This is a genomic window from Sulfitobacter sp. GN1-4 (assembly GCF_055693825.1).
Genome location: NZ_JBVFUQ010000003.1, coordinates 981,751 through 1,038,627, shown reverse-complemented (window position 1 = coordinate 1,038,627; position 56,877 = coordinate 981,751). Strand labels below are relative to the sequence as shown.

53 protein-coding genes and 2 pseudogenes (2 of these 55 cut by a window edge) are annotated in these 56,877 nt (G+C 59.4%); 22 read left to right on the top strand and 33 right to left on the bottom strand.

Going from position 1 to position 56,877, the window contains the following annotated elements:
• Positions 1 to 967 carry the 3' portion of an iron-containing alcohol dehydrogenase gene (locus ACZ1HM_RS05590; protein ID WP_472741892.1) on the top strand. It extends 179 nt beyond the left edge of the window, so the window shows 967 of its 1,146 coding nt (coding positions 180–1,146); the start codon falls outside the window, past its left edge; its stop codon occupies positions 965 to 967.
• 130 nt (positions 968 to 1,097) lie between these two features.
• On the opposite strand, the gene ACZ1HM_RS05585 is transcribed toward ACZ1HM_RS05590, so the two are convergent.
• Positions 1,098 to 3,029: a fasciclin domain-containing protein gene (locus ACZ1HM_RS05585; protein WP_472741891.1), complete on the bottom strand. Its 1,932-nt coding sequence runs from the start codon at positions 3,027 to 3,029 to the stop codon at positions 1,098 to 1,100.
• Positions 3,030 to 3,425: 396 nt separating this feature from the next.
• Here ACZ1HM_RS05585 and ACZ1HM_RS05580 point away from each other — a divergent pair, with 396 nt between their 5' ends.
• Positions 3,426 to 3,830, top strand: coding sequence for a response regulator (locus tag ACZ1HM_RS05580; RefSeq protein ID WP_472741890.1), 405 nt, complete (start codon positions 3,426 to 3,428; stop codon positions 3,828 to 3,830).
• Positions 3,831 to 4,162: 332 nt separating this feature from the next.
• A complete protein-coding gene (locus ACZ1HM_RS05575) occupies positions 4,163 to 4,516 on the top strand; it encodes an ATP-binding protein (protein ID WP_472741889.1) in 354 nt (117 codons plus the stop codon).
• Between the two features lie 69 nt (positions 4,517 to 4,585).
• Here the strand turns inward: ACZ1HM_RS05575 and ACZ1HM_RS05570 are convergent, their stop codons facing one another.
• Both ACZ1HM_RS05570 and ACZ1HM_RS05565 read right to left on the bottom strand, forming a co-directional pair.
• Complete coding sequence (locus ACZ1HM_RS05570) at positions 4,586 to 5,029, bottom strand: response regulator (protein WP_472741888.1); 444 nt, start codon at positions 5,027 to 5,029, stop codon at positions 4,586 to 4,588.
• A complete protein-coding gene (locus ACZ1HM_RS05565; RefSeq protein WP_472741887.1) occupies positions 5,026 to 9,933 on the bottom strand; it encodes a CheR family methyltransferase in 4,908 nt (1,635 codons plus the stop codon). The genes ACZ1HM_RS05570 and ACZ1HM_RS05565 overlap by 4 nt, the downstream gene beginning before the upstream one ends.
• 516 nt (positions 9,934 to 10,449) lie before the next feature.
• On the opposite strand from ACZ1HM_RS05565, the gene ACZ1HM_RS05560 reads away from it, so the two are divergent.
• The gene (locus ACZ1HM_RS05560; protein ID WP_472741886.1) at positions 10,450 to 12,471 is read left to right on the top strand and encodes a PhoX family protein; all 2,022 of its coding nucleotides are present in this window, start codon (positions 10,450 to 10,452) and stop codon (positions 12,469 to 12,471) included.
• A 102-nt stretch (positions 12,472 to 12,573) separates the two neighbouring features.
• On the opposite strand, the gene ACZ1HM_RS05555 is transcribed toward ACZ1HM_RS05560, so the two are convergent.
• Genes ACZ1HM_RS05555 through tcuA form a run of 3 tightly spaced genes read right to left on the bottom strand, consistent with a single transcriptional unit; the run spans position 12,574 to position 15,018 of the window.
• Positions 12,574 to 12,954, bottom strand: a complete 381-nt coding sequence (locus ACZ1HM_RS05555; RefSeq protein ID WP_472741885.1) for a hypothetical protein — start codon at positions 12,952 to 12,954, stop codon at positions 12,574 to 12,576.
• Complete coding sequence (locus ACZ1HM_RS05550; RefSeq protein ID WP_472741884.1) at positions 12,930 to 13,643, bottom strand: hypothetical protein; 714 nt, start codon at positions 13,641 to 13,643, stop codon at positions 12,930 to 12,932. Before ACZ1HM_RS05550 ends, ACZ1HM_RS05555 begins: the two co-directional genes overlap by 25 nt.
• Positions 13,633 to 15,018, bottom strand: a complete 1,386-nt coding sequence (gene tcuA, locus ACZ1HM_RS05545) for an FAD-dependent tricarballylate dehydrogenase TcuA (protein ID WP_472741883.1) — start codon at positions 15,016 to 15,018, stop codon at positions 13,633 to 13,635. The genes ACZ1HM_RS05550 and tcuA overlap by 11 nt, the downstream gene beginning before the upstream one ends.
• Before the next feature lie 79 nt (positions 15,019 to 15,097).
• Between tcuA and ACZ1HM_RS05540 the strand changes: the two genes are divergently transcribed.
• From ACZ1HM_RS05540 to ACZ1HM_RS05530, 3 genes are all read left to right on the top strand, one after another.
• Positions 15,098 to 16,009, top strand: coding sequence for a LysR family transcriptional regulator (locus ACZ1HM_RS05540; RefSeq protein ID WP_472741881.1), 912 nt, complete (start codon positions 15,098 to 15,100; stop codon positions 16,007 to 16,009).
• A gap of 228 nt (positions 16,010 to 16,237) precedes the next feature.
• A complete protein-coding gene (locus ACZ1HM_RS05535) occupies positions 16,238 to 16,654 on the top strand; it encodes a hypothetical protein (protein ID WP_472741879.1) in 417 nt (138 codons plus the stop codon).
• Entirely contained in the window at positions 16,627 to 17,211 is a 585-nt protein-coding gene (locus tag ACZ1HM_RS05530; protein ID WP_472741877.1) for a DMT family transporter, read from the top strand. Before ACZ1HM_RS05535 ends, ACZ1HM_RS05530 begins: the two co-directional genes overlap by 28 nt.
• A 46-nt stretch (positions 17,212 to 17,257) precedes the next feature.
• On the opposite strand, the gene ACZ1HM_RS05525 is transcribed toward ACZ1HM_RS05530, so the two are convergent.
• Both ACZ1HM_RS05525 and ACZ1HM_RS05520 read right to left on the bottom strand, forming a co-directional pair.
• Positions 17,258 to 18,445, bottom strand: a complete 1,188-nt coding sequence (locus ACZ1HM_RS05525; RefSeq protein WP_472741875.1) for a hydantoinase/carbamoylase family amidase — start codon at positions 18,443 to 18,445, stop codon at positions 17,258 to 17,260.
• Positions 18,446 to 18,577: 132 nt separating this feature from the next.
• Positions 18,578 to 19,810 carry an iron-containing alcohol dehydrogenase gene (locus ACZ1HM_RS05520; RefSeq protein ID WP_472741873.1) on the bottom strand — a complete coding sequence of 411 codons (1,233 nt, stop codon included), beginning with the start codon at positions 19,808 to 19,810 and terminating at the stop codon, positions 18,578 to 18,580.
• A 480-nt stretch (positions 19,811 to 20,290) separates the two neighbouring features.
• Between ACZ1HM_RS05520 and ACZ1HM_RS05515 the strand changes: the two genes are divergently transcribed.
• Positions 20,291 to 21,151, top strand: coding sequence for an IclR family transcriptional regulator domain-containing protein (locus ACZ1HM_RS05515; RefSeq protein WP_472741871.1), 861 nt, complete (start codon positions 20,291 to 20,293; stop codon positions 21,149 to 21,151).
• A gap of 44 nt (positions 21,152 to 21,195) precedes the next feature.
• On the opposite strand, the gene ACZ1HM_RS05510 is transcribed toward ACZ1HM_RS05515, so the two are convergent.
• Positions 21,196 to 22,107, bottom strand: coding sequence for a bile acid:sodium symporter family protein (locus tag ACZ1HM_RS05510; RefSeq protein WP_472741869.1), 912 nt, complete (start codon positions 22,105 to 22,107; stop codon positions 21,196 to 21,198).
• Between the two features lie 165 nt (positions 22,108 to 22,272).
• Here ACZ1HM_RS05510 and ACZ1HM_RS05505 point away from each other — a divergent pair, with 165 nt between their 5' ends.
• Complete coding sequence (locus ACZ1HM_RS05505; protein WP_472741867.1) at positions 22,273 to 23,157, top strand: 1-acyl-sn-glycerol-3-phosphate acyltransferase; 885 nt, start codon at positions 22,273 to 22,275, stop codon at positions 23,155 to 23,157.
• Between the two features lie 60 nt (positions 23,158 to 23,217).
• Here ACZ1HM_RS05505 and ACZ1HM_RS05500 read toward each other — a convergent pair whose 3' ends face one another.
• The 3 genes from ACZ1HM_RS05500 to ACZ1HM_RS05490 are packed head-to-tail and all read right to left on the bottom strand — an operon-like array spanning position 23,218 to position 25,227.
• Positions 23,218 to 24,114: a metal ABC transporter substrate-binding protein gene (locus tag ACZ1HM_RS05500; RefSeq protein ID WP_472744573.1), complete on the bottom strand. Its 897-nt coding sequence runs from the start codon at positions 24,112 to 24,114 to the stop codon at positions 23,218 to 23,220.
• Positions 24,115 to 24,124: 10 nt separating this feature from the next.
• Complete coding sequence (locus tag ACZ1HM_RS05495; protein ID WP_472741865.1) at positions 24,125 to 24,460, bottom strand: hypothetical protein; 336 nt, start codon at positions 24,458 to 24,460, stop codon at positions 24,125 to 24,127.
• Positions 24,457 to 25,227, bottom strand: coding sequence for a DUF4198 domain-containing protein (locus ACZ1HM_RS05490; protein WP_472741863.1), 771 nt, complete (start codon positions 25,225 to 25,227; stop codon positions 24,457 to 24,459). The genes ACZ1HM_RS05495 and ACZ1HM_RS05490 overlap by 4 nt, the downstream gene beginning before the upstream one ends.
• A 57-nt stretch (positions 25,228 to 25,284) precedes the next feature.
• On the opposite strand from ACZ1HM_RS05490, the gene ACZ1HM_RS05485 reads away from it, so the two are divergent.
• Entirely contained in the window at positions 25,285 to 25,434 is a 150-nt protein-coding gene (locus tag ACZ1HM_RS05485; protein ID WP_472741861.1) for a hypothetical protein, read from the top strand.
• A gap of 1 nt (position 25,435) precedes the next feature.
• On the opposite strand, the gene ACZ1HM_RS05480 is transcribed toward ACZ1HM_RS05485, so the two are convergent.
• From ACZ1HM_RS05480 to ACZ1HM_RS05465, 4 genes and pseudogenes are all read right to left on the bottom strand, one after another.
• Complete coding sequence (locus ACZ1HM_RS05480) at positions 25,436 to 26,410, bottom strand: ABC transporter permease (RefSeq protein ID WP_472741859.1); 975 nt, start codon at positions 26,408 to 26,410, stop codon at positions 25,436 to 25,438.
• Positions 26,407 to 27,075, bottom strand: coding sequence for an ABC transporter ATP-binding protein (locus tag ACZ1HM_RS05475; protein ID WP_472741857.1), 669 nt, complete (start codon positions 27,073 to 27,075; stop codon positions 26,407 to 26,409). The genes ACZ1HM_RS05480 and ACZ1HM_RS05475 overlap by 4 nt, the downstream gene beginning before the upstream one ends.
• A complete protein-coding gene (locus ACZ1HM_RS05470) occupies positions 27,075 to 27,656 on the bottom strand; it encodes a hypothetical protein (RefSeq protein ID WP_472741855.1) in 582 nt (193 codons plus the stop codon). The genes ACZ1HM_RS05475 and ACZ1HM_RS05470 overlap by 1 nt, the downstream gene beginning before the upstream one ends.
• Before the next feature lie 89 nt (positions 27,657 to 27,745).
• Positions 27,746 to 29,103 (bottom strand): annotated as a pseudogene (locus tag ACZ1HM_RS05465) (FAD-dependent oxidoreductase).
• A 248-nt stretch (positions 29,104 to 29,351) separates the two neighbouring features.
• Between ACZ1HM_RS05465 and ACZ1HM_RS05460 the strand changes: the two are divergent.
• The 3 genes from ACZ1HM_RS05460 (at position 29,352) to ACZ1HM_RS05450 (ending at position 32,529) form a co-directional block, all read left to right on the top strand.
• Positions 29,352 to 30,389, top strand: a complete 1,038-nt coding sequence (locus ACZ1HM_RS05460; protein ID WP_472741853.1) for a TRAP transporter substrate-binding protein — start codon at positions 29,352 to 29,354, stop codon at positions 30,387 to 30,389.
• Positions 30,390 to 30,451: 62 nt separating this feature from the next.
• Positions 30,452 to 31,036, top strand: a complete 585-nt coding sequence (locus tag ACZ1HM_RS05455) for a TRAP transporter small permease (protein WP_472741851.1) — start codon at positions 30,452 to 30,454, stop codon at positions 31,034 to 31,036.
• Entirely contained in the window at positions 31,033 to 32,529 is a 1,497-nt protein-coding gene (locus ACZ1HM_RS05450; protein WP_472741849.1) for a TRAP transporter large permease, read from the top strand. The genes ACZ1HM_RS05455 and ACZ1HM_RS05450 overlap by 4 nt, the downstream gene beginning before the upstream one ends.
• A gap of 24 nt (positions 32,530 to 32,553) precedes the next feature.
• Here ACZ1HM_RS05450 and ACZ1HM_RS05445 read toward each other — a convergent pair whose 3' ends face one another.
• From ACZ1HM_RS05445 to ACZ1HM_RS05430, 4 genes are all read right to left on the bottom strand, one after another.
• The gene (locus tag ACZ1HM_RS05445; protein ID WP_472741847.1) at positions 32,554 to 32,964 is read right to left on the bottom strand and encodes a rhodanese-like domain-containing protein; all 411 of its coding nucleotides are present in this window, start codon (positions 32,962 to 32,964) and stop codon (positions 32,554 to 32,556) included.
• An 85-nt stretch (positions 32,965 to 33,049) separates the two neighbouring features.
• Entirely contained in the window at positions 33,050 to 33,526 is a 477-nt protein-coding gene (locus ACZ1HM_RS05440) for a YHS domain-containing (seleno)protein (protein WP_472744572.1), read from the bottom strand.
• A 177-nt stretch (positions 33,527 to 33,703) separates the two neighbouring features.
• Positions 33,704 to 34,486, bottom strand: a complete 783-nt coding sequence (locus tag ACZ1HM_RS05435) for an SseB family protein (RefSeq protein WP_472741844.1) — start codon at positions 34,484 to 34,486, stop codon at positions 33,704 to 33,706.
• Entirely contained in the window at positions 34,479 to 35,069 is a 591-nt protein-coding gene (locus tag ACZ1HM_RS05430; RefSeq protein WP_472741842.1) for a uracil-DNA glycosylase family protein, read from the bottom strand. The genes ACZ1HM_RS05435 and ACZ1HM_RS05430 overlap by 8 nt, the downstream gene beginning before the upstream one ends.
• Before the next feature lie 102 nt (positions 35,070 to 35,171).
• Between ACZ1HM_RS05430 and ACZ1HM_RS05425 the strand changes: the two genes are divergently transcribed.
• From ACZ1HM_RS05425 to ACZ1HM_RS05400, 6 genes are all read left to right on the top strand, one after another.
• Positions 35,172 to 35,516 (top strand): ArsR/SmtB family transcription factor, encoded by a 345-nt coding sequence (locus ACZ1HM_RS05425; protein WP_472741840.1) that lies wholly within the window; start codon positions 35,172 to 35,174, stop codon positions 35,514 to 35,516.
• Positions 35,509 to 36,537 (top strand): permease, encoded by a 1,029-nt coding sequence (locus ACZ1HM_RS05420; RefSeq protein WP_472741838.1) that lies wholly within the window; start codon positions 35,509 to 35,511, stop codon positions 36,535 to 36,537. The genes ACZ1HM_RS05425 and ACZ1HM_RS05420 overlap by 8 nt, the downstream gene beginning before the upstream one ends.
• A gap of 183 nt (positions 36,538 to 36,720) precedes the next feature.
• Entirely contained in the window at positions 36,721 to 37,380 is a 660-nt protein-coding gene (locus tag ACZ1HM_RS05415; protein ID WP_472741836.1) for an ABC transporter ATP-binding protein, read from the top strand.
• Positions 37,358 to 39,136, top strand: a complete 1,779-nt coding sequence (locus tag ACZ1HM_RS05410) for a KpsE/RkpR family capsule polysaccharide export protein (protein ID WP_472741834.1) — start codon at positions 37,358 to 37,360, stop codon at positions 39,134 to 39,136. Before ACZ1HM_RS05415 ends, ACZ1HM_RS05410 begins: the two co-directional genes overlap by 23 nt.
• Entirely contained in the window at positions 39,133 to 39,966 is an 834-nt protein-coding gene (kdsA, locus tag ACZ1HM_RS05405; protein WP_472741832.1) for a 3-deoxy-8-phosphooctulonate synthase, read from the top strand. Before ACZ1HM_RS05410 ends, kdsA begins: the two co-directional genes overlap by 4 nt.
• 73 nt (positions 39,967 to 40,039) lie before the next feature.
• Positions 40,040 to 41,479, top strand: a complete 1,440-nt coding sequence (locus tag ACZ1HM_RS05400; protein ID WP_472744571.1) for a phosphomannomutase/phosphoglucomutase — start codon at positions 40,040 to 40,042, stop codon at positions 41,477 to 41,479.
• A gap of 34 nt (positions 41,480 to 41,513) precedes the next feature.
• Here ACZ1HM_RS05400 and ACZ1HM_RS05395 read toward each other — a convergent pair whose 3' ends face one another.
• The 3 genes from ACZ1HM_RS05395 to ihfB are packed head-to-tail and all read right to left on the bottom strand — an operon-like array spanning position 41,514 to position 42,805.
• Positions 41,514 to 42,161, bottom strand: a complete 648-nt coding sequence (locus tag ACZ1HM_RS05395; protein WP_472741830.1) for a phosphoribosylanthranilate isomerase — start codon at positions 42,159 to 42,161, stop codon at positions 41,514 to 41,516.
• Between the two features lie 9 nt (positions 42,162 to 42,170).
• Positions 42,171 to 42,521 carry a lipopolysaccharide assembly protein LapA domain-containing protein gene (locus ACZ1HM_RS05390; protein WP_472741828.1) on the bottom strand — a complete coding sequence of 117 codons (351 nt, stop codon included), beginning with the start codon at positions 42,519 to 42,521 and terminating at the stop codon, positions 42,171 to 42,173.
• Positions 42,521 to 42,805, bottom strand: a complete 285-nt coding sequence (ihfB, locus tag ACZ1HM_RS05385; protein ID WP_472741826.1) for an integration host factor subunit beta — start codon at positions 42,803 to 42,805, stop codon at positions 42,521 to 42,523. Before ihfB ends, ACZ1HM_RS05390 begins: the two co-directional genes overlap by 1 nt.
• 378 nt (positions 42,806 to 43,183) lie before the next feature.
• On the opposite strand from ihfB, the gene ACZ1HM_RS05380 reads away from it, so the two are divergent.
• Both ACZ1HM_RS05380 and ACZ1HM_RS05375 read left to right on the top strand, forming a co-directional pair.
• Positions 43,184 to 43,645 carry a YHS domain-containing (seleno)protein gene (locus ACZ1HM_RS05380; RefSeq protein WP_472741825.1) on the top strand — a complete coding sequence of 154 codons (462 nt, stop codon included), beginning with the start codon at positions 43,184 to 43,186 and terminating at the stop codon, positions 43,643 to 43,645.
• A gap of 433 nt (positions 43,646 to 44,078) precedes the next feature.
• The gene (locus ACZ1HM_RS05375; protein WP_472741823.1) at positions 44,079 to 46,745 is read left to right on the top strand and encodes a hypothetical protein; all 2,667 of its coding nucleotides are present in this window, start codon (positions 44,079 to 44,081) and stop codon (positions 46,743 to 46,745) included.
• A gap of 235 nt (positions 46,746 to 46,980) precedes the next feature.
• On the opposite strand, the gene rpsA is transcribed toward ACZ1HM_RS05375, so the two are convergent.
• From rpsA to trmB, 8 genes and pseudogenes are all read right to left on the bottom strand, one after another.
• Positions 46,981 to 48,744: a 30S ribosomal protein S1 gene (gene rpsA, locus ACZ1HM_RS05370; protein WP_472741821.1), complete on the bottom strand. Its 1,764-nt coding sequence runs from the start codon at positions 48,742 to 48,744 to the stop codon at positions 46,981 to 46,983.
• Positions 48,745 to 48,921: 177 nt separating this feature from the next.
• Complete coding sequence (locus tag ACZ1HM_RS05365) at positions 48,922 to 49,617, bottom strand: FAD-dependent monooxygenase (RefSeq protein ID WP_472741819.1); 696 nt, start codon at positions 49,615 to 49,617, stop codon at positions 48,922 to 48,924.
• Positions 49,569 to 50,165, bottom strand: a complete 597-nt coding sequence (locus ACZ1HM_RS05360; protein WP_472741817.1) for an FAD-dependent monooxygenase — start codon at positions 50,163 to 50,165, stop codon at positions 49,569 to 49,571. Before ACZ1HM_RS05360 ends, ACZ1HM_RS05365 begins: the two co-directional genes overlap by 49 nt.
• A gap of 19 nt (positions 50,166 to 50,184) precedes the next feature.
• The gene (locus tag ACZ1HM_RS05355) at positions 50,185 to 50,769 is read right to left on the bottom strand and encodes a hypothetical protein (RefSeq protein ID WP_472741815.1); all 585 of its coding nucleotides are present in this window, start codon (positions 50,767 to 50,769) and stop codon (positions 50,185 to 50,187) included.
• A gap of 333 nt (positions 50,770 to 51,102) precedes the next feature.
• The gene (locus ACZ1HM_RS05350; RefSeq protein WP_472741813.1) at positions 51,103 to 51,723 is read right to left on the bottom strand and encodes a (d)CMP kinase; all 621 of its coding nucleotides are present in this window, start codon (positions 51,721 to 51,723) and stop codon (positions 51,103 to 51,105) included.
• 2 nt (positions 51,724 to 51,725) lie between these two features.
• Positions 51,726 to 52,232, bottom strand: a complete 507-nt coding sequence (locus tag ACZ1HM_RS05345; RefSeq protein ID WP_472741811.1) for a hypothetical protein — start codon at positions 52,230 to 52,232, stop codon at positions 51,726 to 51,728.
• Positions 52,229 to 53,580, bottom strand: a pseudogene (gene aroA / locus ACZ1HM_RS05340) (3-phosphoshikimate 1-carboxyvinyltransferase). The gene ACZ1HM_RS05345 and the pseudogene aroA overlap by 4 nt, the downstream one beginning before the upstream one ends.
• Before the next feature lie 157 nt (positions 53,581 to 53,737).
• The gene (gene trmB, locus ACZ1HM_RS05335) at positions 53,738 to 54,445 is read right to left on the bottom strand and encodes a tRNA (guanine(46)-N(7))-methyltransferase TrmB (RefSeq protein ID WP_472741809.1); all 708 of its coding nucleotides are present in this window, start codon (positions 54,443 to 54,445) and stop codon (positions 53,738 to 53,740) included.
• Positions 54,446 to 54,552: 107 nt separating this feature from the next.
• Here trmB and ACZ1HM_RS05330 point away from each other — a divergent pair, with 107 nt between their 5' ends.
• Positions 54,553 to 55,299 (top strand): response regulator, encoded by a 747-nt coding sequence (locus ACZ1HM_RS05330; RefSeq protein ID WP_472741807.1) that lies wholly within the window; start codon positions 54,553 to 54,555, stop codon positions 55,297 to 55,299.
• Between the two features lie 122 nt (positions 55,300 to 55,421).
• Here ACZ1HM_RS05330 and ACZ1HM_RS05325 read toward each other — a convergent pair whose 3' ends face one another.
• Complete coding sequence (locus tag ACZ1HM_RS05325; RefSeq protein WP_472741805.1) at positions 55,422 to 56,057, bottom strand: COG3904 family protein; 636 nt, start codon at positions 56,055 to 56,057, stop codon at positions 55,422 to 55,424.
• Between the two features lie 4 nt (positions 56,058 to 56,061).
• On the bottom strand, positions 56,062 to 56,877 hold the 3' portion of the coding sequence (metK, locus tag ACZ1HM_RS05320; RefSeq protein ID WP_472741803.1) for a methionine adenosyltransferase. It continues 366 nt past the right edge of the window; the window shows 816 of its 1,182 coding nt (coding positions 367–1,182); its start codon lies beyond the right edge, outside the window; the stop codon is at positions 56,062 to 56,064.

Genomic DNA, 56,877 nt, shown 5'->3' with positions numbered 1-56,877 from the left:
CCTGGGCCGCGCGATGTTTGCAGAAGTTGACCCAAACCCAAATGAAAAGAACGCCGAAGCAGGCGTGCGCGCCTTCAAAGAGGGCGGGCATGACGGGGTCGTGGCCTTTGGCGGTGGATCAGGTCTTGATCTGGGTAAGTTGGTGGCATTCTGGGCGGGGCAAACCCGCCCCCTGTGGGATTTTGAGGACATTGGCGATTGGTGGACACGCGCCGACCCCGATGCCATCGCCCCGATTGTGGCTGTGCCCACCACCGCTGGAACCGGATCAGAGGTGGGGCGCGCCTCTGTCATCACCAACTCCGAAACGGATGAGAAAAAGATCATTTTTCACCCAAAATTCCTCCCCGTTGAGGTGATCTGTGATCCCGAACTGACCGTCGGCATGCCGCCCGCGATCACGGCTGGCACGGGGCTTGATGCCTTTGCGCACTGTGTTGAGGCGTTTTCTTCGCCGCATTACCACCCGATGTCACAAGGCATGGCGTTGGAAGGGATGCGCCTGGTCAAAGAGTATCTGCCGCGCGCCTATACCGATGGCACGGACCTGACCGCGCGCGCGCATATGATGTCAGCGGCGGCAATGGGGGCGACAGCCTTTCAAAAGGGGCTGGGGGCAATCCACGCGCTCAGCCATCCCATTGGGGCGCTCTATCACACGCATCACGGCACAACGAACGCTGTGTGCATGCCTGCGGTGCTGCAGTTCAACAGACCTGCAATTGAAACCAAAATGGCGCAAGCTGCGGCCTATCTGGAGATCGACGGCGGGTTTGACGGCTTTTGCGCCTATGTGGACAGGCTTAACGAAAGCCTTGGCATCCCCAAAACGCTGCGCGGTTTGGGCGTGGAAAATCCCGACGTGGCGCGCATCGTCCAGGGTGCGCTGAAGGATCCCAGCACAGGGGGCAACCCTGTTGAGATGACCCAAGAAAACACCACGGCGCTGTTGCACCGCATCATGTAAAAAGCCCTCGCCGGGGGGATGGCGAGGGCTGACCGGATGGGGGCGACTGTTGTGCGCCGTCCGCCCGGAGGGGTCCGCCGCGCCCCTAGCGGTGTGCTTGGGGCGAAGCGTGTGTCAGGCTGCGTTGTGATCAGGCGACAGCAAAGGGATCATCGATAGCACCGACAATCTGGATTGTCGCCTCAGCACCTTCTGCCGCTGCGGCAAAGGCCTCAATCTGCGCCTGAGCTGCCGCTTTGGTGGCGGCCGCATCGCTGCGCACATAGGTCTCCATAACCGTCTCGGCATTGGTTTCGTTGGTCAGACCGTTGATCAATGCGTAAGACACGCCAATGTCGGCCTTGTCCTCAATCGTGCGCACGTCTTCGGCTGCCGCATCATTGGCACGCGCGCCTGCGATCAGCTCTAGCATGAATTCAGCACGGGATACGCTGCCGTTTTCCAACACTTCGATCCAGAACTCACGACCGGCGGCATCTGCATCCCGCTCCAACACATGGTTATAGGCTGAATCGACCAGATCAGGGATTGCGCTTGGCATTTTGGCCTGCGTTTCGGGCTGGTCAAAGAACAGCTCAGCAATGTCGCGCATGCTGGCCCCCTGCGCCAGGGCATTGCCCCAGAACAGCACACCCAACGCATCTGGCGCGCGGTCAAAATAAGCCACGTAAAGCTCAACCAGGCTTTCCAGCTCAGCACCCGTCAGCGCGGAAGCGCCCTGCAGAACCGACAGATCAATAGCACCATCCGCCACGAATGAGGCACCATCAGAGAAGGTGAGCAACTCGATAGAGTTGAGCGTGTCAACGCCTGTGCCGCCTTCGGCGGTGCCTACGTTGGCCACGGTGACAGTTTCACCGTCAATGGTGATGCCGTAGTTGCTGAACGCCTTTTCAAAGCGCGCCGTATCCGTGCCATCCCGGCCCACGATTACGTCATTGCCAGACCCGCCGCTAAAGCTATCGTCGCCCGGGCTGCCGCTGACAAAGTCATTGTCTGCGCCCAGTGTCACGTCCACAGCCACATCCTGCGCGATCAGGAAGTCCACGGAATTGGTGCCGTCTGTTGGCAAGATGTCCACTGGGATCAAAACGCCGTCCAGCACATGCACGATCCCGTTTGAGGCCATGATGTCCGTGTTCACAAGGCTCGGGTTCGGCAGTTCGGGGTCCGCGTCAATCAGCGTTGTGCCGTCGCGGCCAATGGTGCCGCCTTGCAGCGTGTCAATGGTGTCGGTGGCCAGCACTGCGGTGCTGTCTTTGGCGCCGGCGCTGACGTGATATGTCAAGATCGCCGTCAGCAGTGGGATCGGATCGCCCCCATTGCTCAGCAGGCTCAGCGCATCAACGATAAAGCCAAAGGCACCTTCCTCATCCGACCCTGAATAACCGAGCGCATTCGCCGTCGCGACAAAAGCACCGTCATTTGGGGCAAAGACCGTCAGGTCTGCGTCCATTGCATCCAGCGTCTCGGCCAGACCCGCTGCTGTGACCGCTGCAAGCAGCATGTCAAAGTCATTGGCGTTTTCATCAAAACCTGAACCGCTTTGCGCGACAATATCGGTGATGGAGGTGTTGCCCGGCACGTCGATGGGCAACAGCACATTGTCGATCGCCTGGATGATGCCGTTGTCCGCTGTGATGTCCGGGATCACGATGGCAGGATCGGCCAGATCAGGCTCACCGTCCTGCAACGTCCCATTGTTTGGTGTCAGCGCCGCATCGGTCAGCAAGGTGGCAATGCTGCTTTCTGCGTTGATCTCATCCTGCGTGCGGGCACCGCCTGCGACGTGGTAAAGCAAAATGTCATTCAGCAAAGGCAGCGGATCGCCATTACCCAAAGCGGTCAGCGCATCCACGATTGCGCCAAAGACTGCATCTTCGTCTGCAGGGTCGCCGGTATAGCCCAAATTCTGCGCCAACTGCACAAATGCAGCGTCAGTCGGTGCGAAAACGGTGATGTCTGTAGCTTCTTGGACAGTTGTCACAAGATTCGCTGTACTGAGTGCGCGCACCAGAATGTTAAAGTCGTCCGAGCCTGCGGCGATCTCTACGATGTTCATCTATCTCTCCCAAAGTGATTACCCAAGGGATACGCAGAGGGAGCGGGTTTGGTTCATCGCCAATTGTCAAATGGCCATCACGGTTTCGTGATCTCCCAGTGCCCCTTATTTACTTCACAGGGTGAAACCGGCTGCTGGAACGCGACGCTGCCAAACACCAATTTTGACGCGCGCACAGATTGCGCCCAGCGCACTGAAAGCCAGATTTTGGCACGCAAATCCGAGCGCCTTCAGTGAAAATTTTTTCCTGCTACCCGCCCATCGAAAAAATCTTTACAAAACTCGACCTTTTATAAGCCGATGAAATAATTACCTTAAAACTATCCACACGGATATACATTTTGACAAAGCAGAAAAACCGTTTCAAAGGTAAAGTACGCTGACAGAGAGAGACCGATGAAGCGCCGCAAAATAGCAATTGTAGATGATGATGAGGTATTCTTAGAAGCGCTATGTGCTGCGCTGGGGGACAGTTTCGAAATCGACCCGATGACGTCCTCAGACGAACTGGTCAACTATATTAAGAGCAATCCACAAAATCTCGACGCCATCTTTGTGGACTTGTCCATGCCCGATACGCAGAACGTATCTTGGCATCTGGGCGGGCTGACGGCGATCCGGGAAATCCGTCGGCGGCTAGGGGCAAAGTCACCTTCCATCAACGTTTTGTCGGGTATGGATTCTTTGGTCCACTGTTCAACTTGTTTGAAAAACGGGGCTGACGCCTTCATTGAAAAGACGCATCTCATAGAAGATGTCGCGCGGAAAATGCGGCGCAGCTTGCTCCAGTCTGCCGCCTAACGTGTTGTCGTGACGCAGGACCCAGAGGCTTTTGTGATCTTGCCTCAGCCGCTGAGCGCGGAGGTATCTGCCAGACTTGTCCACGACAAAAGGGCGCTATTGCGTCACATCAACATCTACGCCGAAATGTCCAAAGAGCTTGCGGCAGGCAGCCAAGAGCTGCGCGACAACATGGACCGGATCAGCGCGAAAACCGCCGCACTCGCACGGTTGGTAGACGCTGATCGGCTGTTGCAGGTTCTGCATACGGGGGGTTGGCTGTCAGCCCGGTTTCGCTTCGCGCCGTTGTCGATGATGGGCTGCGTAAGGCGCAAAAGAACTGGGGCAGTATCATGCCAACGGTTAAGGGCCAAGCCACAGTCGCTGGCATCGCCCCACATCTCAGCATCGCGGTGCAAGAGCTGGTGGCTAACTCCCAGGAACACGCGCAGGCAGGCCCCGTCACCCTGAGCGTGAGCGAGGGGCCACAGCCCGGCCTGACGATCACCAGCCCAAGCGACACTCCTGCGGATCCGAGCCTGTTTGAAGCCTATGCCGTTGGATCAGGCCAAAAACGCCCCGGTGCTGGATTGGGATTGTTCCTGGTTCGCCAGATCGCGGCGGCACATGGTGGCTCTTTGGAAGCTTTAAACGCAGACGATAGGACTTTCGCCCTGAGGATGACCCTGCCAGCGGCCCACACTTGAATTGATTTGGAAAACTGAGCGTCACCGTGCGCGGGATTTCAACTGCGCGGTAGAGCGTCAAACACTCTGTTAGCTGTCGTCGCCATCCGGCAATGACGCCTGGCGCAGCCAGAACTGCACCATAGCTGCAATCATCTGACGCAGATCATGCATGGAATCGGGTTTGACCAGATGGGCATTCGCGCCGCTGCGGTAGGCCCTTTGCACCTCATCTGCCGCACCTGAATTGGAGAAAAACAACAGCGGCAGATGGGCTGTTTCCTCGCGTCCCCGGATCGTCTCAAGGATTTTGAACCCGTCAACCTCCGTCATATCCACGTCGACCAAAACCAGATCCGGCAGCTCCGACATCTGTGTCTTGGACGCCAAGAACGCCAGCGCCTCTGATCCTTCTGAGCAATGCACAACCTCAACACCGGCAATTGCCTGTTTAAAGGCCCATTTGAGCGCAAAGGCATCTTCCTGATCATCATCAATGATCAGGACGTATCGGGACGCTTTGGGGTCAGTCACTGCTCTTGCCCTGCCGGAATGGTAATAAGGAACGTGGCTCCTTTACCAGTACTGCCTGTGGCTTCAATCTGCCACCCATGCCGTTCGCAGATCGTGCGGCAGATGGCCAATCCAATGCCGCTTCCTGTAACTTGGGACTTGGGCACCAGACGGGCGAAGGGCTCAAAAATGCGCTCTGAATCGCCTGCGTCAAACCCTCTGCCATTGTCTTCAATGGTGATTTTATGCGCCTTCTTTGCGGCGTTCTCTTCAATTTCGGCAGATACTTTGATCTGCAACTTTCGACGTGGTGCACGGTACTTCAACGCATTCAAGATCAGGTTCGATACCACAATCTGGATCAGGTTCGCGTCACAATCAACCTTTGGCAAAGTTCCAATGATCAAAGTGGCCCCGCTTTCGGCCACCAGATCTTTGTGTTCTTCGACCGCCAGGTCAAAGAGCGCGTTCAAGTTGATCTGCTCTTGCGACAGATCGCCCTTTGCCGCGCTGGAAAACACCAGCAGACTTTTGATCAGCCCGCTCATCCGTTGGGCAGAGCTGGTCATGACGTCGACAAAAAACTGGCCCTCCTCGCCCAACGACTTGCGATGTTCTTCCAAAAGAAGGTCGCCGTATTGGCTGATCTTCCTCAACGGTTCTTGCAAATCGTGTGACGCGGCATAGGCGAATTGTGCCAAACCGTCGTTCAGTTTGGCCAGCTCTTCGTTCTGATCATTCAAAGACTTCAGCGCGGCGTTCCTGTCACTGACATCATGCACCACCCACAACCTGCGCACGCCCACGACACTGTCATCATGATCGTCAATCCCGGCCAGCTCGACTTCCAGCTCTTCGCCTGATTTGCAACGGAAGTAATAGGGCCGCGTATTTTCATCCTCAATCAGCCCGTCAATTTCATCTTCTTCCATGGGCTCCGCCGCCCGGAAGAAGGTGTCAAAGGAATGCTCCAGCATTTCATCAGGCTGGTAGCCGCCCCTGCTGGCCAAGAGCATGTTCACATCGTGGATCTGCCTGTCTAGCGTGGTGGAGAACATCATCGCTGGGGTGCGCAGGTACAGCGCTTTGTGGCGGTCCTTTTCAGTGTCGAGCCGGGAGTTGAGCGATTTCAACTCAGCTTCCCGCTCCATCAGTTCTGAGATGTCGGTCGCGACCACCAGCAAATTGTGCTTGCCGGTTTCGGGGTCGACATAAGGGATACGGTCCACGCGCACCCAATCCTGTTCCCCGTCTGCGCGATGGAAATTCTGCAGCTCACCCAACTTTGGCTTACCGCTTTTGATAATCCTCAGGTCTTCGTCAAACTGCGCCTTGGGCACTTCGGGGAACAGCTCAGCGGCGTCTGCCCCGGTGGCCCGCTCCATTGTGATGCCCATGGATTGAGCGGCCGCCTGGTTCAACATCAGGATGCGGTTGCTCTCATCCTTGTACCAAATCCGCGATGAGACATTGTTGAAGATCAACTGCAGCTGTTCGGACGTGGCGCGCAGCTCTTCCAGCCGGCGGTGCCTGTCCCAGATAAATCCGATCAGCTTGAGGATGATGCGCATCATGGAAACCTCAAGCGGGCTGAAGCCGCGCATCGGGTCTTGGGTATCGCGCACCACAAAGACGGCGCTGCCGATGGCCATGTCCCTGGCAACGACAGGGGCCAGAAGCGCGCGATGCGCATTCATGTCCGCCATCAGTCGGGCGTGGTTTTTGTTACTGCCACTTGCCCGCAACTGCACCTCAGAGCTGTCGGCGACCGCCGCCGCCTCAGACAGCAACTGATCAAGCTTGCCGTAAGCGCCATTTGGCAGGCCCTCAAACTGATCCGGGGTGCCCAGGGTCAGCGGCTCAGAACTCTCTCCCTCGCGCACCAACTTCATCAATGCGATGTCGGCCCCAAGGTACGCTTTGGCATTGTCGATCAAGATGCTGATGCGTTGCTCTTCTGGGCTTCTGTCCAGCTGCAAATCTGCTTCTGTTGCAATGAAATCGACGTTCAGCACTTCCTCAAGCGTGTCGATATACTTGATGTCAGCGGTGGCATCATCGCCGGTGAACTGGAAATAGGCTTCATCCGCCGCTGTGCTTTGGATGGCGCGCACCAGCCCGCGAAATTCACGTATCCCGCCAAAGGCTGTGGTTTGTTGAAAACGCACCGGCACATAGGCCCCTGGCTGCACATCATGCAGCTTTGCCTCAACTGCCGCCCATGACGGGTCATCAAAGTAATCTGTGATCTTCGCTTCAGATGCTGTCTTTTCGTCAATCCCAAAGCGTTCCGCAAATGTGGTGTTAAAGAACACCAGATCTTTGCTAGATTGCGTCCACCGGCAGACAATCTGGCCAATGTCGCGCAGAACATCGCTGTGGAACTGCGTCATCTCGGTGATCTGACGCTGCGCGATCTTCAACTCTTCCACGTCAATGGTGGTAAAGACGACGCCCGTCTCAAACTCAGCATCTGCAACATAAGGCAGCACGCGCATCAAATAGGCGCGGCCATCGGCAATAATCTCGCGGTCCTGGGGTTCTTTGCTGTCGCGCACCTTGGTCGCCAACTCAACAACGTTCACATCTGCAAAACGTGCGGTGATGTGATGGAAGGGGCGGCCAATGTCCTGCGCAATCAAATTGAACGTCCGAGAGGCCGCGGGCGTAAAGCGCCGCACGTTGAGGTTTTCATCCAGGAACAGCGTGCCGATGTTGGTGCTCTTAAGCAGGTGGTCCATGTCGGACGTCAGCTCAGTCAGCTCTTCGATCTTGCGCTGGTGTTCCGCGCTCACGGTATAAAGCTCTTCGTTGACAGAGTGCAGTTCCTCGTTTGTGGACTGCAGCTCTTCGTTGGCCGACATCAGTTCTTCGTTCGTGGCCTGCAGTTCTTCGTTTGAGGTTTCCATTTCCTCAATCGTGGACTGCAACGTCTCTTCATTGGTTTGCAGCGCATGTTCCAGCTCACTCACCCGGCGCGCGTAGGATGAGATCAGCTCATCATCCGCGACGTGCCCCAACTTGCCCTCAGGCACCGGGAAGGTCAGCGCGTCATCTTCTTCAATCGTGAATATCGCAAACCCGGTGGTTTTCTTTTCTTCGTCAGACAGGCTTTGCAGCGACAGCTTCAGGTGGCGGGTTTCACCGTCCAGATCAACATCAACAGCACGCGCGTTTTCAACAACGATGCCGTGGCGAAAGCGTTCCAGCATGGCTGAGGCATGCTCAGACAGGGGTGCGGGCAACAGATCCGTCAGCCGGTCGCTGAACGATCCTTCGCTGACTGTCAGAAACTTGCGCCCATCCCCAAAGACATGCACCAATCTGGCGTTCTGGCTGACCAGAAAACCCGCCGGGGCGTAGATCTTCAACAGGCTTTGCAGCGCCTCTGCGATCACCGCTTCATTTGCCGTTGGGACGGCAGAGAGCTTTTCCTTCTTTGCCCCTGCCAAAAACTGGTTCGTCGCACTTTGCATGGCCCGAGGCGATGCCAGCGCCCGAGAGGGTTCAAAGATCCGCACGTTGCGCTTCTTCTCAAAAATGCGCCAGCGCTGGGAAACAGTGGTGAATTCCTGCGACAGCCGTCCAGTCGTTTCGCTGGGCCCCAGAAACAGCACACCATGCTTGCGCAAGGAAAAGTGGAACATCGTCAGAACTTTGCGCTGTGCGCTTTCGGTCAGATAGATCAGAACGTTCCGACAGCTGACCAAATCCATCCGGGTAAAGGGCGGATCAGTCAGTAAATCATGCGGGCTGAACACAACGGACCGGCGCAGCGCCGGACGCACCTGGTAATACTCACCTGTCTGCTCAAAATACCGCTCAACCCGTTCTTTGGGTACCTTCGCCAAAGCATCCGCGCTATAAATCCCGGCAGAAGCCGCGCTAAGCGAACGTTGATGCACATCTGTGGCTAGAATTTTCAGGTTGAAGTGCAGGTTATTTTCCCGCGCATATTCGGCCACCAGCATCGCCAGGCTATAGGCTTCTTCGCCGCTGGCACATCCCGGCACCCACATCCGGATCTGATGATCCCGCGTCATCGCGGCACAGATCTGTGGGATCGCGGTGTTTTCGATTTTGGTGAATGCTTCGTGGTCTCGGAAGAACGACGTGACCTCAATCAAGAGGTCCGCATAAATCGTCTCAAGCTCTTGCTCATCCTCCAGCAAGGCCTCGTAATATTGTTCCAGCGTTTGAAAACCTGCCAATTCCAACCGGCGTTCCAGCCGACGTTTGGTGGTCTCAGGTTTATAGAATTCAAAGTTGGTGCCGAACCGTTCCTGCAACAGCTCCAGAATGTCATGATAGGTGTCGCCGGTCATTGCGCGGGGTTTTTTGGACGCATCTGTCTTTGTCCCGGTGACATGTTCCGATATCAGCGATGGCAATTCATCCGGGCCCGCGATGCCGTCAGCGATTTTGCTGTTCACCACCGACATCGGCATGCTTTCAAACTTCGCCGATTCCGGGCTTTGTACAAAGACGCGCCCGCCCCGCATCTTAATCTCGCGCGCGCCTTTGGCGCCGTCGCTGCCCGATCCAGACAGAATGACCGCAATGGCCTTTTCGCCCAGGTCTGCGGCGATCGATTCAAAGAATGAGTCAATCGGCAGCCGCAAAATGTCATCGCCCTCATCCGGTGAAACTACGAATTTCCCGTTCTCAACCGTCAGGATCTGGCGCGGCCGGTTGAGGTAGATCGTATCGGGCTCAATCTCCATCCCGTTCTCAACGCGGTGAATGGGCATGGAGGAATGCCGGGCCAGCAGTTCGTCCATGAGGCTGCGAAAGTCAGGCGAAAGGTGCTGGATCACAACATAGGCAAAGCCCTTTCCGGTCGGTGCCTCATGAAAGAACCGCTCACAGGGATCAAGCCCCCCCGCGCTTGCCCCAATCGCCACTACGTAATCACAACTCGACATGCACGGTCCCCGAACTCAGTTTTATCAGACAAAACACCTGCCGCGCAGCTGACTGCGGCGTGATTTGATCCACAACTTCACGTTTTTATGAGATGTTCCTCCGTAACGTTAAGTCGACCCCGTTTCGGGCGACAAATCAAGGGCGTTTGTGCGTTACGTCACGCCCATACCGCTAAAAAATAAGCGTTTTTGCGAAATACAGCTGATTTTGACCTGAAAAGCTGCTGAATGCCGCTGGGGCAGTGAACATGCCAATCTGAGCACCTTCATTTACAAGAATCACCTTAAACGTGTGCTGACGTGTCGAAAACGTCATGTTTTGGCCCACGATACCGCGCCCCTTTATGCGGACCGCACCCCCATGGCCCGGGCTTGCCAGGGCCATGTCAAAGCCGGTGGTGGCACCCGGCCAGCGAATGTGTCAGCTTTCATAAAACCGCAAAGAACCACGGCTAGTCAGGCCGCGTCTGCCTTTGATCAGACACCACCACGCAATCACATGCCAGGGAGCCGCGCATGACCCGCAAAACCATCATCCAAAGTGATGAGTACGGAAACAAAGCAGAAGCCTTTGAGGCTTTCGACGACATCCCCACCAACCCCAATCTGCAAAGAACCATCGGCGATGTTATCCAAAGCCGCTATGGCCGCCGGGATTTTCTACGCGGTTCACTGGGCGTTGCGGCCACCGCGTCGCTCTTTGGTGCCACCGCGCTCACAGCCCCCCGTCAGGCTCGCGCCGCCGCGGCAGACAGCCGCTATGTGTTTGATGAATTGGCTTGGGGCAATGATGAAACCCACCACATCGCCGAAGGCTATAGCGCCGATATCCTGGTGCGCTGGGGCGATCCGATTACCGCCTCCGCCCCCGATTTTGATGTGATGAACCAAACAGCCGAGGCGCAGGCCCAGCAGTTTGGCTACAACAACGATTACGTCGGCTTTGCCGAGATTGAGCCCGGTCGCGGGATGCTCTGCGTCAACCACGAATACACCAACGAGGAGGTGATGTTCCCCGGTCTGGGCCGCCAGGACCGCGACGGCTTCAAAGGCATGACGCGCGCACTGGTCGACATTGAGATGGCAGCGCATGGCGGGTCGGTCTTTGAAATCCGCAAAGGTGGCGATGGCAAATGGGCGTTGAACCGCGACAACCCAGCGAACCGGCGCATCACGGCCAACACACCCATGACATTTGATGGCCCTGCCGCCGGGCACCCGCGCCTGCGCACATCCGCTGATCCTGCGGGCATGACGGTGCTGGGCACGCTGAACAATTGTGCGGGCGGTATGACCCCTTGGGGCACCTATCTGATGGCTGAAGAAAACTTCCACGGCTATTTCTGGAGCGATGTTGTCGATGCCGATGACAAGCCCGACATCTCTGCGCAAGCTGAGGCTGCAAGCATGAAACGCTACGGTGTGCCGGGACGCTGGTACGCCTGGGGTCAGTACCATGATCGGTTCAACATCGACAAAGAACCCAATGAGCCGAACCGCTTTGGCTATATCGTCGAAGTGGACCCAATGAACCCCGACGCCACGCCGATCAAGCACACCGCTCTGGGCCGCTTCCGCCATGAAGGGGCGGAGACCACCATCGCCAGCGATGGGCGGCTGGTGATCTATTCGGGTGACGACAACCGGTTTGATTATCAATACAAATGGGTCTCTGCCGACCCGGTGAGCGATGACAACAGCCATTTCGGCTCCACACTTTTGTCCGAAGGCACACTTTATGTGGCGCGGTTTGATCCCAACGGCACCGTGCACTGGTTGCCGCTGGTACACGGCGAAGGGCCGCTGACCGCTGAGAACGGCTTCGACAGCCAGGCTGACATCTCCATCGACACCCGGCTGGCCGCTGACGCTTTGGGGGCCACGCCGATGGACCGGCCCGAAGATGCACAGCCCGGGCCGAATGGCACCGCCTATGTGATGCTGACCAACAACAGCCGCCGCAAACCAGAGCAGGTAGATGCCGCCAATCCACGTGCCAAAAGCCGGTTTGGCCATATCATTGAGATCAAGGAAGATGGCGGCAACCACGCCTCAGCCTTTGGCACCTGGTCCATCCTGGTGCTGTGTGGTGATCCTAAGATCGAAGAGGTGGGCGCGATGTGGAACCCTGAAACCTCTGAGAACGGCTGGTTCGCCGCCCCAGACAACTGCGCGTTCGACAATGCAGGCCGTTTGTGGATTTCCACCGATCAGGGCCGCGGTTGGGGCCGGACGGGCAAGTCTGACGGGCTTTACGGGCTGGAGACCGAAGGGGATCTGCGCGGGCATTCCAAGCTCTTTTTCCGCTGCCCAGTGGGGGGAGAGCTGTGTGGCCCCTATTTCGCGGACCAATCCAAGGCGCTGTTTTTGGCCGTCCAACATCCCGGCACAGACGGGACCAAAGACCTTAAGGGCTTTGAACGCGATTCAACTTTTGAAGATCCGGCAACCCGCTGGCCGGACTTTGATCCGCAGATGCCGCCCCGGCCGTCGGTGGTGGTTGTCACAAAGAAAGACGGCGGTGTGATCGCCGTTTGATCCGAGCTTTAGGCTTTGCAGGAAAAGGGCAGCGTCACAGGACGTTGCCCTTTTTACATGACTTGGTGCCGCAGACCCGCAGGTGCCTCATGCAATCGCCGCTCACGCCCCCTCACGGCGGCGCGCCGCATCTCGGGTCAGGGCGGCCATACGGTAAAACCCATGGGCCATTTTCGAATAGGGCGTGAGCAGAAAGAACGCCAGCACACAGCCAAGATGCAGCGGCAAAGCCCAGCCCACCAGCGCCGTGCCCGTCACCGCATAAAGCAGCAGCCCCGTGGCACTGACCGCAAACAGCAACAAGACAAACGCCATCTCTCCGCCCCAGGCATTTGGGGCACCCAGCTGGGGATCAGCCTTGGTCTTGAGCCAGGCCAAACCGCCTGTGCCCAGACACAGCAACAGCCCCCCCGGCACCCCAAGAAGCTTGGGCAGGCTGAAAATCCCATAGGGCGCCGTCAGGCCAAAGCCGTAGTGCAGCACAGTGCCGCTGGATGTGGCAGCAAAGCACAGCAAAAAGCCGTAAAGCGTGGCTTGGTGAAAGTGACGGCGGGCCTGGCTAAAGCGGTCTTCGTCCTCAAAATTACACCCGTCGCCATGCCCCCCTCAAGGTTCTTCATGCGCCCTGCGGCCTGACAGGCGGACCAGATATCGGCAAGCCTGAGCGTACCGCCACCCACCTGCGCCCAATAGCGCCGCAGCGACACCGCAAGCGTGACCAGGGGCAGCACAAAGGCAGGTGCGAAAATAGCCACCATCAGCGTGTGGGGCATATAGGCGTAAAAGCCCGCCCCCTCAGCAGGGCGCAGCGCTTGGGACAGCGCAAAGATCAGGGCAAAGCCCAGCACCAAGGCCACGCCAATAGCCACCCCGGCCCGATCAAAAAGCGGCGCAAAGCCACGGGGCCAGGCCAGAGCCTGCCAACTGTCCTGGCGCACCTCAGCCAGCGCGCGCGGCAGGTTCAGGTCAAATTCATGCGGCGCTGTGTATTGGCAGGCATAATAACATCCCCGGCAGTTGTGGCACAGGTTGGCCAGCTGCGTCAGGTCGCCGTCCGCAAATGCGCGGTGGGCATGCAACGCCGGAAAGACTGAACAATAGCCTTCGCAGTACCGACAGGCATTGCAAATCTCGGCCTGGCGACGGGCCTCTTGAAGGGCATCAATTTGCATAAGCGGCGGCCTCCTGTCCCGCGATGCGGCCAAAAACGGTGCCGATGGTCATGCCGAAGCCAGCCAAATACCCCTGCCCCAAGATGGATCCCGCCATCGTTTCCCCGGCGGCCCACATGTTGCGCACTGGTCGGTTGCCCACAGCGCATTGCGCGCGTTCATCCACCTTCAAACCAAGGTAGGTAAAGGTCACGCCCGTGCGCAGCGAATAGCCGTAAAACGGCGGTTCTGTAATCGGGCGGGCCCAATTGCTTTTGGGCGGTGTCAGCCCCGTTGTGGCCACGCCGTCCAACTCAGTGGGGTGAAAGGCGGATTGATCGCCGCAAGCTGCGTTGAACTGATCTACCGTAGCGCGCAGCGCAGCAGGCGGCAGGCCCATCTTCTCAGCCAGGGCTTCAATGCTTGGGGCCTCAATCGGCGGAAAGACAGAGGGCATGAACAGGTTCAAGGCCTTTGCGTCAATCACGACATAGCCCACCTGATCAGGCTGCCCCGCAACCAACCTGCCCCAGATCGCATATCTTTTGGGCCAGACATCTTCGCCTTCGTCATAAAAGCGTGCGCCCTCTTTGTTGACGACAATGGAAAACGGCACGCAGTCCAACCGCGTCACGATCCCGCCGTCAAATTTTGGCGCGCGCCCGTCGATGGCAACCGCGTGGCATTGGGTGGGGTCTCCGACCTGCTCCACCCCCTGATCCAACAGATCCGCCAACACCGCGCCGCGGTTGTAGGGCGTGCCACGGATGAGAAAGTTCTTGGCCGCAGGCCCCCAGGCCCGCGCCAGCCAATCGGTATCAGCCTGAAACCCGCCCGAGGCGATCACCACTGCCTTGGGTGAAACGCTGTGCGTTGCCTCCCCTTGGGAATAGTCGATCCGCGTAATCTCCCCCTCATCCAGTTCCAGGTGCGTGACCGGTGCGTCATAGCGCACCTGAACGCCCAGCGCCTCAGCCGTCCGGTAATAGGCGTTCATCAGGCCTTTGCCCCCGCCGAGGAAAAAGGCGTTGGTGCGGGCCAGGGACAAGGTGCCGGAAAGGGAGGGTTGAAACCGCACACCGTGGGCTTCCATCCAAGGCAGGCAGGCCTCAGAAGACCGGATCGCCAGCCGCGCGAGGGCTTCGTCGGTTTTGCCACCCGTCACCTTGATCAGATCGTCAAAGTATTCGTCTTCGGTGTAGCTGTCGATCAGCGGGCCAAGTGGTCCGTGGTGCATACAGCGAAAGTTGCGGGTGTGGCGAGAGTTGCCGCCGCGATAGGCTTTGGGTGCGGCCTCCAGGATCAGCACCTGCGCGCCCGCCTCCGCCGCAGTCATGGCCGCGCAAAGAGCCGCGTTGCCGCCCCCGATCACAACGATGTCTGGCTCTTGTGGCATCAATCCTCCTTTTGCTGATTGGGGTATAGGGCGTGAGGTTTGATTTGACTAATGCACCTTTCAGTAAGATTATTCCGTAATGCGCATTAATTTCGATTTCGGCGATCTGGAGGTCTTTCTGGCCGTCCATAAAGCGCGGTCATTCCACCGCGCTGCTGAACAGCTGGCCCTGTCCCAAACCTCTGTCACGCGCAGAATACAAAAACTGGAAGAGGCGCTAGGCACCCGGCTTTTTGACCGTACCACACGTGAGGTGCGCCCGACGCTGGCTGCAAAACGGCTACAGCAGCGGGCTGAGAGCATTTTGGAGGACACAGAGGACACCGTGCTGGCCCTGCGCGATGAAAGTGCAGCCCATGCCTATCAACGCACCCAGAACGTCACGGTGGCGGCCATCCCAACCGTGATCACCGCGCTACTGGCCCCCGCACTGCGCCAGCTTAGATCAGCCGGGCAAAACCCACGATTGCAGCTGTTGGATATGTCCGCCAATGGCGTGGCCGAAGCGGTGGCCAGTGGGGAGGCGGATTGGGGCATTGGTTCGGTGCCGATGCTAGAGCCTTTGACGGAATTCACGCCGCTCTTTGACGATGCCATCGGCCTGGCGATGCCACCTGATCATCCACTTGCCACGCGGGCGGCGGTGCCCTGGTCTGCCTTAACCGAGGTGCCATTGATCCTGCCCGCACGGGGCACAGGGAACCGGCTGATGATGGATGAAGCCTTGGCCCGCGAACAGCGCCCCTTGCGTTGGGATGTTGAAGTGGGCCGCACCACCACTGCGCTGGCCTTGGTCGCGCGCGGTCTGGGGCTGGCCCCGGTCCCCAAATTGGCGATGACCGATCCCGCGCCGCTTGGGCTGCGGTGGCGTGTCTTGCAAAGCCCTGAGGTGTCACGGCCGGTTGGGCTGATCACCCGCCACGGCCAGACGAACACACCCATCGCCAAGGCCTTGCTGGAGGCCGTCAAAGGCGTGGCCGCAGGGCTTTAGACAGGCCCTGCCGCTGATCCGCCGGGCCTGTGTGTTCCGAAGATGCCCCCGTGGGCTCCGGCCAAGGTATTGGGCTTTGCGTCACAGGCGCTTAGCATCAGTGGTCTTGCCGCCCCTCGCACACACGCCATCCGTTTGCCGCCGTCACCCTTCCCTCAAAGCACAAAACCGAAGCGCCATGGCGGTTTTGTGCAGGCAAGGCCCCGCCGCTTCTGTTAGCGCAAAGGCATGAGCACACAGCCCAACACCTCCCTTGCTGGCATCTGGTTTATCCTGGCTGGCATGTTCGCCATCTCGCTTAACGATATGCTGATCAAAGGCTTTTCGGGCGCATACCCCTTGCACCAGCTTGTTTTCACCCGCTCGGCCATCGGGCTCGTTTTCTCATTGGTGATCGTGCAATGGGAGGGCGGTTGGTCCATCCTGAAAACCAAACGCCCCGTGATGCATACGGTGCGGGCCCTGATGATTGTTGTGTCAAACATGACCTTCTTTGCCGCCATCGCGGTTTTGCCGCTGGCAGAGACAACGGCGCTCTTTTTGCAGCCCCCCTGTTTATCACCCTACTGTCGATCCCGGTTCTGGGCGAACGTGTCGGCTTTTTGCGGATCAGCGCCGTGCTGTTGGGTTTCTTGGGCGTGCTGATCATGCAGCGCCCCTGGCAGACGATGGGCGGCGGTGATGTGAACCGCCTGGTGTTGCTGCTCCCGGTGCTGTCGGCCCTGACCTACGCCATCAACCAGGTCATGACCCGCAGGCTGGGTGTCACCTCCAAGGCCTCAGCCCTTGCGGTCTATATCCAGGTCACCTTTATCGTCGTCTCAATGATCTTTTATGTCAGCGTCGGCGACGGACGTTTTGCCGAGCGGTTTGAAAACCCTGCAATGACGTTTCTGTTGCGGGCCTGGACATGGCCCGCGGATGCCGATTGGCCCTTTATGTTCGGGCTTGGGATGATCAGCGCGACCGTCGGCTATTGCCTCAGCCAAGCCTACCGGCTGTCTGATGCTGCCACTGTGGCCCCGTTTGAATATGTCGGGCTGCCGTTGGCCGTGTTTTGGGGGTTCATCATGTTCGGTGAATGGCCCGATACGGCGATCTTTGTGGGGATCTTGCTGATCATCAGCTCGGGGCTTTTCGTCTTTTTCCGCGAACGTGCGCTGCAACGACGCATCACGCGTCCAACCAACATGCGCCGATAAGCGTGCATTGCGAAAGAAGGTTGGCGTGCGCCTTCCTGGCAGAGGGCTAGAACGCCACACCAGCCGCGTGGGCCAACACTTTCAACCCGGCCACCAAATCCGCCTCCTCCGTGTCTTCTTCAAAAGCGTGGCTGATCCCGTCAATTGAGGGCACGAACAGCATCGCGACAGGCAGATGCCGGGCCACGTTGGTGGCGTCATGCAAGGCCCCCGACGGCATCCGCCGCCACTTGCCCGGTGCCACTGCCTCGGCCCCCGCCTCCAACCTGCGGCGCAAGGCGGGGTCCATCGCAACGGGCTCCAGCCCCAGCAGCGGGCCCATCGCCACCTCCAAGCCCATCTCATCCGCGACCTCGTGCAATGTCGCCTCAATCACCTCTTGCATGCGCGCCAGACGATCCGTTTCAGCATCGCGCCACTGCATGGAGAACCGCACCTGCCCCGGCACGATTGATGAAGCGTTTGGCGTGACATCGACATGGCCAATTGTCCAAACCGACTGCGGCGTGACGATGTTGCGCAGCCGCGTGTTCAGCCTGGTGCTAAAGGCGGCAAGCCCCTGAAACGCGTCCCGCCGCAGCGCCATCGGCGTTGTGCCTGCGTGGTTCTGTTGACCGCGAAGCGTTATCACCCGGTCGCGTATCCCCACAATATCGGTGACCACGCCAATCTGCTCGCCTGCTGCATCCAGGGCGGGGCCTTGTTCAATATGCAGCTCAATGAAACCGGTGAACGCGTCGGCAGGCACCTCAGTCACCGCGCGGGGGGCTAACCGGGCGCGGGCCTCTGCCAGGGAAACGCCCGCATGATCCACAAATCCATCCGCTTGGGACAATGGCACCTGCCCTGCCCAAACCGCAGAGCCTGTGGTGACGCCGAACCGCCCCTCTTCATCTTGAAAGGACACGACAGAGATGGCCGGGCCGCCGCTTTCTTGTGCTGCGCGTGCCACCTCAAGCCCGGCGATGACGCCAAGCGCACCGTCCAGCCAGCCGCCCGTGGGCTGGCTGTCAGAGTGTGAGCCCAAAAGCAGCGATGGCCCTTCCGCCAGGCCGAAAAGATTGCCCATTGCATCGAACTGCGGGCGCAGCCCGGCCTCGGACATGCGCTGCGCCAGCCAATCCCGCGCCTGCAGGTCCGGTTCTGAATAGGCCGGGCGCACAACACCCTGCCCCTGGGCCCCAAAGCCGCGCAGGGTGTGCAGATCGGACAAAAACCGCGCAGGATCAATCACAGGCCTCTCCTTTTTCAGGTTCGGTGCAGCCTATGAAAGGCACGGCGGAATGAGAAGCCCCGCAGGCCTTTGCCAGCCCGCGTCTGGTTTTAGGATGTTACGCCCCGTGCAAGAGCGACACGGCTTTGCGCCCTAAAACCCGGCGTACATGCTCTGCCAATAGGCGCGGCTGTCGGATTTCAGCATGGCGCGCGGATTGCCTTCACGCGGGTACATCGCCAGCGTCTGATCGGCCAGATCATTCAACCGGGCCTTTTCAATCCCCCAGTCCGCCAGAGTTGTGGGCAGGCCCACATCATCCATCAAGCTTAACACCGACGACGCCAGCTTGGATGTCGGCGCCGCCCGTGACCGGGACGGCAGCCCCAGCGCTTGGGTAATGCGCGCATGTTTGTCCGCGCAAGCGGGTTCATTGAACTCAAGCAAGTAGGGCAGCCCCAAGCCGCATCCCACCCCATGCGGCGTGGGTTTTTCCATTCCGATAATGTAAGATACGCTATGCGCCCAAAGCGCCCCGGTGAGGTTAAAGCTCATCATCGCGAGGGCCGAGGCCACCAGCATATCATAGCGCGCCTCAAGGTTTTTTGGATCCTGCACCGCAGGCTTCAACGCCTTGCCGATCAGCGAAATCGCCCCGAGCGACAGGGCATCGTTCATCGGACCCGCGTTCTTATGCGTCATCGCTTCTATGGCGTGGGTCAGCGCATCAATGCCGGTGGCAGCGGTTACCGATTGTGGCATCGACACCGTCAACAGCGGGTCCAGAATGGCGATGTCCGGCACCAGCAGCGGGTCAGCCATCAGCCGCTTTTCCTTGCCCTCACAGATCACGCCAAAGATGCTGACCTCACTCCCGGTGCCTGCGGTGGTGGGCACCAGGAAAAGCGGCAGGCGCGCGGCGCGCCCGCGCGAGGCGGGATCGGTGACATAGTCCGTGCTGGAGCAATCGAGGCCCAGACCAACCGCCACAACCTTGGCCACATCCATGGCACTGCCGCCGCCGATGCCAACCACACCGGTGACCGCATGTGCGCGGCCCAGCGCCTCTGCCGCGACGGCGTTTTTTAAATCCGGTTCAGGATCGACATCCGTAAAGACCAACACCTCATGGCCCGCCTCCTCCAGGATGCTCTTGGCGAAGGCAACACAGCCCAAGCCGCGCAACACCTCATCGCTGATCAACAAGACGGGTCCGGCCCCGACAAAGCGAGTGACCTGTTGACCTAAAGACCGCAGCGCACCCAAAGCATAAACAACGCCAGCCCCCGCTGCCGATCCAGGCACCAGTAGGTTCTTTTGCTGTTTCAGATGTTCAGACGCGCCGCCCAGAAGCGCATCATACTGATCTTCAAATGAGCGTTTCATGGTCATGGCTCCTTCTTGCTGCTCTGTTGATCCGCCACAAAACTGGTCATTCATACAAATTTCCATCGCTGTTTAACTGTATCGACCTGATGTGCCTCACCAATTCGATCAATTTGCCCGGGCATGCACTGCACTTTCACTGACATGTGGGCCTCCAACATCTGCACACTAAGTGACGGCTCAAATTACGATAAATACGTAATTTTTTCTGGACGTTTGCACAGATATTTTGTTTTGCATATCTAGAGAAATTTCGCATTGTGAAATAAATGCTTCAAAAGGTACAAAAATGCCATACTTTGAAAGTTATTAAAGATCCCTTAAGGTCCGCTAGGGGCCGATGGAGCACAAGTTCGTGATGAGTAATTGTACGTTTGACCAAGTCTTGAGAGTTCAGCCGGCGCTGTCTGCTTCGTGGGTGCCACACCTGTCCGGCCCGCGCCGCGCCATCCATAACGCATACCACAGAGGGAGACCCGAGTGACTGCCAGCCAACTGGATCTTGAAGACCGCTCTCACCAGAAAAAGATGTCCTACAAACCCGTCGCCGCCGCGCTTCGGGTTCTTGAGGTGCTCAGCTCCGTTAACCGGTTGAACGGCACCGCCAGCGTCAAAGAGATTCACCAGCAAACTGGGATCGATAAGGCCACGATCATCCGTATGCTTGAGACGTTGATGACCGGGGGGTACGTCAGCTATCAACCCGATGCCCGACAATACGACGTCACCGGCAAAACGCTGATGCTCAGCAGCGCCTATGACCGGCACAAATCCTTTGGCGACATCGCACAGCCCTTTCTAAACGCGCTGAATGAACAAGTGGGATGGCCCTCTGATATGGCGATCCCGGATGGCGATGCGATGCTGATCATCGAAACATCGCGCGTTGCGGGCCCCTTGTCGTTCAACCGCTCACCTGGGTTTAGGTCGCCCATGCTGGGGACCAGCCTGGGGTTGGCCTATCTGGCGCATTGCCCGGCTGAGGAACGCAATCGCATCGTTGCCCGGCTTCAGCATGATCCGGCTCCCTGGAATGAGATTGCATCAGACCCTGTAAAGCTTGATGAAAAGCTGGCGATGATCCGCGAAAACGGATTTGCGATTATGGAAAAGGATTATTCCAAGCTGGAATATGTCCGCCTCGTCTCCACTTTCGGCGTGCCGATCATGCATGATGGTCAGCTTTACGCCACGCTCAACGTTCTTTATCTCAAACGGGTGATGTCAGCAGAACAGGCGCGCGACGAGCTGTTGGCACCGCTCACGCAGACTGCCGCGAAGATGGGCGAGGCTTTGGCCCAGCGGCTCAGAACACCTGAGGCGGAGTGCAGCATCACCTGACTTTGCGCCCTCACCCTCTTGCCCGTTCGCGCAAGATTGGCAGATCACGCGTTGGCACCCTGTGGCGCTCTTCTGGCCATGAACGAGGCCAGCAGGATGCCCGAGATGATGTGCCACATCCCCCACATCGCGGCGACCACCGCCATTCCGCCTAAGCCGTCAAAAAAGCCAAAGATCAGGATCAGGCCAAGCCCTGAATTCTGAATGCCTGTTTCAATGGTGACGGCGCGGCGGTCAAAAGACGACAGACCCGCCAGCGATGCCACCGTGAAACCAGCCCCCAGTGCCAGCGCGTTGTGCACCAGCACCAGACCAATCACGACGGCTTCTGACTCCAGGAACAACGCCCAATTGGCCGCCAGCGCCAAAACGATAAAGCCGATGAAAATTGCCATGGACAGGTATTGCAGCGGCCTGCGCAACCGCTCAGCAACCCTTGGTCGGGAGACGTTGAGAAAGATGCCGATCATCAGCGGCAGGATCAGCATAAACCCCACGGTGATCGCGACAGACACCGGATCAATCGCCGTGGCGCGCAAAATCTCACGTGTGGGCGCATAAAGACTGCCCCAGAACGCCACATTGGCGGGTGTCAGAACAATGGCGGCCACGGTGGCAAAGGCGGTCATCGACACCGACAATGCGGCATTGCCGCGCGCGCGGTGAGTGATGAAATTTGAGATCGTCCCGCCCGGACAGGCCGCCACAAGCATCAATCCCAGAGCAATGGAGGGTGCCGGTTGTATCACAAGGACCAGGCAAAAGGTCAACGCAGGCAACACGACGAACTGTGAAAAGAGCCCCGTCAGCACCGGCTTGGGCGCGCGCATCAGTCTGGAAAAGTCGCTGGGCCGCAGCTCCAACGCGATGGAGAACATCACCACCGCAAGGATCATATTAAGGATGGTCAGGCTGGTTGCTGAAAAATTCAGTGTGACCGCGTCAATGTCCTGCATTTGTGACCTCAACACTTTTCCTGCGCCCGCAGCACTGCCCGGTGATCTTGCAGTTGCATCCGGCGGTGCGGCTCATGCAACGCTGAACGGGACCGTATGTCAATCATTGCATCCAGTGCCCGAGTTGTGGAACCTGCGACCAAGGATAGATGAGCGAGCTTTGCGTTGAACAAACCTGTTACCGATCCACTGGATGAGTTGCTGCGCGCCCGTCTGCGCATCCCCCAAGGGGCCGATCTGCGGCTGGCCACCCTGCGCTGGGTGATGGGTGCAATTGACGCGGCCAACCGGCTGACCACGGGACAGGCGTTTTTTGCCCTCAAAGAAACGAAAGAAATGCTGATCACGCTGGATGGGCGCACGGGCACAGATCTGATCAAAGCGCTGCTTGGCATGAAAGGCGGCACCAAGATCACTGCCCACGGGCTGGAACATGTGCCTGAAACCGGAGCCGTCATCATCGGCTCAGCGCACCCTATCGGGACGTTCGACTTTATTGCCCATGCCGGTGCCTTACTGGATCGTCGGCCTGATCTAAAGGTTGTCGCCGGGCGCGAAGCGGAGCGTTTTCTGGGCACTGAACGTCTGATCCCTGTTGATCTGGACCGCAAGGACCGTGTGCTGACGGTCCGGCAAACACTGAACGGCATGCGCGCGCAGTTGCACCAAGGCGGTGCGCTACTGGTGTTTGGCTCTGGCCGGGTGCCGCGCCGGGAGAACGGGGTGTTGGTTGAGCCGGCTTGGCGCAACGGCATCACGCGTATGTCGGTGGAATGTGATGCCCCGATCGTGCCCGCCTCGCCTAATATGCAGAACTCAAACCACTATTACCGCACCAGACGGCTCGCAGCACTTTTGAGCGGGGGGAACGATGAATTTGGCCGGAGGGTGGCCTCTTTGCGCTATGCGTCAGAGCTTTTTGCCAAACTGGGGGGAAGCTATGATGTGCACTATGGCCCGATCCAGCCCAGCGGCACGCCAGCGGATGTTTTGCAACAGCTGGCCGAGGGGCTGGTCCCTGATCTTTATGGCCCCCCTGCCGCGCGATAGCGCTGGGATCACCCTTTGGGATTGAGGGCGACCGTCCTGCCGCATTCGCGCGCGGGGATGTTACTCGCCCTTCACACGGCCCATTGCGGCAGAGAGATTGCCTGCGGCTTCCGCAAAAGCGGCCAGAAAATCCAGCGTACCGGTTTGATGCGCAAGGGGACCAAACATCACGCTCTCCAGCCCCAATGCTGCAGAAACCTCCAGCGCGGCCTCTGGCGGCGGACCTTCCCAAATCAGGATGCGCGCCCCGGTTTGCGCCACAAGAGATTGAAGATCTGCACGCTCTTCTTCGGAGGGCATGGCACCTGCTTCCCACTCAAGTGCCGCGATGCTTAGCCCGTAGCGGCGCGCGAAATATTGATACCCGGGATGCGTCGCCACCACCGCGATGCCCGCGCTTTCGGCCAAGTCGCGCTGCACCATCTGATCCAGCGCATCCAGATCGCCGCGCAGATCCGCCAATCGGGCGTCAATGTCACTGGCCGCAATGCCTTTGACCCGTTTGAGTGCGGCCGCAATCGCCTCTGCCTGGGTGGCGGCCAAGCTCAGATCCAGCCAGGTGTAGGAGGCCAGACCCTCATGCGAATGCTCCCCGCCATCGCCGTGGCTGTGGGTGATGGTTTCGGTCACGATGAACTGGTCCTTGATCGCGGCTGCGGTGTTGACCACCTTGGCGCGCGGCAAAGACACCCGGTCAACCCAGGTGGCAAATCCTGCGCCGTTCAGCACGATCAAATCGGCAGACTGGATCATGCTGATGTCCGCGATGGAGGGGCGCCAAAAGGACGGATCGACCTCTGCTGGCACCGGGAACACGACCTCTGCGTCGCTGCCAACCAACCGCTCTGTCAGGTACTGTAGCGCATAGTTCACCGCGACCACGCGCGGACGCTCCTGGGCTGTGGCCATTGCCGCCGTGCTCAGCAACAAAAGGCAGGCCGCGAAGGCTCTGAACACACTCAAGCTGCTAGCTCCCACAGTTGCGCGCGATGTCCTCAGGGGTGACAATCCAATAGTTGTCATGCGTGCCGGTGCTGACCTCAATCACCACGCCACCTGAGGGATCAATGCTATCAAGCGGCACAAGCACGGTGCCGTCTGGTTGCAGCGGCAAAGATGTCATCAACTTATTTTCACCGTCCAACACCCGCACATCCCCCTGCTGGGCGATTTTGCCGTTGGAAAACTTGGCCTCCACCGTGACGGCCTGACAATCAACCGACGCAAAGACCACAAGCTGGTGGGCGGCCACACCAAAGGGGGCACCCACCAGAAAGAGGGCAAGGGCTGCGCCCCGGATCACTTGCCGGTCCATTCTTCAAAATGGACCCAGATCACAGCCCCCAGCTCAACCGCCTTGTCTTCGCCGTCCTGCGGCAGTGTGTAGTCTGCGGTGTTGAGCGCGGCAAACCCCCACCACCCGTCAGAGGGTGGCGCATAGGTAAAGACGCCGTTTGCATCCGCCTTGACGGTCTGGGTGATCATCAACTCATCCGGCACCGTGGCCCCAGCCCCGTCGTTGAAAAACTCAACCTCAACCTCGGCATAAGGCACGGCAGTGCCGTCCATCTTGACGATGCCTTGAAACACGTTGTGCTCCCACAAGCCAAAGGGTTTGGACAGCGGCACAATCTCGGTCTTAAGACCCAGCTCTGTGTCCCACCCCTCATCATCGCCGTACGCTGTCACATAGGTCTTGGTGTAGTGGATGATGAACGCATCCTCAGCGGGTTCCCAATAGGGCTGCGGCTCCATCGCAAAGATATAGGTCCCGGGGCGGTCCAATGGGTAATTCAGCGTATAGCCTTGATCCTGCATCACTGTGGCGTCTTGCAAGCCGCTGAGCAGATCGGTGGTTGTGCCCTCATGGGTGACGGAAAAAGCCACCGGCTTGTCCAGCATCATCCCGTCCAGCTCAAAGGGATGGGAAAAGGACATGGTCAATGCAACGCTGCGGCCATCCTCTTGGCTGATCATCGGGTCGTTTGGAATGATCATTCCGTAATGCGCCAAGGCAGGCGTGGCCGCGATAAGCGCTGCCAGTGAACATGCGGTGATATATCGTTTCATAAAGCCTCCTGGAGTTAGCTTCCCAAAGCCAACAGCCACGTCACCCAAGCTTCCGCATTGCGCGACACCACTGCTGCGCTGAGCCCTGCAAGTGTCATTGAGATCAACAGTAATGTGGCTGTCTCTGCTGACAAGAGCCGCAAGACCATTCCGCGCCGCGCGCCCAGCTTTACAGCCGTCGCGATTTCCTTGGCGCGCAACCGGTAGCTTAAAAAACAGCCAACCCAATGGCGGCAACCGCAGCCACCGCGATGATCGCCGTCACCACATCCAGCAGCGATTTGATGCGAAAAATCCGGTCAACCAATCCTTGAATGACCTGCGCGGGCGCAATGAGCTGCGTGGGCCCTTCGGTATCCAGATAACGCCCCTTCAGGATGGTACTGGCGCGGGTGTCATGCGGCACGACAATCACGGCGGATGCGGGAAAGTCATCCTGACTGCCGTGAAAATGAAAGCTGTCGATATTGTCTTGCGTGATGCGCTGGTATTGAACCACCGCCGCATTGGCCAACGCGGCAGTTCCTGCGGCAACCTCTGCTGAGGTCACGACATCTTCGTGCCCGTGTCCGATGCCCTGGATCACCCAAGCGGTTTTGATGTCCACAAAGATCGCCGCGTCATCGGCGGTGTTGGTTCTGGCCAGAACGCCCACGATTGGCATTTCCAGCGGATAGACACCATCAAGGTCAAAGAGGTTCTCAGGCGCCGACACCAGCGTGTCCCCCACCCCTTTGCCCAGGCTTTCCGCCACCTCTGCGCCAATCACCGCATCCCCAAGGATGGACAGGCCGCGCCCCCTGGCAAGTGCAAGCGTGCGGAAATCGAAATAATCGAGGCTGGTGCCAACAATGCGAAACCCGCCAGAGGAAAACGCCGTATGCACCGGGATCGGGATGCCCAAGCCACTGTCCCAGACCGCTTCCACCTCTCGCATGGGGACCGGATCGGGCTTTTCTTCCGAAAAATACAGCGCCGCCATCGTCAGATCAAGCTGTGAGCCACGGCTGCCCAGCAATAGCGGCGTGGCCTGCCCCCGCGCCACCAACGCGCGTTCGCTGGTGGACAGCAGGGTTTGTGTGGCCACGGGCACAAACATGATCAGCGCCGCCACCAGCACCAGCACAAGGCTGCGCGCCCAATGATAGCGCAGGTAGGCAAAGGCGAGATACAGCGCGTTCATGCGCTGGCCCCTTCGCGAAACTGGGCAAAATCCAACACCCGTTCAAAACGCGGCAGCAATTCGTGATCATGGGTCACAGCCAGAACCGCCGCACCGGCCAGCGATGCCTGCTCAAACAACAGATCCAGAATGCGCGTCTTGCTTTCAGGATCCAGATTGCCCGTGGCTTCATCCGATAAAATCAGCTTGGGCTGAGTGATAAGCGCCCGGCAAATCGCCACGCGCTGTTGTTCCCCTTGGCTAAGGGCGGTGGGGTGGCGGTCCAGCTTGTCGCCGATCCCGCAAGCTGTGGCCAAAGCCTCTGCCCGCGCGCGCACCTCAGCTGTGAGGGTCAGCGCTGGCGTGATCCGGTAGGGGTAGAGGATGTTCTGCCGCGCAGGCAGATAATCAAGCAACGCGAAGTCCTGAAAGACGAACCCGATCTGCGACGCCCTGAACTTGCGCCGCGCCGCATCTGACAGCTGCGACACATCCGTGCCTGCCACGTCAATGCGCCCGGTCTCAGGGCGTAGGATGCCCGCAATGAGGTTCAGCAGCGTTGTCTTGCCGCTGCCGCTTGGACCCACAATCGCAACGCGCTCTGCGTTTTGCAGCGTAAATGCCGGGACGCGCAGCCGAAAGCCGTCTGCACCGTATCCGAAAGTCAGGTTTTCAATCTCAACCATCAGTTCGTCTGCGGAGCTTCAAACGTCTCCCCCGCCGCGTCCCGGTTGACGTCCAAAAGATCAAAATCAGTGATGCGCCACGCCCCCTCAACCGGGCTCACCATCAGCTTGGCCCGGTAGGTATTGCCCCGCACATGCAAATGCTCCGCATGGCCAACGGTGCCAATGACCTGCCAAGAGGCATCAAGCAGTAAGCTGGTGTGCTGGCGCAACACATCGGTGGCCAAAAGCTTGATCTCATGAATGGTCTGATCCGCTTCTTCCAGGCCGCCACCGGCCATGGCACCGACCCGCTCAAGATAGAGATACTCCAGCGCGCCCGCGTGGGTTACTGAGGCCAAGGTGTCATAGATCGCGTCTTCTTGGGTTTCGGCAAACGCCTCATAGACCACAAGCAGCAGCGCCGGGGTCAGCCGCCAGAATTCCTCGCGCGCCTGCTCAATCGTCAAAGGCTCAAGACCGGGGGCCGCATAGGCCGCCGTCTCATCCGTCTTTGGCCCACCCGACAACATCATAAATGTCACACCCGCAATCGCGGCTGCGCTGCAAAGGGCGGCAAGTTTGGCCAGGCGGCCCATCATGTGTTTCCCATAAAATCAAAGCACTGAGCTGCAAGGTGTGCGACTTCGATCTGAACTGCAAGCCAGAAGATCGCGCCCCTATCCTGCGCCTAGAGGTAGCGCACGCCTTGTTTCTTCAACACCGTCTGAACGGCGCTGATGTCAACGCGGTCCAGCTCTGAGTTGGACTTGACCGCCTCAGCCGCCGCAATCCCTGCGCCCTGCCCGGATACCGCGCAGCAGGCCATGTTCCGCGTCGCGGCATGGGCCACTCTGTCTCCGCCTGTGGCGCGGCCAGCGACCAACAGACCTTTCACACCGCGGGGCAACATAGACCGGTAGGGAATATGCATATAGCGGCCCGTTGTGGGCAAAATCAGAATGCCATAGCCGTCAATGAACTCTGGATAGATGCCGATGCTGTCGTCAAAGCGCGCCTCCTGGCGCACGTCGGTCTCTGTCATGTTGTAGGCGGCATCAATCTTGCGGGTGTCCCGCACGCCAAGCGTCATGCCAAAGTTGCGCAACCGCACAGCTTCACAGCCCGGCGCAAACTGGCGCAGGGCGTCGATGGCCAGCATCGCTTGGCGGCGGCCTTCGATCTCAAAATGGGTCAGGTCATCGGGGTCCGTGCCATCGCAATTGCCCAGGTGCACCAGGTTCATATAGGTCATCTCACCACTGTCATGCACCGCCCCCCAGGTGCCGGCGATTGTGGTCAGATCAGCAGGGATGACACCGGCCTTGCGGGCGGTTTCAAAGGGCTTTTTCAGGAAGGGCGAGAACATCGCGTCTTCTTTGCCATCGGTTTCAACCGTCCACTCGCCTGTAGACCAATCCGAATAGGTCTGAGGGTTTTCGCGCACATCCGCCATAAAGCGCGCCTTATCCACGCCTGCCAAGTGAAACATCACGCTGGCCGCTTGCAGCTCTTCGCGGGGGGATGCACAACCGGCGCGCCTGCCCGCGTGGCCACGTCGGCGTCGCCCGTGGCGTCAATCACGACCTTAGCCAGAAGCGCTTCGCGCCCAGCTTTGGATTCCGTGATGATGCCGGTGATACGGTCGCCTTCCATAATCGGCGCCACGAACATACGGTGCAGCATGGGACGGATGCCAGCCTCTTGCACCAGCTGATCAGCGACAACTTTGAACCCCTCACTGTCCAGCTCATAGCTTAGGGATTGGCTTTCTGGCACTGCGGCTCCCATCGCTTTGGCGCGTTCTTCAAATTCCCAACCAATGCCACCGGCTTCAACCGTTTGGGCATGGCGATACCAGGCAAACCCCTCAACCCCGACTGTTGTGATGTTGCCGCCAAAACAGCCGAAGCGTTCCACCAACGTCACCTCAACACCCGCGCGTGCCGCGGCCAGGGCTGCGGACAATCCGCCTGGCCCGGATCCAACCACCAAGACATCTGTGGTGTGGATGACATCAATTGCACGGGAAGGTTCAGTGATCTGCATGGTTTTGCTCCCACAAAAGAGGTGCGCGCGGGCGCGTATCGCCCTGCAAAAGCGCAATTTCGCCCCTACCGCCGGGGGCGTGTTTCTGCAAGGGCTTACATCGTTGGACCTGCGCAAATCAGCAACGACATTGCCCCAAATAGGGGGTGACTTACCCCCTGAGGTGTGGATTATGTCGGTCCATACGACTGACGCTGCGGCGCATCTTTGCCCGCTGCCTTGATCTGGAAATACTTGGGGAGACCACAATGAAACATCTGACAAAGCTACTGGGTGGCGCGGCTCTGACGGCGCTCATGGCCAGCGCGGCAACCGCGCAAGAGGTGACGCTGAAGCTGCACCATTTCTTGCCCGCTCAGGCCAATGTGCCACGGCTGGTGCTGGATGTCTGGACCGACAAGGTGGAGGCCGATTCCGAAGGCCGCATCAAAATCGACCGTTTCCCAACCATGCAGCTGGGCGGCCGCCCGCCAGAGCTGTTGGACCGCGCGATTGACGGGGTGGATGACATCACCTGGACCGTTGTTGGCTACACGCCCGGCCGCTTCCCCTCAACCGAGGTGTTCGAGCTGCCGTTCATGGTCGAAGATGCCCGCGCGGCATCCTGTGCCTATTGGACAATGTTTGACGAAGGCATGAAGGACACCGAATTCAAAGACGTCCACATCCTGGGCACCTGGGTGCACGGGCCGGGCATGTTCCACACGATGGATCCGGTTGAAACGCCAGCCGACCTTGAAGGCATGAAGATCCGCGGTGGATCGCGCCTGGTGAACGATTTGCTGACAGCTGCGGGGGCGACCCCTGTCGGGATGCCCGTGCCTGCGGTATCTGAGGCGCTGTCCAAAGGCGTGATCGACGGCACCACCATCCCATGGGAAGTCACGCCTGCGTTGAAAATCCCTGAACTGGTGGAAAACCACACAGAATTCGAAGGCACGGGCCTTTATACGCTGACCTTCGTTCTGGCGATGAACAAGGCGCTTTACGAAGGCCTGTCAGACGAAAACAAGGCTGTCATGGACGCCAATTCAGGCATGAACTTCTCCGTCTTTGCGGGCGGCACTCAGGCGGATGCCGATGGCCCCGCGCGCGAAGTTGCGGTGGAGGCGGGCAATAACATCGTGACCGTTTCTGACACCTCTGAATGGCGCACGCTGGTTGAGCCGATCTATGACACATGGATTGCGGATCTGCAGGGCAAGGGCCTGGACGGCCAAGCGCTGATCGACCGTGCCCAGGGCCTGATGACCGGCGCGTGCAAAGACGCGACCGGCAAGATGTAGAAACCAATTGCCCTGGCGCGCTGGATTTAGCGCGCCAGGGCACCTGCTGGTGATTTCCCAAAATGCTTGACGTTGTGCAAAAGCTGGCGCGCTTGTTGGCGCAGATCGGTGGTCTGACCTTGATGGTGATGATCTTGCTGGTCTGCGTGTCCGTGCTGGGGCGCTCCCTGAACGGCATTATGCACAGCGACCTTTTGCAGGACATGTGGCCTGCGTTTTCCAACTGGCTGCTGGCCTTGGGCGTTGGCCCGGTGAACGGGGATTTTGAAATTGTTGAGGCCTGCATGGCCTTCGCCATCTTCGCCTTTCTCCCGATTTGCCAATTGACCGGGGCCCATGCCTCAGTTGATGTCTTTGCGGCCAGCTTGCCTGCCGCCGTCAGCGGCCCCTTGCGGCTGATCATTGAGGTTGTCTTTGCCGCCGTGCTGATCCTTTTGGCCTGGCAGCTGACGCTTGGCGGGATGAGCAAATACCGGTCGGGGCAGACCACGCTGTTGTTGGAATTCCCGGTGTGGTGGTCTTATGCCGCCAGCATTGTGGCGATGTGGGTTGCGGCTTTGGTCGGGGTTTATGTCGCCTGGCTGCGCGCGGATGAAGTGATCAGGGGCCGCGCCAACCCCCTGTCCAGCGAAGGACCAAGCCATTGAGTGACATCGCAATTGGGCTGTGGTCCTTTCCGGCGCTGCTGACGCTGATTTTCCTGCGGGTGCCGATTGGCCTGGCCATGTTTGTCACGGGCTTTGTGGGCATCATCCTGATGACCGGCGACACCAACATCGCCGTGGGGCGCTTGCGCTCTGAGACCTATACGACCTTCTCCAACTATTCACTTTCCATCATCCCGATGTTCTTGCTGATGGGCCATTTCGCCACCCTGGGCGGCATGAGCCAGGCGCTGTTCAAAGCGGCAGAGAGCTTTCTGGGCCACCGCAAAGGCGGCGTTGCCATGGCCAGTGTCGGGGCCTGTGCAGGTTTTGGCGCGATCTGTGGCTCATCGCTGGCCACCGCCGCCACCATGAGCCGCGTGGCCCTGCCAGAGCTTAAGCGCTATGGCTATTCAGGCGGCTTTTCCACCGCCACGCTGGCTGCAGGCGGCACGCTGGGCATTTTGATCCCGCCTTCGGTTGTTTTGGTGATCTATGCGATCATCACGGAACAAAACATTGCCAAACTTTTCCTGGCGGCCTTTATCCCCGGCATCCTTGCCGCCATCGGGTATATGGTCGCAATATCGGTTTATGTGCGCATCAACCCCGGCTCAGCGGGCACCCGCGAACGGATGCCTTACGCCGAACGCCTGCGCGCGTTGATGGATGTCTGGCCAGTGCTGTTGGTGTTTTTGCTGGTTGTGGGCGGCATCTATCTGGGCTGGTTCACCCCAACCGAAGGGGCCGCGATTGGGGCCTTTGGCACCGGGCTTATCGCCTGGTTTGCAGGTGGCATCACCCGCGCCAGCCTTTCTGAAAGCTTTGTGGTGACGGCGAAATCCACCGCTATGATCTTTTTCATCATCTTGGGCGCGGCATTCTACAATGGCTTTCTGGCACTGACCCAGATGCCGCAGGCGGCGGCTGAATGGGTTTCGGCCAGCGGGCTTTCCAACATCATGATCATCGTGATCATTCTGGTGTTCTACCTGATCCTGGGCTGCTTTATGGACAGCCTGTCGATGATCCTGCTGACGATCCCGATCTTCTGGCCCATTGTCCAAGGCCTCGATTTTGGCTTTGTCTCTTTGGTGGAACTGCAGTCCGCGCGTCTGGATGATCTGATCGCCTCGGGCAAAGAGATCCCCGCCGCCGCCCTGGCTGAGGCGCAGGCGCTGCTTGCCGCAGGCCAAGAGCTGAGCCGTGAAATGGCCCGAGAGCTGGGCCTGCGCGGAGTGTCCAAAGGGGCGTTTAATCGCGTCAACATCGAACACACCGCCATCTGGTTCGGCATCTTGGTGCTGATCGTGGTGGAGGTTGGGCTGATCACGCCGCCCGTGGGCATGAACCTTTTTGTGATCAACGCAATGGACCGCAAAACCCCGATGGTGGAGACCTATAAGGCCGTGCTCTACTTTGTGGCCTCTGATCTTTTCCGCGTGGTGCTGTTGCTGGCGTTTCCGATCATCACGCTGGTTCTGGTGCCGATCTGACGCTGCGGGCGTTGCCCGGCGGCATCACTCAACCGCCACCACAGGCAACCCGCGTTTCAGCCACCCGGGCCCGGCCCCAGATCCCAGCATCCCTTCGGGCACATCCAGTATCTGCGTAAACCCTGCCTCTTTCAGCCGCGCCGCCAGTCGGGCGGACCGCACCCCGCGCGCGCAGATCAGCGCCACAGGCACATCCCGCTGGCCCTTGGTGTTCTTCAGCAGAGTTTCGATAAAGTCATCGGCCCGCATGTCGATCGGCACGGCCCCCTGCCCCACACCTGTGCGGGACCATTCATCAGGGCGGCGGATGTCCACCAAGGTAATGTCGCCCGCCAGCGCCGCCTGCAGGGCGTCGGGGGCTGTCAGGTCATTGTCGGTGATCTCGGCTGACACGTTGAACCAACGCGCACCGCCCAGGGCCACGGCTGCGGTCACCACCGCACCGCCCAGCAGAAAACCCCGCCGCGTGTTGCGCGACGGGGATTGATGGCGTCGGTCTGGTGGGGACCCGGGGGTGCCATCAATTCACAGGGGCCGAGGACGTGAACTTGGGGATGGCCCGGTCAGAGCCTGGTGCAGGCTCAATGGAGGGCCAATTGTTCTCTGCCAGGTTGATGTTGCCGGGAATGTCTTCTTCCCAGAAGCCCACGACGTTCTTGGTGATGTTCAGATACAGTTTGCCGTCCACGATCCGCCACAAATTTGGATTGCCGGGCACTTTGCCACCCTTGGACACGCCATAGGCACAGTGACCATCGTATTGCGGTGCGTATTTGGCCGGGTCTGCCAGAAACTTGTCGCGGTTGGCCTCAGAGGAGAACGCAAAGGTCGCGTCATTATATTCAGCCGTGATGCCGGCCTTGCCTGGCACGGCTTCGGGCTGGGCTGTGCCCACAGCGTTTTGGGGCAGGTCGAAATACGCAACAACGTCATAGCCCGAGGCCGCAAAGCCGGTGCCATCAACATATTGTTCGCCAGCAAAGGCCTGGCCGGTCATCGCAAGTGCGGTTGCGGCCGCGGCAAGTGTCAGGGTGAAACGGTTCACTGTGGGATCTCCTTGGTTTGTGCTCTGAGCCACAAGCTAGGCAGAGCCGCGCTGCAATGCACCCCACGAGCGCGTGACCTCTCGTCTCTGTGACAGGCAGGTGATCAAAGCGCGCGCAATTGCGCCCAATTATTTCAAAATCGGTGGCTTGGACGGGTCAGAGCCCGGCGGCATGCGCGGTGTTTGTTGCAAACCTTCCCCCTGCGGCAGATCAAACCGCAGCCCCACCTTGGCCAGTTTGGCCACCACCGGATCTGAGGGTGCGAAAAATCCCACATCCATCGCACCCGCTTCGATCCCTGAAAACGTCAGCGCCTCTGAGGCGGCGCGCACCAGCGCATCCTGCGCCCGGGGAATGGCCCCGACAAAAGCCAAAAGATGCCCCTTGCCGCCGCCAGGGTATTCCACGCCCACCAGATAGGCCCCCGCCGCCATCCCTGTGGCCGTGGCCAGTTTCGCGTCAATCGCGGCGATCAAGACCTCGGGCAAACCGGCGGGCGGCAGCACCTTTTCAATCCGCGCTTCAACCTCACCCGCCTCATGCGCCAGCGTATCGCGCAGCCAGGCGACCGCACCTGCGGGCAGCAATATCTCAGACGGAGCCACGCCCAGATTGACCGCCAACCCCAGATCTTGCCCCTCCAACATGCCCGCAATCGCGCGCCCGGACAGCGCCACATAAGGAGCGATCTGACCGACATAGGCGGCCAAACGCTCTGCCCGGTCAAAGACCAGCACATAGCTGTCATCAAAAAGCGCGGGCGTCACCTGATCCTCATCCGGCTCTGCCTCTAGCAGCAGGTAAAGCTCCACATCGGCGATGCGCTCATAAAACCGCAGCCGCGCGGCGTCGTCCTCTTCTGCCGCCATCATCGCGGCGTGGGCTTCATCCAAAGGGGTCAGTTCAGCCATTCAGCACCTCTTTCACCGCCTGCCGCAACCGCGGCACCACCTCAGCCTCAAACCAAGGGTTCTTCTTAAGCCACCCGGTATTGCGCCAGGACGGATGAGGCAAGGCAAAGACGCCGGGCGGATGGTCGCGCCAGCCCGCGACCGCAGCTTTCACGGTGGTAAACCCGGGCAGATGGTATTTCATCGCATAGCCCCCGATCAGCAGCGTCAGCCGGACGTCTGGCACGACGGCAAGGGCCTGCGCGCGCCAGGTCCTGGCGCAAATCGGTGGCGGGGGCAGATCACTTCCCTTCGCGTTGTAGCCCGGAAAGCAAAAGGCCATCGGAATGATGGCGAGCTTGGATTGGTCATAAAACGTCGCCTCATCCATCCCCAACCAGGCGCGCAGACGGTTGCCTGACGGATCCCAAAAGGGCTTGCCTGCCTCATGCACCCGCAGGCCCGGTGCCTGGCCTGCGATCAGAATGCGCGCACCGGGGGCGAACCACACCACGGGGCGCGGCGGGTGTGCCGTTGCGGTTGCGGCAAAGCGGTCAGCGCAAAGGCGGCAGGCGTTAATCTGTTCTCGGACATCTGTTGTCATCGCCGGTTTTTAACCCGCCCGTGTCACCAAGCCCAGCCTCTTATTTCGACAAAGTTCGAAATAAAGCTTGCGCGCGCCTAATATTTCGATATTTCTAGAAATATGAAAAGTGACTCGCTTCAAACCCCGCCCCTGACGCTGGCTGCCGCCAGCTTTGCAGCACTTGGCTCAGAACAGCGTCTGTCCGTGCTGCGCACGCTTGTGCGTGCCGGATCAGAGGGCCTTAGCATTGGTGATCTGGGCGCGCGCACCGGCGTGACCGGCTCCACCCTCACCCACCATCTGAAGCTGCTTGCAGCGGCTGGACTGGTGAAACAGGAAAAGCAGGGGCGCAGTACGATCTGCGCGGCTGTTGCCTACGGCGAAGTGCAAGCGCTGGCGAATTTCCTGCTGACAGAATGCTGTGCTGATGCGGCATCCCCCGATAAGGACCATGCCCATGGCTGACACCACACAATCGCTTCTGTCCCGACCCAAAAGCTGGAACCCTGGGGCCTGGGGCATCATTGCTGCCATCCTCGCCCTGATCGGGATCTTTGCCCCCGGCATCTTCACAGAAACGCTTGCCTTTACAGCACGTGCGCTGGCGGGGACGGCCCCGTTCATTGCCTTTGCCGTCTTTGCCGTGGCCTATCTAAAGGCCACAGGTGCAGAAAACCTGCTGGCCAAGGCGTTCGAAGGCAATCCGGCCCGCATGATCGTGATGGCGGCCCTATTGGGCGGGCTGTCGCCCTTCTGTTCTTGCGAAGTCATCCCCTTTATCGCAGCCCTTTTGGCGGTTGGGGCACCGCTTGGCGCTGTGATGGCGTTCTGGCTCGCTTCTCCCTTGATGGACCCTGCGATGTTCGCCATCACCTCTGGCACGTTGGGGTTTGAGTTTGCGGTGGGCAAAACCATCGCCGCCGTATCCTTGGGGATGTTGGGCGGATTTGCTGTCCAAATGGCGTCTGACACGCCGCTCTTTGCCAATCCGTTGCGTGAAAAGCCTGCGGTTGGGGGCTGTTGTGGGGTTAAGAAACCTTTCTCAGGCGCGCCCGTCTGGAAATTCTGGAGCGACGCAGACCGCCGAGCGACCTTTTCAGACACCACAATTGAAAACGCGCTGTTCCTGACCAAATGGCTGACCCTGGCTTATCTGCTTGAGGCGTTGATGATCCGCTATGTCCCTGCTGAGATGATCGGCTCTGTTCTAGGGGGCGACGGCCCGATGCCGGTGATCTTGGGCGCGTTGGTCGGTGCCCCTGCCTATTTGAACGGCTATGCGGCTGTGCCGCTGGTGGATGGGCTGATGGATCAGGGTATGAGCCCGGGTGCCGCGATGTCCTTTGTGATTGCGGGCGGCGTCAGCTGCATTCCCGCCGCCATTGCTGTCTGGGCCTTGGTCAAACCACGTGTGTTCGCCGCCTACCTTAGCTTTGCGGTCACGGGTGCGATTGCGGCGGGATTGGTCTGGCAGGCCGTGGCATAGCCAGCCGGCCTGCGCCCCTAGCAGAGTCTATTTTGACACAACGCGGCACTGTTTATGCAGGCCGCGTTGTACATTTGGGGTAAAGCGCGCCATAATCTCGTCAAGATTGATGAGTAAAGTCTTAATAATCCTCTGACACAAGAGGAAGAGGCAGACATAGCATCTAGCAAGCCGGAGCAGGGAATGCTGGAATTCGAGAATGTATCCAAGTCCTATTGGACGGGGTCACAGTATAAGGTGATCCTGGATAAAGTGTCGTTCCGTGTTCCCTTGGGCCGGTCCTTGGGGATCCTTGCCCCCAACGGGACAGGAAAAACCACGCTGATCAACATGATGGCTGGCCTGGAAAAACCAGACGAAGGTGAGGTTCGGCGCAGCTGCAACATCTCATTTCCCCTGGGTTTTATGGGCGGCGTTGTGGGCAAAGTGTCTGCCATGGAAAATGCGCGCTACATCGCGCGACTTTACGGGCTGGATCCTGATTACGTCGAAAGCTTTTGCCGCTGGTTGTGTGGCTTGGGCGAATATTTCGATCAGCCCCTGGGCACCTATTCGGCAGGCATGAAGGCGCGTTTTACCTTTTCGCTGATGCTGGCGCTGGATTTTGACATGTACCTCATCGACGAAGGCATGCCGTCCACGACAGATGTGGAGTTTAACCGCAAGGCCGGTGAAATCCTGCAAGAGCGTCTGCGCACCACGACGATCATCATCGTCTCACACCAAGCTCAAACTTTAGAAAAGTTTGCCCGCTCCGCCGCCGTTCTGCTGAACGGCCAATTGCATATGTTCGACACCTTGGAAGAAGCGAAATATTTGTATGACTACGAAACCCAAGGCTAGAAAATTCCGCATCAAACGCAACGCCGGGTCTGGTGGCAGCCCCCGCGCCAGCGCGGCAGCAACGGCAACGGCTGAGGCCACCACCGCTGAGCTGAGCACGCCGCAAGAGGAGGCGCGCCCAGAGCCGCGGCGCAGCCGGACCGCCAAATCAGATGAGGCAGGCCCAAAGGCCGAGGCGGCTAAGCCAGACGCCAAGCCGGATGCGCCCAAAACCGCAGAGGCACCCGCCGCTGACAACGCAGCAGGTGCCACCGATATTGATGCCATCCGCAAAGAGGGGCTGACGGGGCGCCAATTACGCATGGCCCGCCGGGTGGCGCAAAAGAACGGCTTGGCCCCCACCTCCGATTTCGACGCGGTCAAGCTTTTGCGTGAACAGGGCATTGATCCGTTTGAACGCTCCAACATGCTGGAACTGGTGGTGCCCAACGCCGAAGAAGGGGGCGATGCGGAGGCTGCCAAGGACGCCACCAAAACCAAACCCGCCGCCGCAGCGCCCAAATCAACGGCCACCCCGGTGCCTGCCGAGGGCCGCGTGCAATTGCCCCAAACCGTGCCCGCAGGCGGCGCGCTGGCCTTGCCCGGCATGGAGGAAGAGAACCCCGCCGTCCGGCGCGAGCGTGAAATTTCAGAAATTCAACGTGACATCACCAAACGCCGCCGCAAAAAGTTGCGGATGCTGGTGGCGCGGCTGGCGTTCTTTGTGCTGATCCCAACGCTGATCGCTGGCATCTACTTTTATCGGTTCGCAACGCCCATGTATGCCACCAACAGCCAGTTCTTGATCATTCAGAGCGAGGGCGGCGGCGGCTCCAGCCCATTTGGCGGCATCCTGCCCACTCAGTTTGCAAACTCAGCCGATAGCATCGCCACGCAGGCCTATCTGCAATCCAAAGACGCGATGCTGCGGCTGGACCAGGACGTGGGCTTTAAGGACCACTTTGCTGAGCCGGGCATCGACCCCATTCAGCGGCTTGAGCCGAATGCCACCAATGAAGAGGCCTATAAGCTTTATAAAAAGAACGTCAAAATCGGCTATGACCCGACCGAGGGTGTGATCCGGCTTGAAGTGATTGCCGCAGATCCCCACGTCTCGGCCAGCTTTTCAGAAAGCCTGATCGAATATGCCGAAGAACGTGTGAACGACTTGTCGCGCCAAAAACGCGAAGACGGGATGAGCGATGCCCTCGAAGGGTTCGAAATCGCTCAGCAGAAACGCCGCGATGCGCAAGAGGCGCTGATCAAACTACAGGTGGAAAACGGCGTGGACCCTGAGGCTGAGATCATCGCGATCCGTTCGCAGATCACCACCTATGAAGGGCTCTTGATTGAAAAAGAGCTGGAGCTGGCCGCGCTGATGGACAACCCCCGCCCCAACCAAGCCAAAGTGGACGGCGCGCGCGGGGACGTGCGGCGCCTGAACGTGCAGCTTGACCGTCTGCGCGACAAGATGAGCAGCGCAACCATCGGCGAAGGCTCTCTGGCGCAGCAGGCGGTGACCATGCAGCTGGCGCAGGCCGATCTGGCCGCGGCTGACATGGTGCTGCAATCAGCGCAAACCGCGCTGGAGCAAGCCCGCACAGAGGCCGGTCGCCAGGTGCGCTATCTCACCGTAGCGGTGCATCCTGTCGCACCAGAAGAGGCCACCTATCCGCGCAAGTTCGAAAACACGATCTTGGCATTCCTCATCTTTGCAGGCATCTATCTGATGTTGTCCCTGACATCCGCGATCCTCAGAGAACAGGTAACTTCATGACCCAAGTCACAATCGGTGATGTCATCATCGGCAATGATCGTCCCCTGACAGTCATCGCAGGGCCTTGCCAGCTTGAAAGCGAAGATCACGCCCAGATGATTGCTGGCGTGATGAAAGCAGCCTGCGCCGCCGCAGGCGCGCAATACGTCTTTAAGGCCAGCTACGACAAGGCCAACCGCACCTCCTTGCAGGGCAAACGCGGGCTGGGGATTGAGGCAGGCCTGAAGGTGCTGCAATCAGTGGCCCGCGCCAATGATGTGCCGGTCCTCACGGATGTGCATACAGAGGCCCAATGCGCCATCGCCGCTGAGGCCGTTGATATCCTGCAAATCCCCGCCTTTCTGTGCCGTCAGACAGACATGCTTTTGGCCGCCGGGGCCACGGGCAAGGTGGTGAACGTCAAGAAGGGCCAATGGGTCGCCCCATGGGAAATGGGCAATATCGTCGACAAGATCGAAAGCACCGGCAACAAGCGGATATTGCTTACCGAACGCGGCACCGCCTTTGGCTATAATACGCTGGTGGCGGACATGCGTTCGCTACCGCAGATGGCGCAGACCGGCTATCCGGTGGTGATGGATGCCACCCATTCGGTGGCGCAGCCGGGCGGCAAGGGCACCTCATCAGGTGGGCAGCGCGAATTTGCCCCCGTGATGGCCCGCGCGGCCACTGCCATCGGGGTTGGCGCGCTCTTTATGGAAACCCATGAAGATCCAGACAGCGCCCCCAGTGACGGCCCCAACATGATCTACCTCGACCAGATGCCAGATCTCATTGCGACGCTTATGAAGATTGACGCCCTGGCCAAAGAACACCCTCTCACCTTTTAAAGCGAGGCCTCCTTTCGTGACGAAACCAGCAGCAACCGTTGACCAAAACACCTGGAGCTTTTTGCGGGACGCGATGATCACGCCCACCGGCTTTCGCGAATATGACGCACGCTGGAAATACCCCGATGACATCAACCTGCCCGGCATCACCGCCCTGGGCCTTGGTCTGGGCACACAGATGCACCGGCGCGGCATTGAACCTGTTATCGCCGTGGGCAACGATTACCGCGACTATTCGCTGTCGATCAAAAACGCGCTGATGCTGGGCCTGATGCAGGCCGGCATCCACGTCAAGGACATTGGCCCGGCGCTGAGCCCGATGGCTTATTTTTCGCAGTTCCATCTGAACGCCCCGGCGGTCGCCATGGTCACGGCCAGCCACAACCCCAACGGTTGGACCGGCGTCAAAATGGGCTTTGACCGGCCACTGACCCACGGGCCGGATGAGATGTCCGAACTGCGCGACATCGTGCTGAGCGGCGCAGGTGAGCCGCGCGATGGCGGTAAATACGAGTTCGTGGATGGCGTGTTTGAGGCCTATCTCGACGATCTGGTCGGTGATTTCAAAATGACCCGCCCGCTGAAAGTGGTCTGCGCCACCGGCAACGGCACCGCGTCGCACTTTGGTCCTGCGCTATTTGAACGGATCGGGGTGGAGGTCGTGGCCAGCCACAACACGCTTGATTATACCTTCCCAAATTACAACCCCAACCCCGAAGCGATGGAGATGCTGCACGACATGGCCGCCTCTGTGAAAGCCTCGGGCGCGGATCTGGCGCTGGGTTTTGACGGCGATGGCGACCGCTGCGGTGTGGTCGATGATGAGGGCGAAGAGATTTTTGCCGATAAGGTCGGCGTGATCATGGCCCGCGATCTGGCCAAGCTTTATCCCGGTGCCACCTTTGTGGCGGATGTGAAATCCACCGGTCTTTTTGCCTCTGATCCAGAACTGCAGAAGAACGGCGTAAAGGCGGACTACTGGAAAACCGGCCACAGCCATATGAAACGCCGCGTGAAAGAGATCGGCGCGCTGGCGGGCTTTGAAAAATCCGGCCACTACTTCCTGGCCGAACCCATTGGCCGTGGCTATGACTGCGGGATGCGGGTCGCGGTTGAGATTTGCAAGCTGATGGACCGCAACCCCGACATGTCCATGTCCGACCTGCGCCGCGCCCTGCCGCAGACCTGGTCAACGCCGACCATGTCCCCCTATGCCTCTGACACTGAAAAATACGGCATCCTGGACCGCATCGTCGAGAAACTGGTGGCCAAGGCGGACGCAGGCGAGCAGATCGCAGGTCTTGGGATCAAAGAGGTGGTCACCGTCAACGGTGCCCGCGTGATCCTGGAGAACGGCGCCTGGGGCCTGGTGCGCGCCTCGTCCAACACGCCGAACCTGGTGGTGGTCTGTGAAAGCCCCACCTCAGAGGCTGAGATGCGCGCGATCTTTGAAGACATCGACGCGGTCATTCAAACCGAACCCGGCGTGGGCGATTACGATCAAAAGATCTGAACCGGGGGCTTCCCCCGAGGTTCGTAGGCAAGAGTTAATCCGCCAATGCGGCGGCGCAAAACTCTGCGATCAGCTGCGCGTCCTTGACGCCTGGCGCGCTTTCGACGGCGGATGACAGATCCACCTGCCGCGCGCCGGTCACTCGGATCGCCTCGCCCACGGTCTGGGCGGTAAGCCCTCCGGCCAGCATCCACGGCACCGGCCAGCGCCGTCCGGCCACCAGCGACCAATCAAACGCCAGTCCATTCCCACCGGGCAGCACCGCGCCCTTGGGTGGTTTGGTATCGACCAACAGCTGATCCGCGACCTGGCCAAAGCGGTCGAGCTTTTCCAGATCCTCTGCTGATCCCACGCCCACGGCCTTCATCACCGGCAAGCCGTAGCGCGCTTTGACCTCGGCCACACGCTCAGGCGTCTCACTGCCGTGCAGCTGGATCATATCAAGCGGCACGTCCCGTGTGATCTCATCCAAAAGCGCATCGGTGGGGTCCACCACCAGCCCCACCTTGCACAGGCCCACAGGGGCCAAAGCCGCAAGGGCCGCGGCCCGTTCAGGCGTGGCATAGCGCGGGGATTTGGGGAAAAAGTTCAGCCCGATATAGCGCGCGCCAGCGTCCGCCACAGCGGCAATATCCTGGTCACGGGTGACCCCGCAGATTTTGACATTCACATCAATTGGCATGTGGCGGGCTTAGCTGGCCTCATCCAAAAGCGCCAGCACTTCGTCTTTGCCCTGGTGCTTTTCGCCTTTCAGTCGCGCCACTTCCCGCTCCAACCGGCGGGTTTCGCGGGCCAGGCGCGCTTTTTCAGCACGCTCACCATGCTCGCGGATCCATTCCCAGACAAAGCCCACCAAAAGGCCCACAACGACACTGCCCAGGATCACCAAAAACAGCGGCAGGGAGACCTGCGGGTTGACGGCAAACCAACCGGCCACCTCTGTCGGCAGCACCTGCAATGTCACCATGCCACGGTTGGCCAAGGCAACAGAGATCAACGCCACCGCAAAGACAGCGATGCACAGATAGCGGATGTAACGCATTAGCTTTTCCCGTTCAGCCGGTCGCGGAGCAATTTGCCGGTTTTAAAGAACGGCACATGCTTTTCTTCAACATGCACAGTTTCGCCGGTCCGCGGGTTACGGCCTACCCTTGCATCCCGCTTCTTGACGGAAAACGCGCCAAATCCGCGCAGCTCCACCCGGTTGCCATCTGCCATGGCCCCGGTGATTTCGTCGAAGATGGTGTTTACGATCCGTTCGACATCCCGCTGGTAGAGGTGTGGATTGTCATCCGCGATCTTTTGGATGAGTTCAGACCGGATCATATGCGTATTCCCCCGCGGTACAGAATTTTACTCGCTCACCGACTATAGCAGTTTACCGACGGGCGAAAAGCCAGACCTTTATGCTCAGAGGGCTGATTTTGGCTGGAACGTCCTGTTTTTGAGGGTTTTTTATTCATTTACCAAGATCCTCGGCGTGCACTCCGGTTCAACCAGCGCGTTAAATTACCACCAACGCGGCGATTCTGCCGCTGGTACTTGGCCGCACTTCTGGTGCTGCTGCTACGTCTCTCAGGGGCTTAAACCCGGCGTTAAACTGGCCCAATGTGACAAGGAATGACAATCCTGTGTAACCTCTGGCCTGACTGCACGAACCGTCCCACATTTGATCCAGGATAACGCATAAGAAAGGACATCCCGATGCCCCTGACACGCCGTTTGTTTATCGCCGGTGCCGCCGGACTGACCGCAACACCGTTCTTCCTGTTGCGCAGCGCCGCGGCGCAGACCAATGCGGTTTATGCCGAAGGCGGCATTGCCGTGGACGGCACGGATGTTGTGGCCTATTTCACCGACGGCGCGCCTGTCGCTGGTGCGGCTGACATCACCCACGAATGGCAGGGGGTCACCTGGCGCTTTGCCAGTGCCGCCAACCGAGACCGATTTGCCACCGACCCCCAACGCTACGCCCCGCAATACGGCGGCTATTGCGCCTATGCGGTCAGCGAGGGCTACACCGCCTCCACCACGCCAGAAGCCTGGAAGATCGTGGATGGGAAGCTCTATCTCAACTACTCACGCCGGGTGCAGCGCCGCTGGGAGAAAGACATCCCCGGTCGCATCGCCGCCGCCGATCAGAATTGGCCGAAGGTTTTGAACTAGGGTCAAGACCCGAAGACTGCGGTGGCGTGGAAATGGTCAATGAAAAGTGATTGGCTGCGGACGTTGGCCCAGGTCCGCAGCCTTTTTCTATGCAAACTACGCCAACCTATATGGAACTATCCTGCCAACCTACACGCCCCGGTCCACACTATTGCGGCCTGAGACGCTGTAAACAATCCTGCAAAAAGCAGCTATCGTTTCGCGAAATGATGCACCAAACTGGGCACAGTTTCAGGTGCATCAAGTTCTTTGTTTCCATTTTTGCCAGCGATTGTTTCCCAATCACTACCTTACCGTGCACAATTTGACTTGCTAAAGACACATTTTGGTCACTTTTCAACTTTGGCGGCCACCACTCTTAACCTTGGGTTGATGCGTAATGAGTAATGCACTTTTCGTTGGTCACAGTCTTGTTGGCCCAGTGATGCCGTCAATGTTCAATAGTTTCGCGTCGGATCAGGGATCTGTCGCAAGGGCTGATGTTCAAATCCACAACGGTGCCCCGTTGCGGTATAATTGGGACAACGGTGCAAGTGCTGAGGGTGTGAACGCGCGCGAGGTGCTGCCGGGCGGCAATTACACAACCGTCATCGTGACCGAGGCGATCCCCCTCGCCCCACAGCTGTTGTGGAACGACACCCATGGTTATGCCAAACGGTACTATGATCTTGCGGTCAGTTCGAACCCGGCGGCCAAGTTCTATGTCTATGAGACCTGGCATCACATCGGCGACAGCCTGAGCGATTGGCGCGCAGCACTTGATACGGATTTGTCGTCCTGGCAGGGCATCGTTGAACACATTATCGACACCGCGGAAAATGGGCCGGCGCAGGCCGGTTTGATCCCAGCCGGTCAGGCGATGGCACGGCTCTATGACCGTATCGAAGCGGGAGAGGTGCCGGGCCTTACCAGCATCCGCGACCTTTTTAGCGATGACATCCACCTCAACGACATAGGAAACTGGTTCATCGCTGCGCTGCAAGTCGCTGTCGTAGCAGATCTGGATGTATCTGAGCTGCCTTTAGAAACGTATTCAGTCTGGGGTGCTCCTTACGGCGGTCCGACGGAGGCCATTGCCGCCATCATGGCTGAGGTGATCGACGAAACACTCGCTGCATTTCCGGCGCTTCCCGACGTTCAACCCACCGATGATGAGGATGACACGGATGGGGAAGACGACGACCAGAACGGGTCAGGAGACGAAGACGAGGGCGAAGACGATCAGTCCGATCCGACCGAAGGGGACGATACAAACGACGAAGATCCAACTGGGACAGAAGCGGACGATGACGCGCCTGAGGCGGATGACAATGCGAACATCCTGACCGGAGATGAGACCGCAAACCTGATTGACGCCTTGGGCGGAGATGACCAGATCTTTGGCAACGGCGGCGATGACACGCTGATCGGGGGGGCTGGCAACGACCGCATTGACGGCGGCGCTGGCAGTGACCAGCTAGATGGCGGTGCCGGTTGGGATATGGCGTTCTTTGAGGGTGCCTTCTCTGAGTATTCAGTAGAAAAGAATGCAGACGGCAGTTTTACTGTCACTTCAACGCGTGCAGAGGATGCAGGCGTCGACCAAATCACGAATTTCGAAGAGCTGGTCTTTGCCGATGGCTCGTTTATCGGCAACGCTTTCGTAAAGACCGCGGTCCAGGATGTGGATGACCTTTATGGCTGGGCGCATTATCTCGATATTTTCGACATTGACGGTGATCGTACCGGGCGCCACACGATCTATGATGATGGTCGCGTCGGAGACCAGTTTTTTGAGGATGGCAGCCTCATCGCTAATTTCGTCTGGGATGGCGCTGAAGCCTATAAGTGGACGAGCATCCGGAATGTCTTTGGCGAGGACGGTCAGCGCAGCTCACATACCATCCAGTTTGATGATGGGCGCCTTCAGGAGATTACCTTTCTCGACGGTCTCCGGACTGAGCGGGCAATGACTGACGTCGATGATGCCTATGTTTGGAGCGGGTACGTCGACGCCTTCGATGCAGACGGCGGACATATCAGCCGGGCGATGACCTATGATGACGGTCGGACCGCACACACCACCTACAACGATGGCGTGCGCGAAACGCGGGTGTTGACTGACGCAGAGGATGACCAGCCTTGGACAACCATAACCGAAACCTACAATGCGGACGGTCAGCGCAGCTCACATACCATCCAGTTTGATGATGGGCGCCTTCAGGAGATTACCTTTCTCGACGGTCTCCGGACTGAGCGGACAATGACTGACGTCGATGATGCCTACGTTTGGAGCGGGTACGTCGACGCCTTCGATGCAGACGGCGGACATATCAGCCGGGCGATGACCTATGACGACGGTCGGACCGCACACACCACCTACAACGATGGCGTGCGCGAAACGCGGGTGTTGACTGACGCAGAGGATGACCAGCCTTGGACAACCATAACCGAAACCTACAATGCGGACGGTCAGCGCAGCTCACATACCATCCAGTTTGATGATGGGCGCCTTCAGGAGATTACCTTTCTCGACGGTCTCCGGACTGAGCGGACAATGACTGACGTCGATGATGCCTACGTTTGGAGCGGGTACGTCGACGCCTTCGATGCAGACGGCGGACATATCAGCCGGGCGATGACCTATGATGACGGTCGGACCGCACACACCACCTACAACGATGGCGTGCGCGAAACGCGGGTGTTGACTGACGCAGAGGATGACCAGCCTTGGACAACCATAACCGAAACCTACAATGCGGACGGTCAGCGCAGCTCACATACCATCCAGTTTGATGATGGGCGCCTTCAGGAGATTACCTTTCTCGACGGTCTCCGGACTGAGCGGACAATGACTGACGTCGATGATGCCTACGTTTGGAGCGGGTACGTCGACGCCTTCGATGCAGACGGCGGACATATCAGCCGGGCGATGACCTATGATGACGGTCGGACCGCACACACCACCTACAACGATGGCGTGCGCGAAACGCGGGTGTTGACTGACGCAGAGGATGACCAGCCTTGGACAACCATAACCGAAACCTACAATGCAGAGGGCAACCGGGTCTCCAGCCTCTTTACATATGACGACGGGACCACCCAAATGCTCTTTTACTAGAGCATTTCGATTAAACGCAACGAACAGAAATCTATTCGAATTCAAAGGCTTTAACGGCCCTGTTTGGTGCGTTGATTTGCGGGTTGATCAATACTTGCGTGAGAGAAGCAGCGAGTTCTATCTCATCAGGTGTCACAGGCGAACCCGGCAAATCGCTTATGCATAACCACCGCCTCAAAACAAAAAAGCCCCGCGCAATCGCGCAGGGCTTTCTTAATCTCATATCCCGGTGGGATTATTCGTCGCCCTTCAGCGCTGCGCCCAAGATATCGCCCAGGGATGCGCCGGAGTCGGAGGAACCGTACTGTTCAACCGCTTCCTTCTCTTCCGCGATTTCGCGGGCTTTGATGGAAACGCCCAGACGGTGCGCCTTGGCATCGACGTTGGTGATGCGCACATCAACCTTGTCGCCAACAGAGAAACGCTCTGGGCGCTGCTCGGCACGGTCACGGGACAGATCGGAGCGGCGGATGAAGGATTTCATACCTTCGTATTCCACTTCGATGCCGCCATCTTCGATGGCTGTCACGTTCACGGTCACGATGGAACCGCGCTTGATGCCGCCGGTGGCTTCGGCGAACTTGTCACCGCCCACACCTTTGATGGAGAGCGAGATGCGCTCTTTCTCAACGTCGACTTCAGAAACAACGGCCTGAACCAGATCGCCTTTGCGGTAGTCCTGGATCGCCTCTTCGCCGCGCTGATCCCAGCTGAGGTCGGAGAGGTGTACCATGCCGTCGATGTCGCCTGGCAGACCCACGAACAGACCGAATTCGGTGATGTTCTTGACCTCGCCCTCGACCTCTGTGCCCTCGGGGTGGCTTTCGGCAAAGACTTCCCATGGGTTGCGCATTGTCTGCTTGAGACCCAGGGACACGCGGCGCTTGGCACCGTCGATTTCCAGCACCATGACTTCCACTTCCTGAGAGGTGGAGACGATTTTGCCGGGGTGTACGTTTTTCTTGGTCCAAGACATCTCAGAGACGTGCACCAGACCTTCAACACCTGGCTCCAGCTCAACAAAGGCACCGTAATCGGTGATGTTGGTCACGCGGCCTGTGTGGGTGGATTCCAGTGGGTACTTCGCAGCAACCAGATCCCATGGATCTTCCTGCAGCTGCTTCATGCCCAAGGAGATGCGGTGTGTCTCTTTGTTGATCTTGATGACCTGCACCTTGATCGTCTCACCGATCGTCAGGATCTCAGACGGGTGGTTCACGCGACGCCATGCCATGTCGGTGACGTGCAGCAGGCCGTCAACACCGCCCAGATCCACAAAGGCACCGTATTCGGTGATGTTCTTGACCACACCGTCGACGGTCTGACCTTCGGTGAGGTTGCCGATCACTTCGGCACGCTGTTCGGCGCGGGATTCCTCAAGGATCGCACGGCGCGACACCACGATGTTGCCACGACGACGGTCCATTTTCAGAACCTGGAATGGCTGCTTAAGACCCATCAATGGGCCCGCATCGCGCACGGGGCGCACATCAACCTGAGAGCCAGGCAAGAAGGCCACGGCACCGCCCAGGTCGACGGTAAAGCCACCTTTGACACGGCCAAAGATCGCGCCTTCGACACGCTCTTCTGCAGCATAGGCTTTTTCGAGACGGTCCCAGGCTTCTTCGCGGCGGGCCATTTCACGTGAGATGACCGCTTCGCCGCGGGCGTTCTCAACTTGGCGCAAGAAGACTTCAACTTCGTCGCCAACTTCGATCTTGGGCGCTTCGCCCGGATCGGCAAATTCTTTCAGCTCAACGCGGCCTTCCATTTTGTAGCCTACGTCGATGATGGCTTGGCCCGCTTCGATCGCGATAACCTTACCTTTAACAACGGACCCCTCTTCGGGTGTGTCCATTTCGAAGCTTTCATTGAGGAGCGCTTCAAACTCTTCCATCATGTTTGCCATATGGCGTTCAGTATCCTTATCAAATGTGTCTGGCCGTGCGGTTGTCTCCGCCGGTCTTGGAGGTGAATTGGTCCCGTGTGACAGACCCACTTGATGCAAAAAGAAGAAGGGCCGGATAAAACCGACCCTGCTCAGATGTGCATCTCGTGACTTATATCCGTCGCGTAGACGGGAGGCGTATAGGCCAGATACCCCATGCCCGCAAGGGTTTTGGTGAGGTGATCTGTGACAGGCGCGGTTTTGCGCCGGGCGCTTTGGCAATTGCCGCTAAATTCCGGGCCGCGCGTTGGTCTCTTCCACCCCAATGCCTGCCAGCTTTTTAAAGCGCGCCGCATGGGCCGCGCGCTCTTTCATCGGCAGGACTTCGTCCAGCTGGCTGAAATCACCGGCACATCGGTCTTCGGCCATCTGCATGATGGCATCGGGCCCACCTGCGCTGCGATTGGCCAAGGTCACGGCATTCGCCATGGGCCGCACTTCGCCCTCATAGCTAAGCGCCGCCGCGTGCCCCGCCCCCTGATCCTTGATCGCAGCCCCCAGGATACGGGCATCCAGAATGGCCTGGCTCGCCCCGCTTGAGCCCACTGGATAGGTTGCATGTGCCGCATCCCCGATCAGCGTCACCGCGCCGTCGGTCCAACACGCGACGGGTTCGCGGTCCACCATGGGGTATTCATAGACCGCATCAGCCCCTGCAATCAGGTCGGGGATATTGATCCAGTTAAACTGCCAATCCGCAAAAGCCGATGCAAAACGCCCTGTTCCCACCAAGCGGTTCCAATCCCCCTTCACCACATGGGCCGCGGGATCAACGCGCTGCTCGGCAATCCAGTTGATCACTGCAGCACCGCTTAGCGGGTCGGCAGGTGTGATGGGATAGGCCACAAAACGTTGCGTGTCGTGCCCGGCCAGGATCATGGACGCGCCGCTGAGAAAGGGGGCATCCGGGTTGTGCCACGCCACATGATGGCACCGCCCCAAACGGGCGGACCTTCGTCTGGATACATCTGCGCCCGCAGGGCTGAGTGTATGCCGTCCGCCCCGATCAGCATCTTACCTGCGATGTCACGGGGGCCCGCCGCCCCCTCAATGTGTGCCACAACGCCGTCAGCGCTCAAGCGGTAGCTGGTGACCGGCGCACCGAAGGTGACACAGCCCGCACCGGCCCGCGCGCGCAATGCTGCCAACAGCGCCATCTGCAACTGGCCACGGTGCACAGAATACTGCGGCCAATGATAGCCGGCGTGCCGTCCTCTGGGTTCGGTCCAGATCTCAACGCCCGTGCGGGTGTAGAAACCATAATCACGGGTCTGCACCCCGATGCGCGCCAGATCTTCTTCCAGGCCCAGCGCAAACAACGCGCGTACCGCGGGCGGCTGCAGGTTGATCCCCACCCCAAGCGGTTGGGGGCTGCGCACCCTTTCAAAGATGTGAAACGGCACGTCGTGCTGATGCAGCGTCAGCCCAAGGACCAGCCCCGCAATCCCGCCGCCTGCGATCAGAACGGTCATCTGACCAGACCGCGCAGGCTCATAACGCCTCACCCTTTTTGCGCAGCTCTTCGAGCAGCTCCAGATACAACCGGTTGCTGTCCCCGCCGCCAAAGATCGCGCCGCCACCGGTGTAGCCTGTGCCATAGGTCTTGGCCACGGTCACGGTTTGCACCAAACCTGACAGGAACTGATCTTTTTCCAAGGGCGACAGCGGGTGGATAAACACGCCCCAAAGCCGTCCATTGGCCACGGCATAGCGCGCATCCAAAGCGGCATCGAAATTGGCCTGCATCATCCGCATCAGATCATTGGGCGTCAGCCCCTCAGCGCTGGCAATTGGCACCATGGCGCGCATCCGGTCGGCGCGTGGATCGGCGATCACGATCACTGGGATATCCTGAAGGGTGAATTCCAACGTCGGACCCCGGGCAATCACCTCAGGATCAATGGCCTGCACGATCTGCGCCAGCCGGATCATGGTCATCGGCGGCTCAGCGCCTTTGGGCGCTTCTTCCTCGGGCGCGCCCGTCTGGGGCTGCGTGTCCTGCGGAACGGGAGCCGTTTCTTGCGCGCAAGCCGCGGCCGCCCCCATCATCAACACCAAGCTTAGAACACGGATCATCCACCAACCTCCCTTTATGCGTCAAACGCACACTGACTTGCCCGCTATCTTGCCCCCTTTGCCCGCCCCGGCCAAATCAATTCCTTGGGATGATGGGGAAAAGACCGTTTCGCGCAGGCAACGTGCGCTGAGCTTAGGGTTTATTCATCCCACCGGGCGATACCTTCGCCTCGGTTAACCACGCTGCGATGTGACGGTCGTAGCACCAGATGTCCTTGGGCCTTCGGCCTACCTGAGCTGTGCACGCGCTCGGTTGCTCCGGGCTCAGGCTTGGACCTCCCTTCGGGGCGGCGCCGCTCTTTTTCCAGCCGAGGGTTCCCTCAGCTTCTCAGTTTAGGAAACCGCATCCCGCTTGGCCGCAATCAGGGCCACAGCGGCTGCAACTGCTGCCTCAATGCTTAGATCCGACGTGTCGATTTCCACCGCGTCCGCCGCCGGTTTCAGCGGCGCATCCGCGCGGCCCATGTCGCGGGCATCGCGTGCCTCAACGTCGGCCAATACCTCTTCAAACGTTGTGGCGACCCCCTTGCCCGTCAGCTCGGCAAAGCGGCGTTCTGCCCGCACGCGGGGCTGGGCTGTTACGAACAATTTCACCTCAGCTTGGGGGCAGATGACTGTCCCGATGTCGCGCCCGTCCAGCACTGCGCCGCCTGCACGCGCGGCAAAGCTGCGCTGAAAATCCACCAGGGCCGCGCGCACTTCCGCAATCACCGCCACCTGGCTTGCCGCCTGCGCCACCTCGGGTGTGCGCAGATCGTCCCCTTCCAGGTCTTCGGCACAAAGCGCCTGTGCGGCGGCAATCGGCTCAGCCCCTTGCAGCACCTTTGCCCCGACCGCCCGATACAAAAGGCCCGTGTCCAGATGAGCAAAGCCGAAATGCGCGGCGACTTCCTTGGAAATCGTGCCTTTGCCTGCGGCGGCTGGGCCGTCAATTGCTACTGTGAAAGGCTGCATGTTCACCCCTGCCCTTTTCGTGCCCGCCGCGCCGCAATCGCACATCCTGCCAACAGCAGCATGCCAAAGCCCAGCGTCAGCCACTTTAACTGCGTCAACCGGCTGGCCGCCGCGACCAAGGCGGCATCGCCACCCCCGCCAGACAAAATGCCCGCCACCCGCGCGTTTTCTTGCAGATCAGCCCAGACATACAGCACCGGCACTGCCAGGATCGCGATCCTGGCAAGCAACGACAGATCCAAGCTGCTGAGCCACAAGGCCCCCACAAGCGTCAGCCCCAGCACAATCGGGAACACGGTATCCAACTGACGGAAAGGCCCCAGGTAAAGCGCGCGCGCATCGGGGCTGAGCACGCTCAGATAGGCCTCAGCCGCGGCCAGGTCATAACCCATGACCCGACTGTCAAAGATCAGCGCGCCGCCCGGTTCCAACCAACCTTTGGATAAGATGGCCAAGACGGCAAAGAGAGCCGCGCTTAACGTGGCCAGCAAAATGACCAGGCGCTTCACCGGTTGTCCCGGCGCATGCTGGCCCCAAGGGCCGACATCAGCGGTTCAAAGATCGGGAACGACGTGGCAATGGGCCCGCCATCATCCACCTGTACCGGCTTTTGCGTGGCCATCCCTAAGATCAGAAAGGACATCGCGATGCGGTGATCCAACTGGCTGGCACAGAGCCCACCGCCCGGCACGTTGCCGTGCCCCAAGCCGGTGACCGCCCACCAGTCAGGCCCCTCATCGACGGTGATGCCGTTGGCGCGCAGACCCTTGGCCATCGCGTCAATGCGGTCGCTTTCCTTGACCCGCAGCTCTTTCACGCCCGCCATCATTGTTTGACCTTGGGCATATGCGGCCACAACAGACAGCACCGGATATTCATCAATCATCGATGCCGCACGCGCGGGCGGCACTTCGATGCCTTTCAGATCAGGAGAGAAGCGCGCGCGCAGATCCGCCACCGGCTCTCCGCCTTCTTCGCGCTCATTTTCATAGGTCAGATCGGCCCCCATTTCGCGCAGCGTGGTGAACAAGCCCGCGCGCGTCGGGTTCAGGCCGATCCCCGGCACCAAGACATCAGATCCCGGCACAATCAGGGCCGCACAGACGGGGAAAGCCGCAGACGACGGATCACGTGGCACCTCAATGTGCTGCGGTTTCAGCTCAGGCTGACCTGTCAGCGTAATTTCGCGCCCCGCATCGGTTTCGCTGACTGAGATCTCAGCGCCAAAGCCTGCCAACATCCGCTCCGTATGATCGCGGGTGGCTTCAGCCTCCACCACGATGGTCTGTCCGGGCGCATTCAGGCCCGCCAACAGAACCGCTGATTTCACCTGGGCAGAGGGGACAGGCACCACATACCGCACGGGCAAAGGCTCTGCCGCGCCTACGAGCGTCATTGGCAGCCGCCCCCGGCGCGCCCGACCGCCTGACAGCCGAATGCGCCCAGCGGATCAGTGACCCGCGCCATGGGGCGGCCATTCAGGCTGGCATCGCCGGTGAACGTCGCGGTGATCGGAGAGGTCGCCATCGCCCCCATGATCAACCGCACACCGGTGCCTGAGTTGCCGCAATCAATCACGTTTTGGGGTTCGGCAAATCCGCCCACGCCCACGCCATGCACGGACCAGCGCCCGCCGCCATGATCGGTTACCTCAGCGCCAAAGGCGCGCATGGCCTTGGCCGTATCCAGCACATCTTGGCCCTCCAGCAGGCCTTCGATGGTGGTTTCGCCAACGGCCATCGCGCCCAGAATGAGCGATCTGTGGGAAATCGACTTGTCCCCCGGCACATCTGCCGTCCCCTTCAGCGGCCCCGAGGCCGATGAGGTCATTGGAATGGGCGCACCATGGCTTGACATAAGGGGGTCCTTTCACATCTCCGCGCCTGCTTCTAGCTCAGCCCCCACCGGGCTCCAACCCAGAAATGGGAGCGCAAACATCTTACGGCTTTGGCGCGAACGGAATATCGACGTCCTGAGGGGTCTGTGGACAGCTGGGTGCCAGACCCGTGCGTCCCTAGTCCGCCAGTCTGCGGAATGTCAGATAATGCGGCACGCGGCCTTCGCGCAGGGCCTTTTGTTCATAGCGCGTGGACAGCCAATCGTCCCAGGGCCCGCGCCAATCCTGCGGCCTTTCGGCCAGCCATTCAAAGCCAAAGCGCGGCACCTCTTGTAGGGTTTGGCGCACGTAATCTTCGATATCCGTGGCCACCCGAAAGATCGCACCGGGTTTCAAGGCCCGCGCCAAGGGCACTAGGTGTTCTTCGGTCACAAAGCGGCGGCGGTGATGGCGCGCCTTGGGCCAGGGATCAGGGTACAGCAAAAATGCCCGGTCAAGCGAGGCGGGGGGCAAAACATCCATCAGATCCCGCGCATCGCCGGGATGCACCGCGACGTTTTGCACGCCCGCGCGGCGGATCTTGCCCAGCAGCATCGCCACCCCGTTGATGTAGGGTTCACACCCGATGATCCCGACATCTGGGTGCGTGGCCGCCTGATGGACCATATGTTCACCGCCGCCAAAGCCCACTTCCAGCCAAACCGGCTTGCCCTCAAACAGCGCATCCAGATCCAAGGGCGTGCGCGTGGGGTTCTCTTCCCAGCTGACCGGACCGGGGGACAGCCCAGCGAGGTCTTCTGCGATATACGTCTTTTGGGAGGTCTTCAGGCTTTTGCCTTTCAGACGGCCATAAAAATTGCGGTGGGGACGGTCCGGGGTGCTCATGGCCGCGCTTTACCCTGCGGGGTGCCGCCCTGCAATGGGCTGCGCTTCATCCGGCGTTAATCGCCCGACCCTAACTTGGCCGCACTGCCACGCCTTAAGGACGCCCCATGCCCGCTGCCACCCCCACCGCTTTTCGCAGCCCGCATCGGGCAAAACCATTGCCGGTCTTGATTTTGGACGATGAACGTGTGGACAGGCACCGCTTGGCGCGGTTGTGCTCTGGTCTGCCGTTTCCTTGTGCGTTGACCAATGCCCCAACGCTGGACAGCTTTGCCCAGCATCTGGATGCAGCCCCCTTTGGTCTGATCCTGGTCGATTATGCCCTGCCAGATGGCACCGGGTTGGAGGCCGTTGATATGGTCCGGCTGTGCCCGCAGAACGCCCATGCGCCGGTGGTGATGATCTCGGCCATGGCCGATGACGATGTTCTGGCACAAGCCCGTGCGCGCGGATGCCGGGGGTTTCTGGCCAAGGATGGGCTTTCGAAAGAAGCCTTTGCAGATGCCATCACCGATGCGCTGCCCAGTGGCGATCCGGTAACGCTCAAACCGCGCTACACGCGGTCTGAAACCGCCGCCCTTCTCGCGTTGGTCACAGCGCAAAATGCAGCCCAAAGCAAACCGATGGTCAGCCGCCTGCTGCGTCAGCTCAGGCTGTTGCGCAGCCGCAGCGATGTGGTTTCACAAACTGAGTTGCAGGCGTTGGAAGAGCATTGCCTGACACTTTGGAACCACATCTCAGCGCTGGAACAGACGGAGGGTGCCGCACTTCTGGAACAGCTTGCGCAGGAGCAGCCGCATCTGCTGGGGCACAAAGCGAACCGCCCGCCCTCGCCCTTCGCCCGGCGCAACTGATGGTCTTGGGGTGTGGCGGATTGGGCTAAACCGGAGGGTGCGTGGCGCAGCGGCCAAATGCCGCCGGGTCTAAACAGGGTTGCACGCAGCCTTCGCATGCTGAGCTTGGCGGGACGCGAGATTTAGTCGGTGACAACGCCTGCGGCCAGCAGTACCGCGCGGTAGGGGAACCACATGCCGGTGTCCGGCTTGCGGATGCTTTGCACAGCAAACTCCGCATCCACCCCCCGCGCGATCATATAGGCCAAGCGTGTATAGGTTTCTGTCTGGGTATCCTCATAAAACCATTCGGCGAAATCAAAGGGCGTGTCCCAGTCCCGCCCTTCCTTGTGATCGTCATAATAGGACTGGATCGAACTGGCCGACCAAGACAGTTGGTGAAAGCCCAACCGCGCCCCGCGGGCAAGCGTGCGCTTGGTGCCGCCCAAAAAGACCGTCACACAGGAGCTTTCGCAATAATCCTCAACATGGGTGTCCAGCTCAAAATCAATCACGAGGCTGGCCAGATCCATCGCCGGATAATGACCACCGCCGCCTGATTTTAGCTCAAGCACACGGATGCCGGGATTGTCCCGCAACAGATCACGGATAGCTGTCACATCGGGGGAGCGGATGTCACGGTCTTCGCCGTCCACCGGCACCGATGTGTCAAAGATCAGCCGGTCATCCGCGATTACATAGCGATCCGCCTGTGCAGGCAGCGCAATCGCGCAAAGCGCGGCTGTCAGGGCGGCAAGAAAGATCCGGCCACCCTGCATGGTCTTACACCGCCGCTTTCAGCTGATCGGCAAGGTCCGTCTTTTCCCAAGAGAACCCGCCATCGGCATCTGGCGCGCGGCCAAAGTGGCCGTAGGCCGCTGTGCGCTGATAGATCGGCTTGTTCAGCTGCAGATGTTCGCGAATGCCACGCGGGGTCAGGCTCATCACCTTGCGGATCGCCTGCTCAACCGCCGCGTCTTCGACTTGGCCGGTGCCAAAGGTGTCGCAATAGATCGACAGTGGCTCGCTCACCCCGATGGCATAGCTGAGCTGGATGGTGCATTTGTCTGCCATACCGGCCGCAACCACGTTCTTGGCCAGATAGCGCGCCGCATAAGCGGCGGAGCGGTCAACTTTGGTCGGGTCTTTGCCCGAAAACGCGCCGCCCCCATGCGGGGCCGCGCCGCCATAGGTGTCCACGATGATCTTACGCCCAGTCAGGCCCGCGTCCCCGTCGGGGCCGCCAATCACGAACTTGCCTGTGGGGTTCACATGCCAGGCGGTGTCATCGCTGATCCAGCCTGCGGGCAGCACTTCACGGATATAGGGTTCAACGATGGCGCGGATGTCATCGCTGGTCTGGTCTTCGCTCTCGTGCTGGGTGGAGAGCACGATGGAGGTCACGCCCACCGGTTTGCCGCCTTCATAGCGCACGCTGAGCTGGCTTTTAGCATCGGGGCGCAGCGTCGGCTCGGTGCCGTCTTTACGCACCTCGGCCAAACGGCGCAGGATGGCGTGGGCATAATGGATGGGTGCCGGCATCAGATGCTCTGTCTCATTGGTGGCATAGCCAAACATGATGCCCTGATCGCCTGCGCC

Excerpts from the sequence above, each read along its gene's own strand:
- ACZ1HM_RS05585 (WP_472741891.1), bottom strand. The coding sequence starts at position 3,029 with ATGAACATCGTAGAGATCGCCGCAGGCTCGGACGACTTTAACATTCTG.
- ACZ1HM_RS05580 (WP_472741890.1), top strand. The coding sequence starts at position 3,426 with ATGAAGCGCCGCAAAATAGCAATTGTAGATGATGATGAGGTATTCTTA.
- ACZ1HM_RS05575 (WP_472741889.1), top strand. The coding sequence starts at position 4,163 with ATGCCAACGGTTAAGGGCCAAGCCACAGTCGCTGGCATCGCCCCACAT.
- ACZ1HM_RS05565 (WP_472741887.1), bottom strand. The coding sequence starts at position 9,933 with ATGTCGAGTTGTGATTACGTAGTGGCGATTGGGGCAAGCGCGGGGGGG.
- ACZ1HM_RS05560 (WP_472741886.1), top strand. The coding sequence starts at position 10,450 with ATGACCCGCAAAACCATCATCCAAAGTGATGAGTACGGAAACAAAGCA.
- ACZ1HM_RS05550 (WP_472741884.1), bottom strand. The coding sequence starts at position 13,643 with ATGCAAATTGATGCCCTTCAAGAGGCCCGTCGCCAGGCCGAGATTTGC.
- tcuA (WP_472741883.1), bottom strand. The coding sequence starts at position 15,018 with ATGCCACAAGAGCCAGACATCGTTGTGATCGGGGGCGGCAACGCGGCT.
- ACZ1HM_RS05540 (WP_472741881.1), top strand. The coding sequence starts at position 15,098 with ATGCGCATTAATTTCGATTTCGGCGATCTGGAGGTCTTTCTGGCCGTC.
- ACZ1HM_RS05535 (WP_472741879.1), top strand. The coding sequence starts at position 16,238 with ATGAGCACACAGCCCAACACCTCCCTTGCTGGCATCTGGTTTATCCTG.
- ACZ1HM_RS05520 (WP_472741873.1), bottom strand. The coding sequence starts at position 19,810 with ATGAAACGCTCATTTGAAGATCAGTATGATGCGCTTCTGGGCGGCGCG.
- ACZ1HM_RS05510 (WP_472741869.1), bottom strand. The coding sequence starts at position 22,107 with ATGCAGGACATTGACGCGGTCACACTGAATTTTTCAGCAACCAGCCTG.
- ACZ1HM_RS05490 (WP_472741863.1), bottom strand. The coding sequence starts at position 25,227 with ATGAAACGATATATCACCGCATGTTCACTGGCAGCGCTTATCGCGGCC.
- ACZ1HM_RS05480 (WP_472741859.1), bottom strand. The coding sequence starts at position 26,410 with ATGAACGCGCTGTATCTCGCCTTTGCCTACCTGCGCTATCATTGGGCG.
- ACZ1HM_RS05475 (WP_472741857.1), bottom strand. The coding sequence starts at position 27,075 with ATGGTTGAGATTGAAAACCTGACTTTCGGATACGGTGCAGACGGCTTT.
- ACZ1HM_RS05470 (WP_472741855.1), bottom strand. The coding sequence starts at position 27,656 with ATGATGGGCCGCCTGGCCAAACTTGCCGCCCTTTGCAGCGCAGCCGCG.
- ACZ1HM_RS05460 (WP_472741853.1), top strand. The coding sequence starts at position 29,352 with ATGAAACATCTGACAAAGCTACTGGGTGGCGCGGCTCTGACGGCGCTC.
- ACZ1HM_RS05455 (WP_472741851.1), top strand. The coding sequence starts at position 30,452 with ATGCTTGACGTTGTGCAAAAGCTGGCGCGCTTGTTGGCGCAGATCGGT.
- ACZ1HM_RS05440 (WP_472744572.1), bottom strand. The coding sequence starts at position 33,526 with ATGACCGGCCAGGCCTTTGCTGGCGAACAATATGTTGATGGCACCGGC.
- ACZ1HM_RS05435 (WP_472741844.1), bottom strand. The coding sequence starts at position 34,486 with ATGGCTGAACTGACCCCTTTGGATGAAGCCCACGCCGCGATGATGGCG.
- ACZ1HM_RS05430 (WP_472741842.1), bottom strand. The coding sequence starts at position 35,069 with ATGACAACAGATGTCCGAGAACAGATTAACGCCTGCCGCCTTTGCGCT.
- ACZ1HM_RS05425 (WP_472741840.1), top strand. The coding sequence starts at position 35,172 with ATGAAAAGTGACTCGCTTCAAACCCCGCCCCTGACGCTGGCTGCCGCC.
- ACZ1HM_RS05420 (WP_472741838.1), top strand. The coding sequence starts at position 35,509 with ATGGCTGACACCACACAATCGCTTCTGTCCCGACCCAAAAGCTGGAAC.
- ACZ1HM_RS05415 (WP_472741836.1), top strand. The coding sequence starts at position 36,721 with ATGCTGGAATTCGAGAATGTATCCAAGTCCTATTGGACGGGGTCACAG.
- ACZ1HM_RS05410 (WP_472741834.1), top strand. The coding sequence starts at position 37,358 with ATGACTACGAAACCCAAGGCTAGAAAATTCCGCATCAAACGCAACGCC.
- kdsA (WP_472741832.1), top strand. The coding sequence starts at position 39,133 with ATGACCCAAGTCACAATCGGTGATGTCATCATCGGCAATGATCGTCCC.
- ACZ1HM_RS05400 (WP_472744571.1), top strand. The coding sequence starts at position 40,040 with ATGATCACGCCCACCGGCTTTCGCGAATATGACGCACGCTGGAAATAC.
- ACZ1HM_RS05395 (WP_472741830.1), bottom strand. The coding sequence starts at position 42,161 with ATGCCAATTGATGTGAATGTCAAAATCTGCGGGGTCACCCGTGACCAG.
- ACZ1HM_RS05390 (WP_472741828.1), bottom strand. The coding sequence starts at position 42,521 with ATGCGTTACATCCGCTATCTGTGCATCGCTGTCTTTGCGGTGGCGTTG.
- ihfB (WP_472741826.1), bottom strand. The coding sequence starts at position 42,805 with ATGATCCGGTCTGAACTCATCCAAAAGATCGCGGATGACAATCCACAC.
- ACZ1HM_RS05380 (WP_472741825.1), top strand. The coding sequence starts at position 43,184 with ATGCCCCTGACACGCCGTTTGTTTATCGCCGGTGCCGCCGGACTGACC.
- ACZ1HM_RS05375 (WP_472741823.1), top strand. The coding sequence starts at position 44,079 with ATGTTCAATAGTTTCGCGTCGGATCAGGGATCTGTCGCAAGGGCTGAT.
- ACZ1HM_RS05360 (WP_472741817.1), bottom strand. The coding sequence starts at position 50,165 with ATGACCGTTCTGATCGCAGGCGGCGGGATTGCGGGGCTGGTCCTTGGG.
- ACZ1HM_RS05355 (WP_472741815.1), bottom strand. The coding sequence starts at position 50,769 with ATGATCCGTGTTCTAAGCTTGGTGTTGATGATGGGGGCGGCCGCGGCT.
- ACZ1HM_RS05350 (WP_472741813.1), bottom strand. The coding sequence starts at position 51,723 with ATGCAGCCTTTCACAGTAGCAATTGACGGCCCAGCCGCCGCAGGCAAA.
- trmB (WP_472741809.1), bottom strand. The coding sequence starts at position 54,445 with ATGAGCACCCCGGACCGTCCCCACCGCAATTTTTATGGCCGTCTGAAA.
- ACZ1HM_RS05330 (WP_472741807.1), top strand. The coding sequence starts at position 54,553 with ATGCCCGCTGCCACCCCCACCGCTTTTCGCAGCCCGCATCGGGCAAAA.
- ACZ1HM_RS05325 (WP_472741805.1), bottom strand. The coding sequence starts at position 56,057 with ATGCAGGGTGGCCGGATCTTTCTTGCCGCCCTGACAGCCGCGCTTTGC.